Source organism: Butyrivibrio sp. WCE2006, from assembly GCF_000701985.1.
In the GTDB taxonomy this organism is placed as follows: Bacteria; Bacillota; Clostridia; order Lachnospirales; family Lachnospiraceae; genus Butyrivibrio.
On the sequence record NZ_JNKH01000009.1, the window covers coordinates 115,344 to 159,545 of the forward strand.

Below are 44,202 nucleotides of genomic sequence, written 5' to 3' on the forward strand. Positions count from 1 at the left end.
TATCCGGCTGCCTTTGCCAAAGGCAAAGTTTCTTTTAACAGAAGCGCACCTATCCCCATACTGAAGCAGGTAGGTTCCACTGCAAGCGGGCCGAATGTCAGTACTTCATGCTCCTTATCTCCATCTACCACCTTGGCTCTGGAATAAAAAATAGCCCCTACTACTTTTCCGTCAAGCTCTGCAATTCGGCTAAGATCAGGTAAATACTCATCAGCATGACGAAGCTTATTTACAAGCAGATGCTCATTACACCCAGGACCGTGTATATTCCAGAAAGCTCGCATTGTCATTAGTTCTGTAACATAATAATCATCCTTTGTTTCTTTTCTGATTATAATATTATTCAATTTTTTGTCTCCTTTATATATCTTACTTGATTAAATTCGCAATTATCTTGATAGTATGGAGACCTTCTATAACGGAAAACCGCCTAAAAAAGGCAAAAGAAAACCGTGACAAACACGCCACGGTCAAAACCCCAAATCATCTGAATACTAATTAAAAGGCAGAAACCGAGGTCATCATACTATTTACAGTTACAATCTCTATTTTCACAACACTCATCATGATTACCTCTCTTTCTTTTATATTTTTTCGATAACATAATTATTATCCCAGATAAACTATTATGTCAATCCCTCTAACAATTTTGTGAGAACAGAACTGATATTGTCGTCCCTAGGTAGCCCTACCGCCCGTATTATCAAGCTTTTCATCATCTACATCTATCTCGATATGTCCGTCAACTCTTTTGTCACCTAAAAGTACTACCGTTTCTACATGCACAGTGTTCGGAAAGAGATCGCAGGGCGTTACATTCTTTAACTCATAGCCGCCGTCAACCAGGATCCTTAAGTCTCTGGCAAGGGTTGCTGAGTCACAGCTGACGTAAACAATCTTCTCAGGATGCATTTTTAACATCGTTTCGAGGCAGTTTATGTCACAACCTTTTCTTGGCGGGTCTACAACTATTACATCAGGAGACAATGCGCGTTTACGTTTTTCTTCATCAGAGCTGTTTATTTCCGGATTGCCATCGCCTATGGCATTTAGTTTTCCATCATAAAAAGCAGGAAGAACTTCCTCTGCTTTTCCAACAAAGAATGTTGCATTATCTATATTATTATTTGCCGCATTTTCTCTGGCATTTTCAATGGCCTGTGGGATAACTTCCACCCCGTATACGTGCCCTGCTGTCCTTGCCATGGAAAGACTGATTGTTCCTATCCCGCAATACAGGTCCCATACTGTCTCATTACCTGTAAGATTTGCATAATTAATTGCTGTATTGTAGAGCTTTTCAGTCTGGACAGGATTCACCTGATAAAATGAAAGTGGTGAAATCCTGAATTCTATGCCACAAAGAGTATCTGTAATATAATCCTCCCCCCATAAAGTGTGGATTTCTTTTCCAAGGATTACATTGGTCTTTTCATTGTTAATATTAACTGTGATACTCTTGATGCCATTTATTCTAAGCAGTCTGTCTATCAGCTCCTGCTGCCCTGTAATATAAGATTCCTTACGATCATTCTCTCTTTTCTCAGAACCCTTTTGTTTCTTGTTTCCTTTTTGTGAATTGATAACAAAGCAAACCATGATTTCACCGCTGGTAAAGCCTTTGCGGATAAGAACATGGCGGAAAACTCCTTTACCGGTAGCTTCATCATAGGCTTTGATATTGTGTTTTTTCATGTGATCGATGACAATATCAAGAATTTCTTTGTTCTCTTTTACTCCAAGGAGACAGTCCTCAACAGGAATAATTGAATGAGTCCTTCCGGCATAAAAACCTGCTATAGGATTACCGTTTTTATCTGTTCCAATTGGAAACTGAGCCTTGTTCCTGTATCTAAAATAAGCCGGAACATCATTATCTTTGCTATTGTCCAGATCAGAATCTTCCATGCCAATTATAGGCTCCATAATGCTATCAACAAATTCAGCATCAAAACTGCCAAGTCTCACCAGGTTGTTTCTTACCTTATTTTTCTTAAATTCAAGCTGTTTCTTGTAATCAAGATTCTGAATCTGACAGCCTCCACAAGCTCTTGAGACAGGACACTTTGGCTCCACGCGGTATTTTGAAGCTTCTATGATCTCATCCAAATGAGCATAAGCATAATTTTTCTTACTTTTCATTATGCTGACCTTAACAAGATCACCAATAACAGCGTCTTTCACAAAAAGGGTATAGCCCTCTACCTTGCCAATACCCTCTCCGTCGTTACCTATATCTTCTATTCTTACTGTCAGAATATCACCCTTTTTATATGTGAAATTCCCATTACTCTTATTTGCCACTACGCACTCCTACTCTCAATTCCTTTATATTGTTCGTTAAGTAACATTCACTCTTTCCAGTGCAATCTGTGCAGCTCCCCTTCTTCCTCCATTCCGGGAAAACCGTTCTGTCTAAGGGCTTCATAAAGCACAATTGCTACTGAATTAGATAAATTGAGGGACCTGATATCATGACCCATGGGTATTCTGATACAGTCCTCCTCATTATCAACCAGTATCTCTTCCGGAATTCCGGCGCTTTCTTTTCCAAACATTATGTAATCATCGGGGCCAAAGGAAACTTCCGTGTAGGACCGTTTCGCCTTGGTAGTAGCAAGCCATACCTTTGCACCGGGATGCTTTTCCTTAAAATCTTCATAATTGGTATATCTCGTATAGTCCAGCTTATCCCAGTAATCCATTCCTGCCCTCTTCAAATCCTTACCATGAAGCGCAAATCCAAGAGGCTCTATTAAATGAAGTGAACTTCCTGTTGCCACGCAGGTTCTTCCTATATTGCCGGTATTTTGCGGTATCTCCGGCTGATGTAAAACTATATGCATAAAAACTCCTTTTAATCCTCGTCGCTATCCATGGATGCAGCCTTTGGTATTGAGAAAATAAACTCAGTACCCACTCCGACTGTCGATATACAATTAATGTTTTCTCCATGTGCTTTAATGATCTCTTTTACTATGGAAAGGCCAAGTCCTGTACCTTTCTTGTCCTTACCTCTCGATGAATCGGATTTATAAAATCTCTCGAAGACCATCTTCTGATCTTCCTTTGGAATTCCGATCCCGCTATCTTTTACAGATACGAAAACCTTGCTCTTTTTCTCAGTGGTCTCTATCTTTATCACCGAATCATGATGGCTGAATTTAATCGCATTATCAAGAAGATTATATAAAACCTGCTGAATCTTACTCATATCAGCATTTACCAGCATCTTATCATCCGTGAGCACAAGCTCTATCGCAATTTTCTTTTCAAGGCATGTCATCTCAAAAGAAGCTGCTGTATTTCTTATTACCTGATTTATGTCAAAATCAGCCTTTTCAAGAAGCATTCCTCTGGCATTAAGATTATTGAGAGTGAGGAGCCCGTTGGTCAGCTTGGTAAGTCGCTCAGTCTCATTTAAAACTATTCCCAGATATTTTTCGTGCATTTCAAGAGGAATCGTCCCGTCAAGCATAGCCTCAATATAACCACGTATTGAAGTTAACGGAGACCTGAAATCATGAGATACATTTGCAACAAACTTCTTCTGATCATCCTCCTGTCTTGCTATTTCACCAGCCATATAGGAAAGGGATGCAGCAAGATATCCCATTTCATCCTCTGATTCCACCGAGAACTCGTAGTCCATATTTCCAGCGGCATATTCTTCAGTTGCCTGTGTAATACGCCTTAAAGGGATATAAACAAGCTCTGTGAAAAAGATCAGTATTATCAGTGAAAGAAGGAACAGCACTATAAGCATCAGATATGAGATGTTTAAATATTCATCTGCAGTTTTGCGAATCTCACTCATCGGAGTGTGAATGATTACATAAGCCTGCACCTTATAGCTTGCTGTTATCGGAGCAAAGACGCTTAATGTATCCTCTTGAAAATATCCCCAGAAATCACCGATGGTATAATAAGTACCACCTGTGGCAGTGGGGTCAAAGCCTTCTATCTTGATCTCTTCGCCCTGCTCTATCACAGTTGATGAGTCAAGAACAAGTCTTCCTGAAGGGTTGACTATCCATATCCTCGCTCCGTCCATGTATTTAGATAGCGCATATAGCTGTCTCTGTACCGTATCCAGTGAAGTTTCACTGTTATAAAGATCAGCAGCGTAAGTATTTGCAATCTGCGTAGCCTCGGAATATAAGCTCTCAGCCTTTTCCCTTCGGCAGTGCTCCATTGTCATATTTGATACAAAGGTTGCCACCATAATAAAGCCAAATATGGCAAACAGTAAGTATGCTATTAAAAATTTTAGATATAGTGTTCTTTTCATGATTCTCAGCCATCACTCATTTACTTTTGTCCTTATCATCAATCATTATAGCAACTAAGCTCTCTACTGGCAAAGAAATAGGGCAGGACGATCGTCCTGCCCGAAATATAGTGATACAGTATTCCCTAAATACTATATCTTAAGACTGTGTGAACCCAAAAGAGTATTGGCGTTCTGATAGTCTTTAGTTATAGAGCTCCTTACTTTTGGCCGAGTGCAGCGCCTATTGCGCTCAAAAGCTGCTCCATACCTTCCTCATTTAACATTCCAAAGGACATAAGAGATTTGATAGGCATAAATCTCATCATTGCCTGCATCATAGCATCTCCTACTGCTTCATTTGAATCGCCAAAGGGTGAATTTTCAGCTGCCTTCCTCATCATCTCATCAACGATGGGCTTAGTAACAGGGTTAGCCATGAGTTCTCCAACAGTAAGAGAAGTATCACATCTCATGGGCTTAACCTTCTTTGTTTCAAAGCTTATCTCTTCACGAAGAGTGATATTATCACTGGAATTACCTACAAGAAGCTCATATTTTCCTGAAGGAGCAAACCAGTCACCCATGCTCTCTTCGAAATATGAAAGTGATCTTGCATCGATTTCCATCTCTACGGTCTTGGTCTCACCGGGTGCAACTTCAACCTTAGCGAATCCCTTAAGCTCTTTAACCGGTCTGTCAAAGGTTCCGTTCAAATCACCAACATAGAGCTGAACAACCTCTTTACCTGTGACATTTCCTGTATTCTTTACATCAACACAAACCTTGATTGTTGTCTCATCAGTCATCTTGTCTGATGAAAGCTTCATGTTTGAAAGCTCAAAGGTTGTGTATGAAAGTCCATGTCCGAATGCCCATCTTACAGGCATCATCTTCTTATCATAGTAACGATATCCGACATAAACACCCTCTGCATAGTTGCACTTTACAGGATCAGTGTTGAAGTTAAGGTATGAAGGATTATCCTGTACTCTAAAAGGGAAAGTCTCTGCCAGATGTCCGCTGGGATTCTTTTCACCATATAAAAGCTGATCTGTTGCCTCGCCTACACCCTGGCCTGCAAGGTACATTTCAAGAATAGCTGCTACATCATCTGCCCAGGGAGTTTCAACAGGGCTACCATTGTGAAGAACAACTACTGTGTTTTCATTTACTGCAGCAACTGCTTCAATAAGCTCATTTTGTGCAGCAGGCATGTTCATGTTTGCACGGTCATATCCCTCAGACTCAATAACGTCCGGAAGACCTGCAAAAATTACTACAACATCTGCGCCCTTAGCAGCAGCAATAGCCTTGTCGAGCTCTGCCTTATCAAGAGGCTCGTCCTTCTGTCCCGGGAATCCCATTACATATTCTACGTTTCTTCCCTTTGCCTTTGCGGAATCAAGAGCACTTGTAACCTTTGATGAATTTATGTGGCTTGAACCACCGCCCTGATATCTTGGCCTTTCTGCATATTCACCGATATAGACTATCTTTTTAGCAGGATCAAGAGGAAGAATACCATTGTTCTCAAGAAGAACGCCGCACTCTGTTGCTGCTGATACAGCTTTTTCATGATCCGCATCTCTATCGAATACTACGCCTTCCTTCTTATTGTCCAGGTAGTCATATACTACTGTAAGAATTCTTTCACAAGCTCTGTCTACCAGCTTTTCATCAAGGCTTCCGTCCTTGACTGCAGCTACTATCTTAGCGTCGTTAACTGATGAGTCACCGGGCATCTCAAGTTCGAGACCTGCTCTTATTCCCTGTACTCTGTCATTAATTGCGCCCCAGTCTGTCATTACGAAGCCTTCAAATCCCCAATCATCTCTTAAAACCTTGGTGAGAAGCCATTCGTTATCAGCTGAATATGTGCCATTTATCTTGTTGTATGAGCACATTACAGTCTTGGGCTGTGCTTCCTTAACTGCTATCTCAAAAGGCGGGAAGTATATTTCACGCATGGTTCTCTCTGAAACCTCAGAAGAATTGCTCATACGGAAATACTCCTGGTTGTTGAGTGCAAAATGTTTGATGCTTGTGCCCACATGACGGCTCTGTACACCGTTTATATAAGCTGCTGCCATCTTACCGGCAAGGTAAGGATCTTCTGAAAAATACTCAAAGTTTCTACCACAAAGAGGGCTTCTCTTTATATTTACTGCAGGTCCGAGAACTATTGATAAATTCTCTGCCTGACACTCATCACCGATTGCCTCACCCATTTTTCCTATCATTTCAGTATCAAAGCTTGATGCTGTAGCACAAGCTGCCGGAAAACATACTGCTTTAATACTGTCATTAATTCCAAGGTGATCACCCTCTTCATCCTGTTTACGAAGACCGTGAGGTCCATCTGACATCATAAACTTTGGAATACCAAGCCTTTCAACAGCCTTTGTATGCCAAAAATCTGCGCCTCCGCAAAGTCCGGCTTTTTCTTCAAGTGTCATCTCTGATACAAGTTTTTTTACGTCTGTAGCCATGGTTCCTTTCTTTTATACTGTTCACCCCTTACGGTGTTCACAGCAATTTTCCTTTCATTTAATAATAAATCCAACATCATTATGATAGTATTGAGAAGCGTCACATGATATAATAAATCACATTAAAATATAAGATTTCACTTGTAAAATTTGAGGTAAATCCTTGTTTAAATTGTCGTTATAATTCCGGAATCAAAAACAGGATTTTACCTTTATTTAACATAATTCGAGGCATTTATGACTAAGAAAACCGCAAAATCACATATAGACCAAAAGCAAAGTTCGAACCCCTCAAAAGCCCCGGACTTCAATGATCCTAAGGAGCTACAGAAAAATCTTGCTTTTCTCGAAAAATCCATAAGAGATGATTATAAGGAGATAATAAGCTCCGTAGATGATCATATTTTTATGACTCAGGACACCCCCGGTGCCGATACCGGCACAAGACGAATCCAGGAAAAGGCATTATATTACTACGTATCTTCAGGGGATATCACAAAAATAGATGAGATCGTAGCTATATCTGTAGAAAACTCAGACAAGCTTCCAACTCTGGACAATAACATATATGGTGATGTTTCTGAGGATCCTCTTCTTTACTCAAAATATATGCTCATAGCCAGTGTAACTCTGGCCACAAGAGCCGCTATAGATGGCGGTCTTGCAGAACATATAGCTTATGCCATAAGTGATGGATTCCTTAGACATATGGACAAGCAGACCAATATACAGAAAATAAATATGCTTAGCAATAAGGCTCTGCGCACTCTTACTTACGCAGTCCATGATTACAATTACAGAAATTGCAGTCTTATTACCAAAAACTGCTGCGACTTTATTCTTCGTCACCTTCACGATGATATAAGAATGAAGACTCTCGCCGAGCTTACTCATAGATCCCCGAATTATATTTCAGATCTTTTTCAGAAGGAGCTTGGTGTTCGCCCAACAATTTTTATAAGGGATAAGAAGCTTGAGTATGCCAGGGTAATGCTTGAAACAACTGACCTTCCTGTAAGTTCCGTTTCTGACCTTCTGGCATTTCCTTCAACAAGCAGTTTTATCACATATTTCAATAAAAAATATGGAACCACTCCCCTGCAGTATCGCAGTAAAAGAAGCAGTTCCATGTAAATCATGATACTTCAAATTTGTAGCCAATGCCCCAGATTGTAGCTATTCTCCAGGTTTCGTGATCTTTTATTTTTTCACGAAGCCTTTTTATATGAACATCTACAGTTCTGGTATCTCCTACATATTCATATCCCCAAATCTGATCGAGCAGTTGTTCTCTCGTAAATACGCGGTTTGGTGATGAAGCAAGGAAATATAAAAGCTCCAGTTCCTTTGGTGGCATGTCTATTCGTGAACCCTGATAATTAACTGAATAGTTAGTCATATTGATTTCAAGGTCCTGATATTTTACAACCTTATCATCAGAAGCCTCAACCTCAGTCACAATGGGCTTGTAACGTCGAAGCACTGCCTTAACTCTTGCCACAAGTTCCTTTGAATCAAAGGGCTTTTCCATATAATCGTCAGCCCCCATCTCAAGTCCCAATACCTTATCAAAAACTTCTCCCTTAGCTGAAAGCATTATTATAGGTGTCTGTGACTTGGTTCTAAGTTCTCTGCAGACCTGATAACCGTCTATTCCGGGAAGCATCAGATCAAGAAGAACCAGATTTGGCTCAAAAGTATCAAATGCTGCAAGTGCTGACTCTCCATCCCCTACAATCAGAGTATCAAAACACTCTTTTACAAGATAAAGTGATATAAGTTCTGCAATGTTGCTATCATCATCGACAATTAGTATTTTTTGTTTTGCTACCATTTTTCCCCCAGTTTACTTAATAAAGGTAACTATCGTTACTCCGGAATCACCTTCTCCAAATTCTCCAAGCTTAAAGGACTTAACATAAGGAGCTGACTTTAAATGATCATGGACTGCCTGTCGCAGTATTCCAGATCCCTTACCATGAACAACTCTCACAGAAGGAAGATGGGATACATATGCACTGTCCAGATATTTATCAAGCTCTGCTATTGCATCCGCACTGTTTAGCCCAATAAGATTTATTTCTGTTCTGATGTTTCGCGCTCCGGACAGATCCATCTTATGCTGTCCGTAGAACTTCTTCATCTGTTCTTTTCCGGACTCTTCCTTAATAAGCTCAAGATCGTCAATATGCGCCCTTGATTTCATGATACCACACTGCACCATTACATTACCGTCTTTGTCAGGCTTAGTGCTTATTGTTCCCTTCATTCCCATTGAAATGATTCTTACGGTATCACCAATATGAATCTGTGTGGGCTTAAGCTTCTTGTGGCCCGCAGTCTGAGGCTTATTCTTAATTGAAAGCTTCTGGTTCTTGTCAGATATCTTTTTGTTTACACTCTGTCTGGCCTTTTCCAGATCCTGCATAGATATTCCGGCTTCGGCCTTTCGCATGATTCTTATGGTCTCATCAGCAGTATCCTTGGCTTCCTGTAAAATAGCCTTGGCTTCTTCATTGGCCTCGCGAAGTATTTTCTCTCTGGATTCATCCAGCTTATTCTGTTTACCCTGAAGTTCTTCCTTAAGTTTCTCAACCTCTTTACGGTAACGCTCTATCTCTAGGCGTTCATTTTCTATAGTAACCCTGCTGTTTTCAAGATCTGTCAGAAGATCTTCAAACTTACGGTTATCCTGACTTATCTGCTCCCCTGCGGCATCAATGATCTCCTGAGGAAGTCCGAGTCTCTTGGAGATTGCAAACGCATTACTCTTTCCGGGAATGCCAATAAGCAATCTATATGTTGGTCTTAAGGATTCGACATCAAACTCGCAGCTTGCATTCTGTATTCCATTGGTTGTAAGTGCGTAAACCTTAAGCTCACTGTAGTGAGTAGTAGCCATGGTTCTGATTCCGCGCTCATGCAAGTGGTTTAGTATTGAGATAGCAAGAGCAGCTCCCTCTGTAGGATCAGTTCCTGCTCCAAGCTCGTCAAAAAGACACAGAGAATTCTCATCAGCATTCTCCAAAATGTGTACAGTATTCGTCATGTGAGAAGAGAACGTTGAAAGACTCTGCTCAATACTCTGCTCATCACCAATATCTGCATAAATCTCATTAAATACTGAGAGTTCTGATCTGTCTCCTGCAGGAATTGCCATTCCTGCCTGTCCCATAAGTGTAAGGAGTCCTACTGTTTTAAGTGTGACTGTCTTACCACCGGTATTGGGACCTGTTATTATAATCATGTCGAAATCTTTTCCGGCATAAACATCTATCGGGACTGCCTTCTTTTTATCAAGAAGAGGATGCCTTCCCTTGATGATATTGAAATAATGATTCTCATTAAAAATAGGCGTTATTGCATTTTGTGATAAAGCAAGGGATGCTTTTGCAAATACAAAATCCAGCTCTGTCATAATAGCCGCATCATCTGATAAGGCCGTAAGATAGCTTCCTACTTCCTCTGAAATCCTGGCAAGTATCACTTCTATCTCAGCCTTCTCCATCCCTGCCAACTCTCTAAGCTTATTATTAAGCTCTACTATAACTGCAGGCTCAATAAAAAGTGTGGAACCTGTGGATGACTGATCATGTACAATTCCGTTAACCTGATTTTTATACTCAGCTCTAACAGGAATGCAATAACGGTCTCCTCTCATGGTAACAACTGCTTCCTGCAGGTATGTCCTCAGGGAACCATTTACCATTTTACCCAGCTGGTCATGAATCCTGTCACCGGTTATCTGGATATCTCTCCTGATATGCCTTAAGTTGGCACTTGCATCAGAAGATATCTCGTCTTCTGATATTATGCAGCGCCTTATCTCAGCAGCAATTGGAGTAAGCGGTTCAAGACCATCAAAAAGATCTGAAAGAACATCTCTTGTGTCTTCAACCTTATCTGCTCTTCCATAGCTTTTTACTCTGTTAACATTGTCCAGAAACCCTGCAATATTTAAAAGCTGTGGAGCATCAAGGGAGCTTCCTATCTTCAAAGCTTTGAGATAGCCGGATAAATCCTTGTTACTTCCAAAGGAAACCGATCCCTTTTTAAAAATTCTTGATATGGCAGCTTCAGTCTTTTTCTGATTCCTCTGAATCTCCCTTATGTCAGATGATGGCAGAAGCTCCCTGCACATTCTCTTTCCGGGTTCAGATGTTGCATGTTCTGATAGCTGCTCGATAATCTTATCATATTCAAGTACGTGTAAAACTTTTGCATTCATTATGATTCAACCCTGGTATCAAAAAGGTTGCTCTCTAGTAATCTGTTAAATCCTAGCCAACCTACTTCATTTGTGTTTTCAAGTATCTCTGTAAATGTTTCGAGCTTGGCATCTGTATTGTCTGCAAGATGAAGCGCAAGTGCCTCAATTATAGCCGGCACCTTTGGTGATCCATATTCATATTTTCCATGATGAGACAAAATACAGTGCTGGAGTTCCTGCTTCAAAAGAATCGGGAAACCATCGATATCCCTTATCTTCTCGGCGATCATTTCACTACCCTCTACAATATGTCCAAGGAACTGACCTTCATCCGTGTAATCATTCATCGGGAAAAGTGAAAGTTCTCTGGTTTTTCCTATATCGTGGCATATAGCAGCTGTGATCAGAAGGTCTCTGTTAATAGCAGGATATGCCTTTGAAAAATAATCGCACATTCTGGTAACACTTAATGTATGCTCCAACAGGCCTCCTACAAAACCGTGATGAACAGATTTTGCTGCAGATGATTTTCTAAATGCTTTTATGAATTCCTCATCCTTTACAAAAAGAGAATCAAGAAGAGCCCTTAAATAATGATTGTTAACAGTATTGATCAGTGAAAGCAGGTCTTTGAACATCTCATCATTATTCTTGGATGATACAGGAAGATATAAAGATTCATCATACTCACCTTCATGGCAGAGACGTGCTCTTTTGATATTTACCTGAAGTGCTCCATTAAAGCTTGTCACCTCGCCATATACATCAATGTAATCAAGTGAATCAAAATCATCTATTCCTTCACTATTGGGATCCCAGACCTTAGCATCCACTGTTCCGGTTTTATCCTGCAAGGTCACAGAGTAGTATGTCTTTCCATTTTTTGTTGTAGCAGTCTGAATATGCTTGCAGAAATATATATCTGCTACTCTGTCACCTGAATTAAAATCTTTGATAAATTTCATCTTTACTCCTCGCTAACAGCTGAATTAGCTGTATCTATTTCTATTGAGAGCTCAGCATAGCCCTCTGCTGCCTGCCTCATAAGTGTCAAATAAACATTTGAGCCCGCCTTTACAGACCTGAGATTTGAAATAAACGTGTCATAGCTTTCAACACTCTCTCCGTTTATTTCCGTTATGATGTCTCCGCTCTGTACGCCTGCAAGCATCGCCGGTGAATCCATGTCTGTTCTGATTACATACACTCCTTTAGGAATATTCTCGCTTTCCTGAACCTCTTCGGGAACAGTTTGTCCGTGTATTCCCAAGTATGCCCTTTCCTTTTTATTGGAAAGATCCTCTATGAGAGAACGAAGCTCAGTAACTCCCACTGCACACAGAGCATTAGGCATGTTCGCATTGTGATAATTCATGTCTATGAATCCAACCACAGCCCCGGCAAGATTTATAATGGCACCACTGGCATTACTACTTCCGTTCATATCTGTCGTAAGCAGCATATAATTAGAATCAGCCAGATCAATAGCCGTATTTCCTGAGGTAACAAATCCATAGGTTATTGACCCTTGTATACCAGTAGGGCTGCCTATTGCTATAACCGGTGTTCCTGTAACCACTCCGGAATTTGAGCTTCCAAGTGGTGCTACTATGATATTTTCCTTAGTCTTATCAGGAACTGAACTGTTTTTAACAGCTATTATACTAAAGCCTGTTATGTTATCACTCATTTTAAGGTAAGCTTCTGCCGTATTCCCGTCAAAAAATGTTACCTGAATTGACTCTGCATCCTTTATGGCAGACGTAAGCGCCAGTACCATATACTCCGCTCCGTTATCGGCAACAATGACTCCGGAACTCTGTCCTTCACTTTCATAAGGGCTGTTTATCCAGCTGGTATCAGATGAGATAGCAGTTACTGTAACTACGCCTTTCGCAGTACTATTGGCAACACTCCTCAGTGAAGAGTACATCTCAATATAATCAGATGAATCTATGTGATATGAATTCATCTCCTGCTGCATTCTGGAAAGTTCAGATGAAGCCATATCTATGGCCTTGCTGGCAGCCTCTTCAACTATCGCGTTGTCATCCGCATACATATCCTCTGGCTGCATCTCATCAGTAACAGTCTCCTCTGGAAGTGCAATCGGCGCAGGTGTCTCCTCGGGATAAAGCTTATTATTTATAACCGGTGAGAGAAACACAAAGGTCAGGCATGCCACAGCACCGAATACAACCGCTAATGTCACGGTGATCAGCGTTCTTCTAAGAAGCTTTTTCTTATTTATCGGACGCTGCTTTATCTTTTCCCTCATGAAATCCACCCTTTTTATAGGGCTTTTTTCAGGATCCAGTCTTACATCTTCAGAATTATTATTTTTATCTTCCATAATTTCCTCTGATCCGGATATTTATCAGTTCAGCTTCTGAATGAATCTTCTAAGTCTCTCCATAGCTTTCTTAAGATCATCCAGAGAATATGCGTAGGATATTCTGATAAAGCCTTCCCCGCAGTCACCAAAGGCGTTCCCGGGTACGACTGCCAGCTTCTCCTCCTGCAGTAATCTTGTCGCAAACTCATCACTGCTCATCCCAAACTGCTTAATGCATGGGAAAATATAAAAAGCACCGAAGGGTTCAAAACATGGAAGCCCAATATCCCTCAGCTCTTTTATCAGGTAACGGCGTCTGTGATTGTACTCTTCTCTCATCATATTCACATCTTCATCGCCATTTTTAAGAGCTTCAACCGCTGCGTACTGACTGGTTGTGGGTGCACACATTATGGCAAACTGATGGATTTTAGTCATCTGCTCAATGATAATCTCAGGTCCGCAGGCATAGCCAAGTCTCCATCCCGTCATCGCATAGGACTTTGAAAATCCATTGATCAGGATGGTTCTCTCATACATACCGGGAATCTCAACTATCGAAATATGCTTATCAGTATATGTTAGCTCACTATATATCTCATCTGATAAAACATAGATATCTTTTTCAATTATTACCTTAGCAATTGCTTCAAGGTCCTTTTTCTCCATAATAGCTCCCGTAGGATTATTGGGAAAAGGAAGAACCAGCAGTTTGGTCTTATCTGTAATATTCTCAAGCAGTTCCTCAGCAGTAAGTCTGAACTCATTCTCTTCCTTAAGCTCGATTATTACAGGCTTTGCTCCGGCAAGAATGGCACAGGGCTCATAAGACACATAACTGGGCTGCGGAATGAGTACTTCATCCCCCGGATCAACCATTGCTCTTATGGCAAGATCGATAGCTTCAGAACCTCCTACAGTCACAAGTACCTGATTGGCCGGATTGTAGGTAGTGTTCTGCTTTCTCTTAATATAGTTGCAGATTTCCTCTTTCAGCTCCATCAAACCTGAATTTGATGTATAAAAGGTACGTCCTTTTTCAAGTGAATATATACCCTCATCTCTGATATGCCATGGTGTGTCAAAATCCGGTTCGCCCACACCAAGGGATATTGCACCGTCTATGGTCTTAACCACATCAAAAAACTTACGGATACCAGAGGGCTTTATTTCTACAATTTTCTCAGATAGCGGATTCCTCATGGTGTAATTATCTCCCTTGTATCATCAAATTTTTTAGCAAGTATTGTTCCATGCTCTTTATATTTCTGCAAAATGAAATGTGTAGAGCAGCTAAGAACAGTATCAAGCGGTGAAAGCTTATTAGTTACAAAGCTTGCCACTTCCTTCAGAGTCTTGCCCTCAAGCATTACCATAAGATCGAAACCACCTGACATAAGATAAACACTTGTTACTTCCGGATACTTGTAAATACGCTCTGCTATAGAGTCAAAGCCTATTCCTCTCTGAGGAGTAACCTTAACCTCAATAAGTGCCATTACCTTATCTATAGAAGTCTTGGACCAGTCAATCATGGTGTGATAACCACAGATGACTCCTTCGTCCTCAAGGGCACGAAGCTCATTCGCGACTTCAATTTCGGGCGCTGATAAAAGTACCGCCAGCTCTGAAACCCCGATTCGGCTGTTCTTGTCAATAGTACGAAGTAGTTCTTCTCTGTTTACCATGTGATCTATCCTCCAACTTTTTTACAATATTCGTTTAATTATACCACGGATGCAGGTTTTATTCGAAAAGTCTTTAAAATACATATTTTCCGATACCTCTTTAATCCATCGATATAATCCTGATAATACTAATACCCGGTTTCTGATGTAATCAATAATTGTTTATCTTTAAAATCTCATCTGCCATTGGCTTATCCAGGTATCTGATTTCATCTTCATTTCTTATTATCTTATCATTTTTATTAGTAGTAACACCTATAATAGTTGCATTTATTCCTGCATCTTCAAGGCTTCTTACAACTCTGTCTCCATCGGGCGCAATTATCAAAAGAGAGCCACCCGAAATCATCTGATACGGATTTAATCCCAGATAATTGGTTATCTCAACAGTTTCCTGCCTTATCGGTATCTTCTTAAGGTCCACTTCCATTCCGCAGCCTGCCCTCTCAGATATATCCCATAATGCAGCAAATATTCCTCCCATGGAAACATCATGTGTCATAAGAGCACCGGATGACAACGCTATCTGGGCATCGTTTTTCACAGAAACAAGCCTCTTATATCCGGCTGCTTCCTTTATCATATAATCCGGAAGCCTTCCTTTTAACTTATCAGCTTCATTTGCAGCCAAAATAGCTGTCCCTTCCAGGGCAATCCATTTAGTAATTATAATATCGCAGCTGTCCTTTAACTTCCCCTCGATATTATTAAGAAAAGTTTTATCATCTTTTTCCAAAGCCTTACTATTGCTTTTTGCCTTAGATATTCCGGTAACGATAGCGCTTACAACTGTTCTCTCTACTGCATCAGTAACCTCTGTATGACCGCCTTCTATTGCAATACCCAGGTCGTTTGCAGCATTTATCGCGCTTCTCATAACATTTTTCAGTTCTGATTCTTCAGCATCAGCAGCTAATAAGATATTCAGTACTGCCATCGTGGGCTTGCCGCCCATACAAAAAACATTGTTTGCAGCATTATGCACTGCAAAGAATCCTGCCTCATCAGTTTTCACGGTCATAGTGGACACCGAAGAAAGCAGAACGCTTCCATCTTCATCTATAGAATAAGCGCAGTCTGATTTAGCAGCTGCGCTTTCTCTATTAGAATCACTTTTTATAAGTTTTAACACTGAGCGCTTTAATACACTCTCTGTAACTTTTCCGATTCTCATTATATTATTTTCACCTTTATTATATAAATCAACCTTCAGGAGCAGGTTCCTCTGCCGGTGCGGGAGTCTCTGCAGGAGCAGGTGCCGGCGCTGCCTCAGCTGGTGCCGGTGTCGCCTCAGCAGGTGCCGGTGCTGCCTCAGCTGGTGCCGGTGCCGCTTCAGCCGGTGCTTGTGCTGCTGCCGCAGCCGCAGCCGCTGCATCCTGTTGTGCCTGAAGCTGAGCCTGTGCAGAAGCTGCCTGAGCCGCCGCTGCTGCCTGAGCTGCCTCAACATCTCCTCCGCTAGCTGCTGCCTGCTGAACTGCTGCTATTGCTCCTGATACAGCCTTAATCTGGTTGATATCTCCTGTAGCCATCGCAGTAGCCATCTGTGCTGCAGCTGTCGGATCACCGGTAGCTGTACCAACAGTTACTATTCTGGGTACCATCTTGTAGTTACTCTTATTAACTACTTCTCTTCCGGTCTCTGCACCATTCTCATAAGTTATCTTCCAGAGCTGTGCCTTATATCCGATATGTGCACTCTGCGTACTTATAGCCCCTATCGGTGCTCCGCCATTTGCAACAATCTGATCAGGTCCTGCAGGTATGGTCTCAAGTACTTCGCTCTCATATGCAACCTTATGAGTTGAAGGTCTTGTTTCAACACCATAAATTGTAAATGTGATCTGTTTACTTGAATTTGTAGTTCCTTCTATATATATAGGATAATCCGTACTGTTAACAAATCTGAAATTCTTACCGCCACTTTCAGCAATAGCCGCATCCATTGATGGCTTAACATAATTAATGATCATGGAATGGTTGTGACGTTCAGTAACCTCAAGCTCTGCATTAAGTACTGCATTGTAAAGAGTCGTTGACACCTGACAAATTCCGCCACCAATACTCTCAACCACGATACCATTTAAGTATGATCCGGCAGGAAAATATCCGTTAGCCTCTGTAAAAGGAGTGATCTTCCCAAGTACAGAGAACTCTTCTCCGGGATACAATGTAGTTCCATCAATAAGCTTACAGCCATTAGCTACATTTGCACTTCTCGCTGCTCCGGAACTGGAATAACTTGTAGTATAGGTTCCAAGAACATCCCCGACCTTGCTCAGTTGTTCATAACTTCCCTGAGGCTGGTCCTCATCAATAACTACATCAATCGCGCAATCCTCATGGTTCCATTCATTCTGAACAAAGTTCTTGATGTTCTTCAAAGAATCCTGCTCATCCAGAATATATCCCACCTGGCCGTCACTTACTGTGAATCCGCTAGCAGTTTTCTGCAAAGTATAATTAACCTTTGAAACATTAAAAGGAGCACAATTAACTTCAAGAATCTGAAAAATTGCATCATCATTAAACGAGTACTCAATATTATATCTCTGTGTACTATGTTCAAGATCCTTGATCGCTTTATATCGCTCTATGACATTGCCCTCTCTGCAGAGAGAAAATGCTTCATCGATTACTTCAGTGTTAGCCCATCCAAGTCCGAAATCAGCCATAGTAACGGTAACACTCTGGCCTTCATCCTTCCCCTTAAGAGTTACGTTCTTTGCTCGCAGCTGCTCAATGTACTGATTAACAGCTTCAGTCGCCTGCGCAGTTGTCATGCCCGAAACATCAACATCACCAATAAAAACGCCTTGATGAATAGTATCTGAAGCAGCCTCTGCTCTACTTGCCGGTGCTACAAGAACAAGTAGAAGCGCCATCAGACAAAGAAACATAAATTTTTTCATAAACTTCTCCATTTCGCCACTTTTCTGGCAAATTCCGGTGATATATAATCAAAATGAAAGACTGCTTGCCAGCGGAATAACCAGTGCAAGTATCAAAACAATGATTATTATTGCAGAAATAACTTTTCTGTTTTTACCGGAATTAAAAAATTTTAATAACATAAAATCATTCTCCTCATTTTCTGAAAGGATATTATAAATGAGATTACCCTTTTTTACAAGTTTCATACTCTTTGTAATTTTTACCAATATTGCCATTCACAGAAGCAATCGTAAGGCCCGTAAAAATGAAGATGATTTCTGGAACAAAGAGCTTCGTGCGAACAGTACAAGACGTAAAAGTCTTGATTCGCTTGACTACATTACCATTCCCATTGAAAGGCTGCCTTTTGGTGTTGTATCCGGCAACCATGAGATTGATTTTTGCGAAAGAAACATAAAAAATCTCTCAGAGCAGAAAATAGTCAATTTTACAGGAATAACAAATACCGACTTAAAGCTTCAATACGGTGCTCCCAATATTACGGAACTCACAATATATGATCAGAATTATACTACACTTGTTACCACCCTGCAAAAATGGGCCAAGGAATTATATGATGCAGGTTTATATAAGGAAGCAACTGAACTCCTCGAGTTTTCCATATCTACAAAGAGTGATGTAACAGCAACCTACAGGCTTCTGTGTGACATGTATAAAAACAAGCTATCCCTGGAAAATCCCGATATTCATAAAAAAATCGAGAGCCTTCTTCCCATAGCTAGATCACTTAATTCTTTAAGCAAAGATAATATAATAAGTATTCTCAATGAATACCTGGATGACAATACACTGAGTGAAATAAGCTGATACTTGTTTTACCAGATCTGTTTCATATAAAAGCAGCCGATTGTATTTCAATCGACTGCTTTTCTTTTAAAGTCAGATTACTGCCGGGCCTCCACCTATTGAAACGGTGTAGAAGCTTGCATCATAACCTATTTTTTCACGATAAGCGTCTCCGACCTTCTTTTTAAAGTCTTCAACTGCCTCATCCTTAACAATTGAAACCGTGCAGCCGCCAAAACCGCCGCCTGTCATTCTTGAGCCAATGACTCCCGGAATCTTCCAAGCTTCCTCTGCAAGAGTATCAAGTTCGATTCCTGTAACATCATAATCGTCACGTAATGAGATGTGTGACTGCTTCATGAGCTCACCAAACTTCTCAAGGTTACCTTCCTTAAGCGCAGCAACTGCGTTGATTGCTCTCTGATTCTCATAAACAGCATGCTTAGCCTTTAACTGTCTGTCAGCATCTTTGATGACATCTTTATGAGCTTCAAATTCCTCTTCGGTGAGGTCTCCAAGTCCATCAATATCAACAACTGTCTTAAGCTCTTCAAGTGCCTTCTCACAAGCACTTCTTCTATCATTATAAGCAGAGTCTGTGAGCTTATGCTTCTTATTAGTATTGCTAATAATAATCTTTGCTCCATCTAGTTTAATAGGAGCATACTCAAATGAAAGATCTGCAGTATCCAGGAAAATAGCATTGTCTTCTTTTCCCATGGCAACAGCAAACTGGTCCATAATACCACAATTGCATCCATTAAAATTGTTTTCAGAATACTGTCCGATAAGTGCAAGATCCTGATTAGTTACATCAAAGCCATACAGTTCTCTAAGAATAAATCCGGTCAAAACTTCAAGTGATGCAGAAGATGAAAGTCCTGATCCATTGGGGATATTTCCATAGACTACCATATCAAAGCCTTTATCAAGCTTGAATCCTCTCTTTTCAAAGGCCCATACAACTCCGATAGGATATGCTGTCCAGCCCGCAGTCTTATATGCTTCAAGATCATCCAGAGAAGCCTCTATTACTCTTGAATTATCAAAGTTCATGGAAAAGAAACGCATCTTTCTGTCATCTCTTTTTGCTGCGGCTGCATAAGTACCGATAGTGAGCGCGCAGGGGAAAACGTGTCCTCCGTTATAATCAGTGTGCTCACCTATAAGATTAACTCTTCCGGGTGCAAAATAAGCTTTAACACTGTCGTTTTTGCCGTACTGTTCTTCAAATCCCCTTAAAACTTCTTCTTTCATGTTCTGTTCCATCTTAAAAAATCAACCTTCCCACTTATATTAATTCTTTGCAGCCTGCAGGAGCTTTTCACGAAGCTGACCCTCAATCTGCTCAAGCTCTGCCTCTGCTGTCTTTCTTCTTTCCTTACCCTCTGTCTGAATCTTCATAACTTCATCAAGAGTTGAGATCAGAGTTTCATTTGTATGCTTAAGTGTCTCCATATCAACAATACCTCTCTCAGACTCCTTGGCAGCTTCGACAGATGCTACTTTAAGCATATCAGCATTCTTTTTAAGAAGTGCATTGGTCATGTCGTTGACTTCACGCTCAGCCTTTGCAGCCTGTGCTGAATGCTCGATACCTATAGCAATAACCATCTGGTTCTTCCAAAGCGGAATTGTATTTACGATAGTTGACTGGATCTTCTCAGCCATTGCTGTGTCAGCACTCTGAACCATACGTATCTGAGGGCCTGTCTGCATAGCGATGGTACGGGTAAGCTCAAGATCATAGATCTTCTTTTCAAATCTGTCGCAAAGTGAAGCAAGATCCTTTGCAGCCTGTGCATCCTCAGGAAGTCCTGACTGCTCAGCTTTCTTCTGAGCCTCAACGAGCTCATTAGCTCTTACCTGCTCAAGCTTCTTCTTACCTGCGATAATGTACATTGAAAGTTCTTTGTAATAGTTAAGATTGAGCTTATACATATTGTCTAATGTTGCAACGTCTTTCATAAGCTGAACCTGATGACGCTCAAGCTCGCTGCTTATTGTCTCAACATTTTTCTCAACACTGGTATATCTGGCTTTAAGAGCAGTTACCTTGTTTGTGCTCTTTTTGAAAAATGCCTTGATTCCCTTTTCATCTTCCTCTACTTCAAAGTTCTTAAGCTCTGTTACAAGACCGGCAATCATATCACCAACCTGTCCCATGTCTTTAGTGCGTACATTGTCTATAGCCTTCTCTGAAAAGTCAGCCATCTTCTTCTGTGTGCCTGCACCATAGTTCATTATGCCCTGAGAATTTGTAAGGTCGATCTGATCTACAAAAGCATCAACCTGCTTCATTTCTTCTTCTGTGAGCTGAGCTTCCTTAGGCTGTACTTCCTCAACCTTGGGCTCCTCCTGAACAGCTGCTGCAGCTCCTGCCCCATCAGCTGCCGGCATATCAAATGACAATGTCGGTGCTGAATTTTCAAACTCCTTAAACTCGTCTCCCATTTTACTTCCTCCAACTAAATATTTATTTTCAAAATGTTGCAAAAAACATACATTTCCGACTAAATATAATCGATTCCCTTATAATCAAAATCTGAGTTGTACCTTATCATCCTCTGCTGCCTGTGCACTTCCTGTAGCGGCGTTCTGAATTGCTTCAGCTGTCTGTGCCAGTTCTGCTGCCTGAAACTCCTGGGATACCGGAGCACTCTGAAAAGCTACAGCTCCCTGCTGAGAACTCTGGACTTTTGCAAATCCATCAGGTGTAAGTCCATCCTGAGCCATCATGGTCTTCATTACTGATATATCAGATGAAATATCCCATGCCATATCCTGGAAAAGACTATCAAGCAGATTTTCAAAAGCTTCATTTATAACCTCTATGGCATCCTCTATATCTCTCTTGGTCTGAGTTATATTATTACCGGCCTCAGGCTGCTTATCCAGATCAACATATGCATTGAGAAGCTTTGTTGTAGTAGGCAGATAATAATTCATGAATTTCTTCAGTTCATCAGCACATTCAGGCTCTTTCTCAACCTGCTTGAATATTTTCCTCATGATATTCTCAAGCTGATATAACTTTTCAGACATCTCCTCACCCGGAATCGCATCATTGATTCTGCGAATTGTTTCCAGATATTCATTGCCTTCCCTGATTATCGCTTTAACACCATTATCTGTTACGCCTTCCATGCTCTCTGCCTGGAAACGTTCATTTTGCTTCATCTCTGCTGCATTCTTCAGCGAATTCTGATTCTCGGCAAATTCGCGTTCACGTCTTGCCTTTTCAGCCTGTAAATACTGTGCGAATGCTCTCTCTGAAAGCATTACAGTTGTTTCATTCTGATCAAGTCTGGCAGTGGGAAGAAAATCCTTTCCGATCATCTTCTTTATATTCTTAAGAACATCATCCGATCTCTCTCCCACAGCTATGGCAAGGTCTCCAACTGCAAAATACTCTGCATTACCAAGTATTCTTCCATATTTATTAAAGATTCTGGCAAGCTTCTTATCATCCTGACCGCTTTTTATCAGATATCCAAAACCTGCAGTGATTGCAAGTAATACAACTGCCGGCCATATAGCTGCATCCATCATCATTCCAAGCGCTGAAAGTCCGAAAAATGAAGCTCCCAGTACACCAAGTACAATCTTCCCCACACCTGTATTAAAACTTACTTTTCTCGTAAAAAAGGGGGTTCTTCTTGCAGCACCTGCATAACGGACGGTTCTTGTAGCTGAAGCAGTTCCTCTGAAATTCTGTGAAGAATTAGCTTTTGCAGTATTAACCGCATCCTTAAGTGAAGCACTAAGATTGTTATAATCACCGGTTTCAACCGCCTTAGTTACTTCTTTTAATATTTTATTTCCGGCATTATAAATTTTATCGTACTCTCCCATAACTACCTGTCCATCCCATAAATCAAAATTATCTCTATTTTAATGATATTGTTTAAAAAATTAATCGTTTCCATTTTATAATAAGATGAACTAAAAAACAATGACACTGAGCGCTTCTTCGGCCTTCCTATTTTGCGTATTTTGCATAATATTTACCGATTATTTGTGGTATTATTGTTTTTGAAGCTTTTTTTAAAAAAATACACATTTAAGAAGAAGGTACTTTATATGGACAGACAAAATCTGACACTATTAACCGACCTCTACGAACTGACTATGATGCAGGGATATTTCAAGAACAAATCCCAGAACGAAACCGTTATTTTTGATGCGTTTTTCAGAAATAATCCCTTTGGTGGCGGTTATTCAATCATGGCAGGCCTTGAACAGCTCATAAATTATATTAAAGAGCTGCATTTTGATGAAGAGGACATCAATTACTTAAGGAGCGTAGGAATATTTGATGAAGATTTCCTCGACTACTTAAGAGACTTTAAGTTTAGTGGAGACATCTACTCTATTCCGGAAGGCACACTTATTTTCCCCAGAGAACCCCTGGTAAAAGTTATCGCGCCAATAATGGAAGCGCAGCTTGTAGAAACTGCAATTCTCAACATCATCAATCATCAGTCCCTTATTGCCACCAAGGCAGCACGAATCTGTTATGCAGCCCAGGGTGACGGCATAATGGAATTTGGTTTAAGACGCGCCCAGGGTCCCGATGCAGGAACCTATGGTGCCAGAGCTGCCGTAATCGGCGGATGTATAGGAACAAGTAACGTTCTTTGTGGTCAGCTTTTTGATATACCTGTTAAGGGAACCCACGCTCACAGCTGGATCATGAGTTTCCCTGATGAATACACAGCATTTAAGACCTACGCCAAGCTTTATCCTTCAGCTTGTATTCTTCTTGTTGATACATATGACACCTTAAATTCAGGTGTTCCCAACGCTATCCGTGTATTTAAAGAGATGAAAGAAGAAGGCATAGACCTTTCCTTCTATGGCATAAGACTTGATAGCGGCGACCTTGCATACCTTTCCAAAAAGGCAAGGAAAATGCTGGATGAAGCCGGTTTCCCTGATGCCGTTATTTCTGCTTCAAATGACCTTGATGAGTACCTTATCTCTTCCCTTAAAACTCAGGGTGCTGCAATCACTTCCTGGGGTGTAGGAACCCACCTCATCACTGCCAAGGACAATCCATCCTTCGGTGGCGTGTATAAGCTTGCGGCTATAAAGAGCGAGGACGGAGAATTCATTCCCAAAATCAAATTATCCGAGAACTCCGAGAAGGTTACAAATCCGGGAAACAAAAAAATCTACAGAATATATGAAAAAGCCAGCGGCAAACTTAAGGCAGATCTCATATGTCTTGAAAACGAGACCTTTACCGAGGATAAACAGCTTCTTATCTTCGATCCTCAGGAACCCTGGAAGAAGACACTTCTCCCTGCAGGCAGCTTTACTCTTCGTGAGATCATGGTACCCATCTTTAAAAACGGTGAATGTGTATACACATCTCCAAAGACAATGGATATCCGTGAATACTGCCTCAAGGAACAGGATACTCTTTGGGATGAGACAAGACGTCTTTTCAACCCTCACGAGGTTCATGTGGACCTTTCAAGAAGACTTTATGACACAAAGATGAAGCTTCTTGATCAGATGAGTGGTCTCGATATGACAAATGTAGAAAACTAAAGTATTTACAATCAATTATTTGCTCTACGAGGCTCGTAAAGAGCCTCGCCAAAAGCACAACTTAATTACAAAATAAGCCATGACAAAGTGAAATTCTTTTTGTCATGGCTTTTTTATGTTATTTATTAAATTTCGAAACCGTATCAGACAGGTCTTTTTATTTCATAGAATATTTCCCGCTTTATTCTATTATGTTCTCAGGCTTCTTTGTGATCATAGGGATGTATTGTCTCTATCGTTCCATCAGCTGCGATATTGAGCTTTGTATACTTTACGCATCTTCTGTGATTTATACCACCTGAAAACTCAGCATCATGGTAGAACAGATACCACTCACCATCAACCTCAACTATTGAGTGATGTGTAGTCCAGCCTATTACAGGCTCCATGATACGTCCCTTATAAGTAAATGGTCCATAAGGGGATTCACTCTCTGCATAGCAAAGATAGTGTGTTGTACCTGTAGAATATGAAAAATAATACTTCCCATTAAATTTGTGCATCCAGGGACCCTCAAAATATCTGCGATCCTCATCACCTGCAAGCAGAGGCTTTCCGTTTTCATCAAGTATCTGAATATCTACGGGCTTTTCTGCAAAAGCTTTCATATCCTCTGTCATAAGCGCACATTTAGGGCAAACTGCCGGTTCGTCCTTTTCAGGCTCTGTTCCTTCAGGATCAAACTTACCGGTTCTGTACTTTTCAAGCTGACCGCCCCAAAGACCACCAAAGTATACATATACTTTGCCATCATCATCCTTAAATGAGCAGGGATCAATACTAAAGCTTCCCTCGATGCAGTCCTCCTCAGGCTTGAAGGGGCCCTCCGGCTTATCACTTACAGCAATACCAAGTCTGAAATTTCCTTCCTTGTCTCTTGCCGGAAATACCAGATAATATTTATCATTTGTGAAAACCGCATCAGGTGCCCACATCTGATCTCTTACCCACGGAACATCGTGCATGCTAAGTGCTACGCCATGGTCTGTTACTTCACCGCCGATCTTATCCATGGAAAGAATATGGTAGTCTTCCATCTGATACTCATCTCCGTTATCATTATCCTCTCCATTATGCGGAACATCATGTGACGGATATACATATATTCTTCCATTAAATACATGTGCAGAAGGATCTGCAGTAAAAATATTTGTTACTAAGGGTTCTCTCTCTTTACTCATAAATACTCCTCTAATCACTTAGTCCTTTGATTATGATCATACAAATTCCTGAACATTTTTTCTGACTTCGTTCATGCAATAATGTCTATAAAATTCTCTTAGCATAAAATAACACATACAAATAGAATCATCTTTTCAATAATTGTTTGTTGGTTATAAATAATTGCTCTCTATATTTTGTCCAAAATGCACACTTTGTCGAATCTCAATTTTATTTGGGTGGAACTATTGTAAATAATTCACAATAAAATTAAGTTAAATCGCAACATTTAGCAATTACAAGGCAACATTTGATTGTCGCTCAGGCACCATTTTGTAATAGAATTTTATTAGTTATTATCAAATATTGCTAACGCAATTTGTGACCATGTTGACGTTTATTTTTCGGAGAGAAGTTATGATTGAAACATTAAACGGACTAATTGAAACTGTTAATTTCAACCAAAGTACATCAGTAAAGCTTTATAACAACAATGAGTATGAGGATTATCCTGCACATTGGCATGCTGCAATAGAAATCATCATGCCCACCAGCAATCTTTATTATTTAAACTGTGCAGGTGAAGATATTGTTTTGCGCGAGGAAGATATTATCATCATCTGTCCCGGATGTATTCATTCAATCAAAGCTCCCGAAATCGGAAAGCGTATAATTTTTCAGCCCGACACTACCGAACTTAGATTTATGCATGAGATAGACGGACTGATTAATCTCATGTCACCTTATACCATAGTGACCCCTGAGGAGTATCCTCAAATACATGACCATGCAAAATCTCTGCTTCTTGAGATAAACGAAATCTACAGCAAAAATGATTCCTTCTCGGAGGTTGATATTTTCTGCAAACTTTTGGCATTTTTGTCACTAATAGGGAAGAACTATGTCGATAAGCGTGAGAACTCCAACTTTATGGAATACCAGCGCGGCGACGAATACTTTGGAAAATTCCTGGAGATATGTGATTATATTCAGGATCACTGCTCCGAAGACTTAAGCCTTGATGAGATTGCTGACAAAAGCGGCTTTAGTAAATTCTACTTTTCAAGAAGGTTTAAACAATTCACCAATGTTTCCTTCTATAAGTATGTCAATCAGAAGCGTATAGCAAAAGCTGAAACCTTTTTAACCGATCCCAGTAATTCAGTTACGGATGTTGCGTTAAACTGCGGATTTCCGTCTTTGTCATCATTTATCAGAATGTTCAAAATCATCAAGGGATGTACACCTACAGAATTCAGAAACATGTATTGGTGTGCAAAATAAGAAATTCTTGCTGCAAAGAAAATGTAAAAATACGGTCCTGTAATGGACACACGCAAGGTGAAATCAGGCGACCTTACAACACATGAGAGATTCCGCTTAGTGCTGCTTCGTTCCCGACCTGACACGGTTCGCAGGCTCTCATTGCATAAGACCCAATCCCACACGAGCGTGCACCCGTTACAGGACCGTCATTTGTTTATAATACGCAGTTGTCACTTACTTGTCAACCTGGCATTTTTCAATTACATAATCCGAATAACTCATTCCCACATATTTCTTAAAGCATCTGCCAAAATAATTAGGGTCAGGTATTCCGACCTTCGCTGCAGTCTGATACATCTTGTAGCCAAGTTCTGCATATTTGATAGCTTTTTTCATTCGAAGATCAGTCAGATACCTTGCAAAATTTTTCCCGGTATCCTGTTTGAATTTCCTTGAAAGATAGCTGGCGCTAAAGCCAAAATTCTGTGCCACAAAAGCAAGATTAAGTGTGGAGTCAGTGATATTTTCCTTCACATATTTCTTTATAAGCTCTGTGGAATCTGTCTCCTCAGGAATAAGCTCCTCTTCATTTTCTTCAAAATCAGATGCTCTGTTTCCTTCACTGTCCAGCTTATCCTTTACCTTCTCCAAAACCTTTGTTACCTCTGCGCGGACCATAGGCTTAAGCATGTAGTCAAATACAGGCAGACTTACACATTTTCTGGCATATTCAAACTTATCAATTGCAGTCATTATGATTATTATCAGATTTGGATAGCGCTTCGTGGCTGTTTCTGTGAATTCTATCCCGTCCATAAAGGGCATGGAAATATCCACAAAAGCAATATCCGGTCTTATGTCATCAATAATATTTATGGCCTCAATTCCGCTTGCCGCCTCTCCGACTACCTCCATATCAAGGCTTTTGTAATCTATTGCTGCTCTCATAAGCTTCCTTGCGGATTCTTCATCATCAATAATCATAACTCTGTACATACAACCACCCCTAAAGCGTATTGGGGATCAAGATTTCAATCTCAGTGTATTCCCCAATCTCACTTCTGATTCTTACTACATCCTCTCTGCCGGTATAAAACCTGATTCTCTCAATTGTGCCCCACAGACCAAAGCTCTCTGTGTTCTGATCATTGGTAGCACCCTTTGCTGACAAAATGCTCTCTATCTTATCTGCATCCATACCTACCCCTGTATCTTTTATTGTCAGATGCAGTTCCCCGTCTATGAGCTTTGCCGATACTTTTATTGTACCCTTTTCTCCCTTCATGCGTATCCCATGATATATACAGTTTTCAACCAAAGGCTGAAGTATCAGTTTAGGTACAATAAACGACAACGTATCCTCATCTATGTCATATTCATCCTCCAGAATATCTCCATATCGCAATTTCTGAAGCGATAAATAATCTTTCACAATTTGAACCTCCCTCTCAAGAGGTATCTCTCTTCCACCTTTACTGAGGAAGTTTCTGTAAAAGCTTCCCAATGTCTCAAGAGCATCATGTACACTCTCTGCCCCTGAATCCAGTGCCATAAATCCTATGGTTTCTATCGAATTATATAAAAAGTGAGGCTTTATCTGCTCCTGCAAGACTCTCATCTCTGCTTTCTGCAAGGTCTTTTCTTTCTCCACAAGCTTGTCAAACAGTTCATTTACATGATCGATCATACTATTATAATCATCCTCGAGCATGCCAAACTCACTGTACGGAACTTGAACCTCAATCTTTTTAAGCACACCAGATTTCTTGTTTCTCTCCATTGCTGCAGATAGTCCAAAAATCGGATCAGTTATATTTTTTCTTATAAAGACGCCTACAAATATAGCAAGAACAGTCAATACCACAAGCAAAAACAAGAGAACAAACAAAATCCTGAACGGAATACCTTCCTTTCCATATGGAGACACTCTCAGAATCACTATTGGAAGATCCTTTACGGTACACCCTGCAAGTAAGGCTTCCTCTCCTCCAAGGATTATATCTTTGTACTCTATTTTTTCATTTATAAAATCAGGTCCAAAGTACTCACTGTATTCATGATTTCCCGCAAGATAAGTGCCGTCAACACCCATTATACAGATGTCGTTATATCCAAGTCTAATCAGCATTCTCTCAAAAACGCTGGTGGATATGTTCATCATCAAAAGTCCGGTTCTTTTCTGAGTGTCTATATCATTGATCTCTCTTCCTATCGTCACAACAGGTCTTCCGTCTGACTTCGCAGCCACTCCATTACTGTTGAGTGACACGACAGCCCCACCATTTCCGTCATTTATATCCTTCCGCCAGGAATCACTGTTCATAAGCTCATAATCATATTTATAAGTAAACCTGTTTGTTGCCACCATGATCATATCTTCCCTGAAGATCATCACAGAATCAACGCCCTCCGTAGCGTTCAGAATATCCATGATTCCGTATCTGGCATCATTTATCATTCCTATATCTACGCTTGGTTCACTTGCACGAAGAAAATCAACGACTCTGGACTCAATCATAATGAGTCTCGAAAGGGATTTATATTTTTCTATGTCTGAGCTGACATTACTTGAAAGAGTTTTCAGAACGTTGTCCGTATCCCGTATGCCATAATCCCTTCTCTCTCTTTCGGTGACTATATACATGGATATAACAAACGAAGCAATAACAAGAAAAACTATCCCATAGATAAGCTTCTTTAGACTAAGAGACAGTGATTCTTTATCTTTATTTATTCGAGACAGACTCCCCGGACGGTTCATATTTTCCCCTAATGCACAAGTACACTAAGCTTTATATTGCAAAGCTTAGTGTCTTTAAATAACTAACTATTCTATTATAAACCATTTATCATCCCTTAACAGCACCTGCAATAAAGCTTGCCTGAATCTTTTTGCTAAGGAAGATATAGACAATAAGTGTCGGGAACGTCGCTATAACAAGCGCAGCTCCGATAGGTCCCCATTCCGTGGTATGCTGTCCTGACAAAGCCTTGATACCAACCGGCAATGTCCTATGCACAGAATCAGATATGAAGACGTTGGCAAACATGAACTCATTCCAGCACTGAAGGTAAGAATAAACGCCTACGGTTGAAACAGCCGGTTTCATAAGAGGAAGAATGATTCTGAAGAATGTTCCAAACAATCCACAGCCATCTATTCTTGCGGCTTCATCCAGTGCATACGGTATCTCAGACATAAATCCGGTACAGATAAGTATTGCCATTGAAAGCGCAAAGGCAGCATAAGGAATTATGAGGGTTGAATACTTATTTAACCAATGAAGCTTTGACAATACTACATATACCGGTACAATCGATGCCTGAATAGGTATAGTGAGCCCCAGCATAAAAAATGCATTTGTCAGCTTACTTCCCTTCCATCTGATTCTGGTAATCGCATAGGTTGCCATCATCGCAGCCATAATAGAGATTGCAATTGCGATTGTTGTAACAAGCAGACTGTTAAAGAAATACAGTCCCATATTTCCTGTTCCCATAGCAGTTGTGAAGTTTGACCACAGCCATTTTTGGGGAAGTCCGATCACATTTTCACCAAAAATCTCGTCATTTGATTTGAGTGAAAAAGTAAACATAAAGTATATAGGAAATAAGTTTATTATGGCCCATATTGCTAAAAATATATTTGTAATAACCTTAAAAGCAGGGTTTGTTTCCTTAATCGAATTGCTTTCCATATCAATCTTCCTTCTCTTTAAATGCTGCGCTTATAAGAAGTGCAAAGGCAAAGCACATAATTATCAACATAACTGAAATCGTACTGCCCATTCCATATCTGTTCCTTAGGAACAACATATTTTCCAAAAGTGTACTGGGCACTTCTGTGGACTGGAACGGACCACCTTCAGTAAGTATTCTTACCAGGTCATAGGTTTTAAGAGATCCGGTTACCGCAAAGATAACGCTGACTCTGATAATGGGTTTGATGATCGGTATTACCACATATCTGTCAACCTGCCACTTTGTAGCACCATCCAGCATTGCAGCTTCTCTAAGATCTGTATCAACGCCCTTTACTCCTGCATACATAAGCAGCATGTGATATCCGATATACTGCCATACTGTGGGAACAATTACACTTCCAAGGGCTGTTTTTACATCTCCTACCCATACATGCTTTAAATCCCCAAGTTTTACTAAATCCAGAAATCTGTTCAAAAGACCATAATCCGGATTATATATTTTAAGCCAAAGCTGACCAATAACCACAGTTGAGATCAAAACTGGCATAAAGAAAATGCTCAGATAAATTCTTTCTTTTCTACTCTCTCTTCTGCCGAGCAAAAGTGCCAGAAACAATGCAAACGGCAGCTGTACAAACACGGAGAAAAATGCCAGTATCAACGAGTTTTTCAAGGATGTTATAAATTTGATGGACCCGTTGGTGAATAGTTCTATATAGTTATCAAATCCTATAAAAGTTCCCTCAGAAAAACCATTCCAGTCATACAAACTTCTGTAAACAGACACGGCTATCGGAGCAATCAAAATACTCACAAACAGAAGTAATCCCGGAAGGAGAAAAACAAAAATGGTTAATCCCTTTTTTATATCATGCTTATTCATACACAAACCTTCCCATATAATTGGTAGTGCTTTTGCGAAAAATGGTCCTCCCTGTCTTCTGATTATTTAGAAGTCACGGAGGACCATAAAGTCTACACTGACTTATTTGTTTTTATTACTGAATATCTTTTGAAAGTCCCTCTATAAACTGTTTGCCATCAAGAAGGCATCCGTAAACCTGATCTACATATGAAAGATATGTATTAGCTGAATCAGCATTCATAGCTGTATCACCAAAGAGTACCATTGTATCAGCATCAGCTACGATACCTGCAACTGTCTGTGTAAGTTCGTTTACAGAACTTGTATCGCCGTAAGGTGTCCAAGCAGGAAGTCCGCAACCATCAAGGTAGCCATAGTGGCAGATAAGCTTACCAAGTTCAAATGCGTACTCTGCTGCTTCCTTTGCGTGAGGTGAAGATGCTGCAACAGCAAGTGTATCAGAAGGTCCACCGATAAGCTGGCCAAGCTTAGCCTTATCAGCGTTGATTACAGGGAATTCGCCAACCTTTACCTTAGGGAAGAACTCTTCATTAGCTGCAAAGTCTGCGCAGTTCCATGTACCATTCATATAGAATGCATATTTTCCTGCCATGAAGTTATTCTTAACTTCGTCATTTGTAAGGCCGATTCCAGAAGGATCAAAATAGCCATTGTTTACAAGCTTCTGGAAAGTATCAACAGCATCTGCTACATCCTGATTATTCCATGTTGCTTTTCCTGCAAAGATGTCATTAAGTGTATCAGCGCCTGCGCTCTTCTCAATTACAGACTCAAGATACTCTGTTACACACCATGTTTCTTTTCCTGCACAGCCAAAAGGAATGATTCCTTTTTCCTTAAGAGCATCACAACAAGCAATGAATTCATCATATGTTCCGGGGATCTCTTCATATCCTGCTTCCTTCAGAAGCTCCATGTTTGCGAAAAGACCAACAATGTTCATAGTAAGCGGCACACCATAGTGTTTTCCGTCATATGTGGAGTTGCCCATCATAACTTCGGGAAGCTCGCTCTTATAATTTTCATAAGTGTCATCCAGGCAGTAAACCTTTCCGGCTTCAACGAAATCACCAAGGAATGCACATGACCATGTAAAGAAGATGTCAGGCATTTCGTCTGCAGCAACAGCAGCCTTGATCTTGGTCTTGTAAGACTGGTTTTCAAAAGCCTCCCATGTGAAATTGACATTAGGATACTTCTCTGCCATATCTGCGATAGCAGCTTCATAAGAATGACGGTTTGAATCACTCTCTGTAGCAATGCACCACATTGTCAGATCGATAGCTTCGCCATCACCGGCATCAGATGTAGCCTGTGCTTCTTCTGTAGTACTGTCAGCCTCTGCTGCCTCAGTACTCTCTGTGCTTTTTTCTTCAGTTGCTGCCGGTGCTGACTCAGATGCAGTATCTGTAGCCGGTGCACTCTGGCTTCCCCCGCAACCAACGAGTGATAATGTCATAACACTCGTAAGCAACATTGAAACAACACGTTTCATTTTCATAACATACCTCTCCTTCTTTTTTGTGCAGTTTCCTGCAATTAACTTTACTATCTCAAGCACAAATGTGCTTTGGATCATGGTAACCCCCGTTTATCCGGCATGTTAGTAATCAGATAAATACCCCTCTTATATCCATATGCATTGACATCAGTTGTCCGGGTTTATGGCAGTCATTGGCCATGGATAATCGATTATAAGTTCATCATCATTCAGTGTGTAATATAAATATGCATCTTCAATCGGATCGTTATACATGAGCTTAATGCAGTTTTCCTTCTCATCTACGCTATAATGTCCAAAGAAGATACCCTCTTCACTAAATTCCCCATCTTTTGTAAAAACATAAGACCATCCATTGTCCTGAATCCATGTACCTACTATTCCATCATGGTCCTCTTCAGAACTCAGCTTGTATACGGATTTCTCGTACAATGTCATGGAATCGCCATCTTTAATGTAGCGAAGCTTTATCTCATTCTTTTCTTTATCGGTAAGGGTTATGCAGGAATCATCCTTTGTATATTTATACTCTTTTCCCTTATAGACAGCTTTGCCGTTATCGTAAAGTGCAATAGTCTCTTTGTCAGGCTCATGGGAGTAGGCCCAGCTCTCTGTTTTTTTTCCGCAACCTGTTGCTATTGTCATTACTGCAGCAAGCATTGCCATTACGGTTGCTAACTTTCTAATGCTCTTTGTAATTCTCATTGTGGTGCCTTCTTTATTGAAAAATAAAATTTAATATCTTGAATTTGAAGTGAAAATCATTGTCAGGTAAGTTTTTAAATGCAAACTTGGAAAGCATTTAAAATTTCCAATAATTTAAGAAATATTTTTGTAAGTATTGTGTGAATCTTTTTAATTTCTAAAATAAATATAAACAATCCTTTGTGAATATTGAATGTAAATCTTTTACCTTATCAAGCACATTTCTTACCTTTTGCACATATGTGGTTAAATATTTACTTTTTAATTGTGAATTATGCTCTGATAAATGAGCTCTAAGAATTTTCCCGACTATATTATTTAGATAAAATAAGAATCAGCAGCACTAGTGCTGCTGTCATCAAATGCCTCGACTTTTACGAAGTAGATATTGTTCTTCTGCAAGGCGGAGGAATGAGTCGTAACGGGCGGTACGGCGATTGACGACAACGCAGCAGAGGACAATTTAGACAAGTAATAAAGTCAACTTATTTGGTGACAGCAGCACTGGATATTTATTTTAAAGTCCCTCGAAATCAAAGGCAGGTATAAAGCTCTCAGAGTCGGTTCCCTCCCCCTGGAAAAATCCATTCTCGATTCCAAGATCTATCGCATAGTCGATAAGTTCGTCATAATCAGAAGTCTTTACACCCTGCATCAACTCCGGAAATCGACCAAGATCCCCATGAGGCGTAAACTGATTCATAACACTAAGGTATACTTTGTCTCCAAATCTTGTCAGAAGTTCTTCTATAACCTTCTTTGAATCTTCAAGACATCCCGGAAGCATCAGGTGTCTTATTATGACGCCTTTTTTCATAAGAGGTCCAAGGTAATCATCCTCTGCATTTTCAATATATTCGTTGTACTCTGCTGCGGTGAGAACATGTTTTTCCTCGTAAAATGCCCCTTTATCAGCTCTAGGGATTACTCCGTCATTAAAAAATTCCGGTTCTCCAACCTGCCTTAGCATCTCTTCAATTGCTTTTATGGAAATATCAAAATAGCCTGCAGCATTACTGTATTTAACTGCAAGATCATCAGAATAATACTTGCAATCAGGAAGATATATATCAATTAACCCTTCCAGCATCTTAAGAGTTTCCACATTTTCATAAGCACTTGTATTGTATAAAACAGGGATGATAAGCCCCTGCCGTTTTGCGCTCTCAATTGCAGGCATTATCAGCGGCACAAAATGTGTCGGAGTCACAAGATTGATGTTTGACGCCTTCTTCTCCTGTAACTCAAGAAAAATCTCTGCAAGTCTTTCTGAAGATATCGCCTTCGCTACATCTCCTTTTGCTATCTCAGCATTTTGGCAAAAGACACATCTCATATTGCAGCCTGAAAAAAATACAGTCCCGGATCCATTCTCTCCGGAAATGCACGGCTCCTCCCAGGCGTGAAGGTATGCCCTTGCAGCTGTAAGAGTTGCACCTTGCCCGCAATACCCAAGTTCGTTCTCCAACCGGTTTACACCGCATTTTCTGGGACAAAGCATACACTTGTTCATCATTTCATTCATCATCAGTACTCTCAGCCTCTGCCTGTAATCTCTCAGCTTCTTTTCTTGCTTCCTTTTCAGCCTTATTCCTTTTCCTAAGCTCAGTAAAAAATTCCTTTAATATATCGCTGCAGTCATTTTCAAGGACGCCTCTGGACACATCCACCTGATGATTAAATTCCGGATTTTCAAGTATATTAAGGACAGTTCCGCCGCAGCCTGATTTAGGACTGCTTGCCCCCATAACCAATCTGGGAATTCTTGACTGAACTATGGCACCGGCACACATCTGACAGGGCTCCAGGGTTACATAAAGTGTACAGTCTTCAAGTCTCCAGTCGCCTATTTTCTTGCAAGCCTTTTTTATGGCAGTTATTTCCGCATGACAGAGCACTGATTTATCAGTATTTCTGCGGTTATAACCTCTGCCTATAATTTTTCCTTCATATACTATTACGCATCCTATCGGCACTTCTCCGATATCAATTGCTTTTCTTGCCTGCTTAAGGGCTGCTCTCATGTATTTCTCATCAAGGCGCTCCTCCGGAGTTTTTACTTTTAATTCAGGATAATCTCTCATTTATTTAAACCCTACCAATTTACTAGTATTTTTGTTATTATAGATTATTGAATTTCTGAAGAAAAACAAAAACCTATAGATTCCTGTTTTTCCTTAGAAAAACATAAATCTATAACTACTTGAAAGGAAAATACCGACCCTTACATCTTATAAGTCGGTTCTAAGTATTATATGAAAATATCAACAAAAGGCAGATATGCACTCAGGGTACTAATTGATCTTGCACTTCACAACACAGGTGAATACATATCATTAAAGGACATATCTGCAAGACAAAATCTCACAGTTAAATATTTGGAACAGATCGTTTCCCCTTTGGGCAAAGCAGGTTTTTTACAAAGCATGCGCGGTAATAACGGCGGACACAGACTTGCCAAGGCACCCTCAGAGATTTGCATAGGTGATGTCCTGAGAATTATGGAAGGTGATCTTGCACCGATAGGTTGCATACAGGGTGAGGAAGTTTTATGTCCTAAAGTCAACGAATGCCCAACTATTGAGTTCTGGGTCGGACTTGACCGTGTTGTTAACGACTATGTCAACAGCTACACCCTTCAGGATCTTGTAAAACAAACCGCTGATTTGGCCAAGAACGCCTGACAATCCATCAAATTTCATATCAGGTAATCTTCTAGATTAATAGAGTGGGGCTCTTATAAAAGAAGCCCCACTTTTTAAAACTGATTTGAATCTACATATTTCATATAACTTATAACCATCAGCGCAATTTTAAATGTCAGCGCCTCATCAAATGTTCTTATATCAAGCCCGGTAGCTTTTTCAAGCTTTTCAATTCTATATACCAGGGTATTTCTATGTACAAAAAGCTGTCTCGAAGTTTCTGATACATTAAGGTTATTCTCAAAGAATTTGTTTATTGTATTAAGTGTTTCTTCGTCGAGATTCTCAGGTATCTCACGTCCTCCGAATATCTCATCAATAAAGATTCTGCACAGGTTTATAGGGAGCTGATAAATAAGCCTTCCTATTCCAAGTGTATTGTAAGCTATCACATGCTTTTCAGCATAGAATATTTTTCCTACATCAAGGGCCATCTTAGCTTCTTTATAGGACTTGCTCAGATCCTTAAGTTCGCTGACAATTGTACCATAGGATACTCTTACATCAAGCATCGCCTCGGTGTTCATCATATCCACGATAGTTGTCGCAATACTTTCAATTTCTTCGTATTTTTCTCCCGCCTTGAGAGATTTTACCAGAATTACACTTGTCTCATCCACAGCCGTGACATAGTCCCCATTCTGGGATGTAAACATACTGCCAAGAAGCTCCGCAGCACCGCTGTCTCTCTCAGCTCTTGTCTCGACAAGTATGATGACTCTGGGAATAGTCACATCTATTCTCAGCTTTTTTGCCCTATTATATATATCAATAAGCAGCAAATTATCTAATAACAGATTTTGGAAAAAGTTATTTCTGTCATATTTTTCTTTGTATGCTACAATCAGATTCTGCAGCTGGCTGACACAAATTTTTCCAACCATGTATGCATCTTCTCCATTACCGGCAGCGAGAAGAACATAAACCAGTTCTCCCTCATCCAGAATTTTCAGCAGGTGCATTCCTCCGATGACCTGTGAATCTACCGGCGAATTTGCAAAATCAGATATAAACTCCATATCAAAGGTAGGCGCTTCTGCAGTTGCTGCAACAACTCTCCCCTTTAAGTCCATTACGCTGAGCTGAACCCTTGTGATCGCCGAGAGCTCATCAATACTATTTTGAATAATCTGTGATGTTATCATATGTGCCTTCCTCTTCTATCAAAATACCCCAATAAATTCTCACTAAATAATCAGGAAAATCATACGGAATCTATAGTATAACTCAATTCTAGAATATATTTAAAGAGTTTGCAATTTAAAAACAATTCATGAGAAAAAAAGGCGGAAGCTATTAAATAGCTTCCACCCTGCAGTATTACTACTTTATATAATTAGTTTGTGATAACCTTCTCTGTCTCTTTATCAAATACGTGAATCTTCTCAACGTCGAATGCGAACTTAACCTTATCGCCAGGACGAGCTGTTGTACGAGAATCAACTCGTGCTGTTACAGGGAAGCCTGCAAGATCAAAGTACAGATAAACTTCTGCACCAAGAAGCTCGTATACGTTGATTGTTGATTCGAATACAGCCTTAGATGTGCTAACAACCATCTCAGAATCATCAACATCTTCAGGACGGATACCAAATGTAACTGTCTTTCCAGCGTAGCCGCCTTCGATAACCTTCTTAGCCTTAGCCGGAGGAAGCTCGATAGACTGACCTGCAATCTTGAGGCAAGCCTTGTCGCCAGCAACTTCAACTTCAGCATCAAGGAAGTTCATCTGAGGTGATCCCATGAATCCAGCAACGAAAAGGTTTGTAGGCTTGTCATAGAGGTTCTGAGGTGTATCAACCTGCTGAACAACACCGTCCTTCATAACTACGATTCTTGTACCAAGTGTCATAGCCTCTGTCTGGTCATGTGTAACGTAGATGATTGTGGTACCAAGTCTCTGGTGAAGCTTAGCAATCTCAGTTCTCATCTGAACACGGAGCTTAGCATCCAGGTTTGAAAGAGGCTCATCCATAAGGAATACCTTAGGATTACGAACGATAGCACGACCCATAGCAACACGCTGTCTCTGACCACCGGAAAGAGCCTTCGGCTTACGATCAAGAAGGTTTGTAAGATCAAGGATCTTAGCTGCGTCCTTAACCATCTTGTCGATCTCAGCCTTCGGAACCTTACGAAGCTTAAGACCAAATGCCATGTTATCATATACTGTCATATGAGGATACAGAGCGTAGTTCTGGAATACCATCGCGATATCTCTGTCCTTAGGCTCTACATCGTTAACAACGCGATCACCGATTTTAAGTGTACCGGAAGAGATATCCTCCAGACCAGCGATCATACGAAGTGTTGTTGACTTACCACATCCTGAAGGTCCAACGAAAATGATGAACTCCTTATCCTGGATATCAAGATTGAAATTCTTTACTGCTTCGAACCCATTGGGATATACTTTGCAAACATTCTCAAGTGTTAAACTTGCCATTTTAATTTTCCTCCTCTTAGCAAATACGTGGGACATCTGTCCCTGACATAAAAAAGTATAGCCAAAGCACTGGGCTTTGGCTATGCAAGTATTATACAAAGATTTTAACAATCGTTGTAAAAATTGCTTATTTACTTTTTGTTTATAAAATCTTTAGGAATATATGCACAAATTTTATAAATTCTTGTGTGCAATTTGCTCATCCCACTCGTGATTACCTATATATCACGATTTATCTTTGTCAATTATGTCATATCAGCGATTACTTTCTGTCTCTTGCTTCCTGCATACGCTTAATAGCTGCCTGAAGCTCCTCATCGTCATCATCTGTTCTCTCTTCTTCATCAACCTCTTCAACCTTGGGCTCAAATCTTTTGAAAAGTCCGTTGTACAAAAGTGCCATGAGATATGCAGGACCTGTGAATCCGAACATAATAAGCAGCGGCACAATGCGAAGATCAAAGAAATACAAAAGCAGAAGCGGGATCAGTGAAATAACTCCCATCGCAACTGTTCTTGGCAGTCCCAGAATCGAAAACATACATGCATTTTTAAGTGTGTTTTTGATAGGATTCTCAAATCTGGACTGAAGCGGGAATATATAGAGTGATATCATGTAAAGAATTAAAGTTATTCCTAACATAATATAGATATATATTCCTGGAATTGCTGTTTTGTTAGCTCTTATCCACAGGAAATCAACTCCGATTATAGCTGCAATAGCCAATACAATTAACCAAAGTATTGTTGCCTGTTTAAAGTTCTGTTTAAATGACTTCCAAAATCCCTTGATTACATATGTTTCTTCATCTCTTACCATCTTAAGAAGAACATAATGCATCGCTGTAAGTGATGCTCCTCCGGTAAACGGAATAAGGACAAACAGCAGTACTGCAAGATTCAACATCATCAAATCCGCAACCCTGTTCAGTGCTCTCATAATAGGACTGTCTAAATCAAATAATTTTCCCATAATATACTTCTCCTAAAAATAAAACTATATTGCATGGCTCGCACTAAGCTCAACGAACCTCGCTAAGTGCTCTGCTCTTGGGATTCTCACTAGACTCGTCAGTACCTCGTCAAGTGTTCACCCATGGCTCGCACTAAGCTCGTGAAATACCTCGCTAAGTGCTCTGCTCAAAAAAGCGCTCAAGCATTACTATAACATGCTTGAGCGCTAAATGCATTTCATTTTATAAATTTTAGAGAAGTATTGTCTTTTTTATCCAGGCAAGCTGATCAGCAAATACAGTCTCTCTTCCTATTTCCTGCTGAAGCTCGTGTCTCATTCCGTCATATAATTTTATTTCGAGATTCTGAAGTCCTATCTGATCCTTCCAAATGCTGTAAAGATGCTCTACACCCTTACCGTATTCTCCGACAGGATCCTCTTTGCCCGCTGTGAGAAGTATAGGAAGCTTCTTTGGAATATCCTCCATTTTCCCTGTATCCTGAACTCTTGACAGTAGCTCAAATAAGGTTTCAAATCCATTTACGGTAAATACGAAATTGTCCTTAGGATCATTTTCATATTTTTTAACACTCTCTTCATTGTGAGATAGCCAGTCAAACTTACTTCTTGGGCTTGAAATCCTGCTGTTGTATGCTTTAAAAGCCATGTTATTCAGAAAATTCGAACGATGCTTTTCACCAAAGAAAGCACTAAGAATTGCACACATTGTCTTTCCTGATTTAATGGTTCCCGGAGACTGCCAGCCTGTTCCCTGTATGATTGCTCCCTGTATACCTGTTCCATATCTTGTCAGATATTCCCTTGCAACAAAGGATCCAAAGCTATGTCCCATAAGAACAACCGGAATTTCAGGATATTCTTCCTGAGTCATTTTCTTAAGCCTGTGAGCGTCCCTAAGTACAACTGTCGCGGGGTCATTTTTGCAAAAATAACCATATGGCACTTTTGTAGAAACAGAGTCGCCATGTCCCAGATGATCATTTCCAATAACAAGGACACCATTACTTGCCATATAATTAGCAAATTCATCATAGCGATCAATATATTCCTGCATTCCATGAATAATCTGCAAAATAGCTATTGGCTTCTCATCAGGAATCCATCTTATTGCATGAATGGTCGTCTCTCTGTCTCTGGATTTGTAGGTAATTTCCTCTTTACGTGCCATGATAACCCCTCCGTGCTATACACAAAATTTAATGTTAAAAACAGACAATTCTATAATATTTCAAAAAGAGGATGATAATTCCGTCTCCTCCTATTCAATTTTACCACAATATCCTAATCATAGTTGTAAAAAAATCGTAAATTCGTTATATTGACACATATTTGAGTGAAAAATCCGGAGGATTTTCCTGTAAGATAAAAAAACGAATGTAGCAGATTATTCCACTACATCCGTCTTTATAATTATCTGATTAGCATATTTCTGCGCCTGAAGGCATAGCCTTTTCAGGAGTCATAAGTGCAAGATTCCCCTCAGCATCTTCAGCGCAAAGAAGCATACCTTCTGACAGTACACCGGCAAGCTTTGCAGGCTTAAGATTAACAAGAACCATAACCTTTTTGCCTACCATTTCCTCAGGAGAATAGTATTTACGTATTCCAGAAACAATCTGTCTTGTCTGGCTACCAATCTTAACCTGTGAGCAAAGAAGCTTCTTTGACTTCGGAACTGCTTCGCAGGCAATGATCTCACCAACCTGGAACTGCATCTTCATGAAGTCATCAAATGTGATCTCATCCTTTGCAGGAATATCAATTCCGTCAGCCTCATTAGCAGACTCATCTGTCTCCTCTGCACCACCAATCACAATTGCATTAGCTTCCTTGAGCATACCTGCTTTTGTGAGATTTTCCTTGGCCTTTTTCTGAGACTCAATAAAGTCAGCCTTCTGCTTTTCTGTAATCTTAGCTGCTTCGGCAAGAACCTCATTAAGATCCTTTCTCGCAAATGTCTGCTCGGGAGCATCAGTTACCTTTGTACCGCTTACATACTTACCAAACTCAGAAAGTGTATCGAAATCACGGCTTTCAGTATTAAGCATATTGAAAATCTTCTCTGCTGTCCTTGGCATAAAAGGCTCAAGAAGACTTGTACCAATAGTTATACCTTCTACAAGGTTATACAGTACAGTAGCCAATCTGTCTGACTGTGCCTCATCCTTTGCAAGATTCCACGGTTCAGTCTCATCTATATACTTATTGCAACGCTTGAATACTGCGAAGATTTCTGTAAGAGCATCAGCAACCCTGAGCTCATCCATCTTCTTTTCAACTTTCTCATATGCACTTGTGCATACAGTCTTAAGATCAGCATCTACGCCTCCCTCAACACCCTTATCTGCAACAACACCATCAAAATACTTGTTAGACATAGCAATTGTACGGTTTACAAGATTACCAAGTGTATTTGCAAGATCTGAGTTATAGCGCTCAACCATGAGCTCCCATGTGATTACACCATCATTGTCATACGGCATTTCATGAAGTACAAAGTACTTTACAGGATCAACTCCAAAAAGGCTTACAAGATCATCTGCGTAAATTACATTACCCTTGGACTTACTCATCTTCTCACCGCCCTGAAGGAGCCATGGATGACCAAATACCTGCTTAGGAAGCGGTTCACCAAGTGCAAGAAGGAAAATAGGCCAATAAATAGTATGGAATCTGATAATATCTTTACCTATAAGATGAAGATCTGCAGGCCACCACTTTTTATAGTCTTCGCTGCTTGAATCCACATCATAACCAATTCCGGTTATATAGTTTGTAAGTGCATCAAGCCAAACGTATACAACATGCTTTTCATCAAAGCTTACAGGTATACCCCATTTAAATGAGGTTCTTGATACACACAGATCCTGAAGTCCCGGAAGAAGGAAATTGTTCATCATTTCATTCTTTCTGGAAACAGGCTGAATAAATTCAGGATGTGAATTGATATGCTCAATAAGCTGAGGCGCATATTTACTCATTTTAAAGAAGTATGCTTCCTCCTCAGCAGGATGTACATCACTTCCACATTCAGGACATTTTCCATCTACAAGCTGTGACTCTGTATAGAACGCTTCACACTCTGTACAGTACATTCCTTTGTAAGATCCCTTATAAATATCACCCTGATCATAGAACTTTTTGAATATTTTCTGTACCTGTTGTACATGATCCTCATCTGTTGTTCGGATAAATCTGTCATAGGAAGTATCCATCATATCCCAAAGGCTCTTAATGGTTCCTGCTACACCATCTACAAATTCCTTAGGACTGCTGCAACCTGCCTCAATTGCTCTTGTCTCAATCTTCTGTCCGTGTTCATCAGATCCAGTCTGGAAATGAACATCATATCCATCTTTTCTCTTGTATCTTGCAATAGCATCAGCAAGCACAATTTCATAACTGTTTCCAATGTGCGGTTTACCGGAAGTATAGGCTATCGCAGTAGTAATGTAATATTTTCCTTTATTCTGCATTTACTTTAAGTCTCCTTACCAACATAATATATCACAACCGGTCTCAGTAACCAGGACCTCTACCTCCCACTGAGCGGAAGGTGCTCCATCCTCTGTGTAAACTGTCCAGTCATTTTCTTCATCAACAAAAATCTCATCTGTTCCCATGTTTATCATAGGCTCAATTGTGAATACCATACCAGGAACCATGATCATTTCTGTACCCGGCTTACTTACGAAGCTGACAAAGGGCTCCTCATGGAATTCATTTCCGCAGCCATGTCCGCCAATCTCACGTACAACTGTGTATCCGTTTTTAAGTGCATGCTGATGTACAGCATCTCCCATATCTCCGAGAGGTGTCCATGGAATTACATTTTTAACACCTATCTCCACAGCTTCTTTAGTTACGTCAACCAGCTTTTTCCATGCAGGATCCACATCACCTATGCAAAACATTCGTGAAGAGTCTGAAAAATATCCATTTAATATAGTAGAACAATCTACATTAATAATATCTCCGTCCTGTAAAATATCATCCGGAGATGGTATTCCATGACAAACCATATCATTAATTGAAGTGCAGACGCTCTTAGGAAATCCTTCGTAATTCAAAGGAGCCGGAATACCGCCCATCTTCCTGGTTACATCAGCAACTATATCATCGATATCCTGAGTAGACATGCCTGCCTTTATTCTGGCACCAACTTCATCAAGACATGCCATGTTAATCTTGGCGCTGGCCTTGATTCCTTCAATATCTTTCTCAGTCTTTAATAAAGACCTTTTAGGAACGATCTTCCCTTCTCTCTGAAGACTTATTATTCTCTCATCAAAAGCTTCATGACAAGCCTTATATTTCTTACCGCTCCCGCACCAGCATGGTGCATTTCTATCCATCTTTTTATACATTGTATGAATTCGACCTTTCTACACTAACTACATATAAATAGAGTCTATTATCTAGTATGCCTTCAAGCTCAGTTATTGTCAAATGTCAAGGAGATTTATGACCGCGTAAATTTACTGTAGGATTTAATAGGTTAAAGAAACCTTGATATGCCTAAGCATCAGCTGGCATCTATAGATACGGAAATTCTTTATC

General features: G+C 40.2%; 36 protein-coding genes and 1 other RNA gene (1 of these 37 cut by a window edge). 5 read left to right on the forward strand and 32 right to left on the reverse strand.

What is annotated here, in order from left to right; translation table 11 throughout:
• The 5 genes from rsgA to T501_RS08440 form a co-directional block, all read right to left on the reverse strand.
• Nucleotides 1-347, reverse strand: the 5' portion of a protein-coding gene (gene rsgA, locus T501_RS20135; RefSeq protein WP_050008207.1) for a ribosome small subunit-dependent GTPase A. It extends 1,237 nt beyond the left edge of the window; the window shows 347 of its 1,584 coding nt (coding positions 1-347); its start codon is at nt 345-347; its stop codon lies off the left edge, out of view.
• A 331-nt stretch (nt 348-678) separates the two neighbouring features.
• Nucleotides 679-2,304, reverse strand: a complete 1,626-nt coding sequence (rlmD, locus tag T501_RS08425) for a 23S rRNA (uracil(1939)-C(5))-methyltransferase RlmD (protein WP_044914330.1) — start codon at nt 2,302-2,304, stop codon at nt 679-681.
• A 47-nt stretch (nt 2,305-2,351) separates the two neighbouring features.
• The gene (locus T501_RS08430) at nt 2,352-2,846 is read right to left on the reverse strand and encodes a tRNA (cytidine(34)-2'-O)-methyltransferase (protein WP_044914286.1); all 495 of its coding nucleotides are present in this window, start codon (nt 2,844-2,846) and stop codon (nt 2,352-2,354) included.
• An 11-nt stretch (nt 2,847-2,857) separates the two neighbouring features.
• Nucleotides 2,858-4,291, reverse strand: a complete 1,434-nt coding sequence (locus tag T501_RS08435; protein WP_026510122.1) for a HAMP domain-containing sensor histidine kinase — start codon at nt 4,289-4,291, stop codon at nt 2,858-2,860.
• 200 nt (nt 4,292-4,491) lie between these two features.
• Complete coding sequence (locus T501_RS08440; RefSeq protein WP_026510121.1) at nt 4,492-6,762, reverse strand: glycoside hydrolase family 3 C-terminal domain-containing protein; 2,271 nt, start codon at nt 6,760-6,762, stop codon at nt 4,492-4,494.
• 237 nt (nt 6,763-6,999) lie between these two features.
• Between T501_RS08440 and T501_RS08445 the strand changes: the two genes are divergently transcribed.
• The gene (locus tag T501_RS08445; RefSeq protein WP_044914287.1) at nt 7,000-7,896 is read left to right on the forward strand and encodes a helix-turn-helix transcriptional regulator; all 897 of its coding nucleotides are present in this window, start codon (nt 7,000-7,002) and stop codon (nt 7,894-7,896) included.
• Between the two features lies 1 nt (nt 7,897).
• On the opposite strand, the gene T501_RS08450 is transcribed toward T501_RS08445, so the two are convergent.
• The 8 genes from T501_RS08450 to T501_RS08485 all read right to left on the reverse strand — a co-directional run bounded on the left by T501_RS08450 (nt 7,898) and on the right by T501_RS08485 (nt 17,904).
• Complete coding sequence (locus T501_RS08450; RefSeq protein WP_026510119.1) at nt 7,898-8,596, reverse strand: response regulator transcription factor; 699 nt, start codon at nt 8,594-8,596, stop codon at nt 7,898-7,900.
• 12 nt (nt 8,597-8,608) lie between these two features.
• Nucleotides 8,609-10,990, reverse strand: a complete 2,382-nt coding sequence (locus tag T501_RS08455) for an endonuclease MutS2 (protein WP_044914289.1) — start codon at nt 10,988-10,990, stop codon at nt 8,609-8,611.
• Nucleotides 10,990-11,937 (reverse strand): 3'-5' exoribonuclease YhaM family protein, encoded by a 948-nt coding sequence (locus T501_RS08460; RefSeq protein ID WP_044914290.1) that lies wholly within the window; start codon nt 11,935-11,937, stop codon nt 10,990-10,992. The genes T501_RS08455 and T501_RS08460 overlap by 1 nt, the downstream gene beginning before the upstream one ends.
• Before the next feature lie 2 nt (nt 11,938-11,939).
• A complete protein-coding gene (locus T501_RS08465; RefSeq protein WP_049945731.1) occupies nt 11,940-13,325 on the reverse strand; it encodes a S1C family serine protease in 1,386 nt (461 codons plus the stop codon).
• Nucleotides 13,326-13,349: 24 nt separating this feature from the next.
• The gene (locus T501_RS08470) at nt 13,350-14,510 is read right to left on the reverse strand and encodes a pyridoxal phosphate-dependent aminotransferase (RefSeq protein WP_044914291.1); all 1,161 of its coding nucleotides are present in this window, start codon (nt 14,508-14,510) and stop codon (nt 13,350-13,352) included.
• Nucleotides 14,507-14,995, reverse strand: a complete 489-nt coding sequence (locus tag T501_RS08475; RefSeq protein WP_026510115.1) for an Lrp/AsnC family transcriptional regulator — start codon at nt 14,993-14,995, stop codon at nt 14,507-14,509. Before T501_RS08475 ends, T501_RS08470 begins: the two co-directional genes overlap by 4 nt.
• 151 nt (nt 14,996-15,146) lie before the next feature.
• Nucleotides 15,147-16,169 carry an AIR synthase-related protein gene (locus T501_RS08480; protein WP_044914292.1) on the reverse strand — a complete coding sequence of 341 codons (1,023 nt, stop codon included), beginning with the start codon at nt 16,167-16,169 and terminating at the stop codon, nt 15,147-15,149.
• A 28-nt stretch (nt 16,170-16,197) separates the two neighbouring features.
• A complete protein-coding gene (locus T501_RS08485) occupies nt 16,198-17,904 on the reverse strand; it encodes a VanW family protein (RefSeq protein WP_081843093.1) in 1,707 nt (568 codons plus the stop codon).
• A gap of 199 nt (nt 17,905-18,103) precedes the next feature.
• Between T501_RS08485 and T501_RS08495 the strand changes: the two genes are divergently transcribed.
• Nucleotides 18,104-18,754, forward strand: a complete 651-nt coding sequence (locus T501_RS08495; RefSeq protein WP_050008208.1) for a hypothetical protein — start codon at nt 18,104-18,106, stop codon at nt 18,752-18,754.
• Between the two features lie 72 nt (nt 18,755-18,826).
• On the opposite strand, the gene T501_RS08500 is transcribed toward T501_RS08495, so the two are convergent.
• The 3 genes from T501_RS08500 to T501_RS08510 all read right to left on the reverse strand — a co-directional run bounded on the left by T501_RS08500 (nt 18,827) and on the right by T501_RS08510 (nt 22,588).
• Nucleotides 18,827-19,990, reverse strand: a complete 1,164-nt coding sequence (locus T501_RS08500) for a galactokinase (protein ID WP_026510112.1) — start codon at nt 19,988-19,990, stop codon at nt 18,827-18,829.
• Between the two features lie 39 nt (nt 19,991-20,029).
• On the reverse strand, nt 20,030-21,187 hold the full coding sequence (locus T501_RS08505) for a toxic anion resistance protein (RefSeq protein WP_044914294.1): 1,158 nt from the start codon (nt 21,185-21,187) through the stop codon (nt 20,030-20,032).
• An 84-nt stretch (nt 21,188-21,271) separates the two neighbouring features.
• A complete protein-coding gene (locus T501_RS08510) occupies nt 21,272-22,588 on the reverse strand; it encodes a 5-bromo-4-chloroindolyl phosphate hydrolysis family protein (RefSeq protein WP_050008209.1) in 1,317 nt (438 codons plus the stop codon).
• Nucleotides 22,589-22,816: 228 nt separating this feature from the next.
• On the opposite strand from T501_RS08510, the gene T501_RS08515 reads away from it, so the two are divergent.
• The gene (locus T501_RS08515; RefSeq protein WP_026510110.1) at nt 22,817-24,292 is read left to right on the forward strand and encodes a nicotinate phosphoribosyltransferase; all 1,476 of its coding nucleotides are present in this window, start codon (nt 22,817-22,819) and stop codon (nt 24,290-24,292) included.
• 197 nt (nt 24,293-24,489) lie between these two features.
• Here the strand turns inward: T501_RS08515 and T501_RS08520 are convergent, their stop codons facing one another.
• Nucleotides 24,490-25,473, reverse strand: coding sequence for a glycoside hydrolase family 43 protein (locus T501_RS08520; protein ID WP_044914295.1), 984 nt, complete (start codon nt 25,471-25,473; stop codon nt 24,490-24,492).
• A gap of 397 nt (nt 25,474-25,870) precedes the next feature.
• Between T501_RS08520 and T501_RS08525 the strand changes: the two genes are divergently transcribed.
• Nucleotides 25,871-26,737: a helix-turn-helix domain-containing protein gene (locus T501_RS08525; RefSeq protein ID WP_026510108.1), complete on the forward strand. Its 867-nt coding sequence runs from the start codon at nt 25,871-25,873 to the stop codon at nt 26,735-26,737.
• A gap of 58 nt (nt 26,738-26,795) precedes the next feature.
• Here T501_RS08525 and ffs read toward each other — a convergent pair.
• The 9 genes from ffs to tadA all read right to left on the reverse strand — a co-directional run bounded on the left by ffs (nt 26,796) and on the right by tadA (nt 35,599).
• An RNA gene (ffs, locus tag T501_RS20750) (signal recognition particle sRNA small type) lies at nt 26,796-26,895 on the reverse strand.
• Between the two features lie 58 nt (nt 26,896-26,953).
• On the reverse strand, nt 26,954-27,715 hold the full coding sequence (locus tag T501_RS08530; RefSeq protein ID WP_044914296.1) for a response regulator transcription factor: 762 nt from the start codon (nt 27,713-27,715) through the stop codon (nt 26,954-26,956).
• A 10-nt stretch (nt 27,716-27,725) separates the two neighbouring features.
• A complete protein-coding gene (locus tag T501_RS08535; protein WP_044914297.1) occupies nt 27,726-29,480 on the reverse strand; it encodes a cache domain-containing sensor histidine kinase in 1,755 nt (584 codons plus the stop codon).
• Nucleotides 29,481-29,568: 88 nt separating this feature from the next.
• Complete coding sequence (locus T501_RS08540) at nt 29,569-30,417, reverse strand: carbohydrate ABC transporter permease (protein ID WP_044914298.1); 849 nt, start codon at nt 30,415-30,417, stop codon at nt 29,569-29,571.
• A gap of 1 nt (nt 30,418) precedes the next feature.
• A complete protein-coding gene (locus T501_RS08545; RefSeq protein ID WP_026510104.1) occupies nt 30,419-31,306 on the reverse strand; it encodes a carbohydrate ABC transporter permease in 888 nt (295 codons plus the stop codon).
• Between the two features lie 115 nt (nt 31,307-31,421).
• Entirely contained in the window at nt 31,422-32,810 is a 1,389-nt protein-coding gene (locus tag T501_RS08550) for an ABC transporter substrate-binding protein (protein ID WP_196814190.1), read from the reverse strand.
• 147 nt (nt 32,811-32,957) lie between these two features.
• Nucleotides 32,958-33,515 (reverse strand): hypothetical protein, encoded by a 558-nt coding sequence (locus T501_RS08555; RefSeq protein WP_044914300.1) that lies wholly within the window; start codon nt 33,513-33,515, stop codon nt 32,958-32,960.
• 517 nt (nt 33,516-34,032) lie between these two features.
• Complete coding sequence (locus T501_RS08560) at nt 34,033-35,031, reverse strand: radical SAM protein (protein ID WP_442856360.1); 999 nt, start codon at nt 35,029-35,031, stop codon at nt 34,033-34,035.
• A gap of 1 nt (nt 35,032) precedes the next feature.
• Nucleotides 35,033-35,599 (reverse strand): tRNA adenosine(34) deaminase TadA, encoded by a 567-nt coding sequence (tadA, locus tag T501_RS08565; protein ID WP_044914301.1) that lies wholly within the window; start codon nt 35,597-35,599, stop codon nt 35,033-35,035.
• Between the two features lie 171 nt (nt 35,600-35,770).
• On the opposite strand from tadA, the gene T501_RS08570 reads away from it, so the two are divergent.
• Nucleotides 35,771-36,199, forward strand: coding sequence for an RrF2 family transcriptional regulator (locus tag T501_RS08570; RefSeq protein ID WP_026510100.1), 429 nt, complete (start codon nt 35,771-35,773; stop codon nt 36,197-36,199).
• A gap of 74 nt (nt 36,200-36,273) precedes the next feature.
• Here the strand turns inward: T501_RS08570 and T501_RS08575 are convergent, their stop codons facing one another.
• From T501_RS08575 to T501_RS08600, 6 genes are all read right to left on the reverse strand, one after another.
• Nucleotides 36,274-37,365 carry a PucR family transcriptional regulator gene (locus tag T501_RS08575; protein WP_044914302.1) on the reverse strand — a complete coding sequence of 364 codons (1,092 nt, stop codon included), beginning with the start codon at nt 37,363-37,365 and terminating at the stop codon, nt 36,274-36,276.
• A gap of 191 nt (nt 37,366-37,556) precedes the next feature.
• Nucleotides 37,557-38,666 (reverse strand): ABC transporter ATP-binding protein, encoded by a 1,110-nt coding sequence (locus T501_RS08580; protein ID WP_026510098.1) that lies wholly within the window; start codon nt 38,664-38,666, stop codon nt 37,557-37,559.
• A 262-nt stretch (nt 38,667-38,928) separates the two neighbouring features.
• Complete coding sequence (locus T501_RS08585) at nt 38,929-39,639, reverse strand: YesL family protein (RefSeq protein WP_044914303.1); 711 nt, start codon at nt 39,637-39,639, stop codon at nt 38,929-38,931.
• Nucleotides 39,640-39,871: 232 nt separating this feature from the next.
• Nucleotides 39,872-40,810, reverse strand: coding sequence for an alpha/beta fold hydrolase (locus T501_RS08590; protein ID WP_044914304.1), 939 nt, complete (start codon nt 40,808-40,810; stop codon nt 39,872-39,874).
• Between the two features lie 250 nt (nt 40,811-41,060).
• The gene (gene metG / locus T501_RS08595; RefSeq protein WP_044914305.1) at nt 41,061-43,118 is read right to left on the reverse strand and encodes a methionine--tRNA ligase; all 2,058 of its coding nucleotides are present in this window, start codon (nt 43,116-43,118) and stop codon (nt 41,061-41,063) included.
• Nucleotides 43,119-43,133: 15 nt separating this feature from the next.
• Nucleotides 43,134-44,009 (reverse strand): methionyl aminopeptidase, encoded by an 876-nt coding sequence (locus tag T501_RS08600; protein ID WP_044914306.1) that lies wholly within the window; start codon nt 44,007-44,009, stop codon nt 43,134-43,136.
• Between the last annotated feature and the right edge of the window lie 193 nt (nt 44,010-44,202).

Excerpts from the sequence above, each read along its gene's own strand:
- T501_RS08520 (WP_044914295.1), bottom strand. The coding sequence starts at position 25,473 with ATGAGTAAAGAGAGAGAACCCTTAGTAACAAATATTTTTACTGCAGAT.
- T501_RS08575 (WP_044914302.1), bottom strand. The coding sequence starts at position 37,365 with ATGATAACATCACAGATTATTCAAAATAGTATTGATGAGCTCTCGGCG.
- T501_RS08590 (WP_044914304.1), bottom strand. The coding sequence starts at position 40,810 with ATGGCACGTAAAGAGGAAATTACCTACAAATCCAGAGACAGAGAGACG.
- T501_RS08475 (WP_026510115.1), bottom strand. The coding sequence starts at position 14,995 with ATGGTAAACAGAGAAGAACTACTTCGTACTATTGACAAGAACAGCCGA.
- T501_RS08540 (WP_044914298.1), bottom strand. The coding sequence starts at position 30,417 with ATGGAAAGCAATTCGATTAAGGAAACAAACCCTGCTTTTAAGGTTATT.
- T501_RS08580 (WP_026510098.1), bottom strand. The coding sequence starts at position 38,666 with ATGGCAAGTTTAACACTTGAGAATGTTTGCAAAGTATATCCCAATGGG.
- T501_RS08560 (WP_442856360.1), bottom strand. The coding sequence starts at position 35,031 with ATGATGAACAAGTGTATGCTTTGTCCCAGAAAATGCGGTGTAAACCGG.
- T501_RS08535 (WP_044914297.1), bottom strand. The coding sequence starts at position 29,480 with ATGAACCGTCCGGGGAGTCTGTCTCGAATAAATAAAGATAAAGAATCA.
- T501_RS08530 (WP_044914296.1), bottom strand. The coding sequence starts at position 27,715 with ATGTACAGAGTTATGATTATTGATGATGAAGAATCCGCAAGGAAGCTT.
- T501_RS08555 (WP_044914300.1), bottom strand. The coding sequence starts at position 33,515 with ATGAGAATTACAAAGAGCATTAGAAAGTTAGCAACCGTAATGGCAATG.
- T501_RS08515 (WP_026510110.1), top strand. The coding sequence starts at position 22,817 with ATGGACAGACAAAATCTGACACTATTAACCGACCTCTACGAACTGACT.
- T501_RS08450 (WP_026510119.1), bottom strand. The coding sequence starts at position 8,596 with ATGGTAGCAAAACAAAAAATACTAATTGTCGATGATGATAGCAACATT.
- T501_RS08465 (WP_049945731.1), bottom strand. The coding sequence starts at position 13,325 with ATGGAAGATAAAAATAATAATTCTGAAGATGTAAGACTGGATCCTGAA.
- T501_RS08440 (WP_026510121.1), bottom strand. The coding sequence starts at position 6,762 with ATGGCTACAGACGTAAAAAAACTTGTATCAGAGATGACACTTGAAGAA.
- T501_RS08505 (WP_044914294.1), bottom strand. The coding sequence starts at position 21,187 with ATGGGAGACGAGTTTAAGGAGTTTGAAAATTCAGCACCGACATTGTCA.
- T501_RS08500 (WP_026510112.1), bottom strand. The coding sequence starts at position 19,990 with ATGAAAGAAGAAGTTTTAAGGGGATTTGAAGAACAGTACGGCAAAAAC.
- T501_RS08510 (WP_050008209.1), bottom strand. The coding sequence starts at position 22,588 with ATGGGAGAGTACGATAAAATTTATAATGCCGGAAATAAAATATTAAAA.
- T501_RS08550 (WP_196814190.1), bottom strand. The coding sequence starts at position 32,810 with ATGAAAATGAAACGTGTTGTTTCAATGTTGCTTACGAGTGTTATGACA.
- T501_RS08430 (WP_044914286.1), bottom strand. The coding sequence starts at position 2,846 with ATGCATATAGTTTTACATCAGCCGGAGATACCGCAAAATACCGGCAAT.
- T501_RS08600 (WP_044914306.1), bottom strand. The coding sequence starts at position 44,009 with ATGTATAAAAAGATGGATAGAAATGCACCATGCTGGTGCGGGAGCGGT.
- T501_RS08485 (WP_081843093.1), bottom strand. The coding sequence starts at position 17,904 with ATGAAAAAATTTATGTTTCTTTGTCTGATGGCGCTTCTACTTGTTCTT.
- T501_RS08525 (WP_026510108.1), top strand. The coding sequence starts at position 25,871 with ATGATTGAAACATTAAACGGACTAATTGAAACTGTTAATTTCAACCAA.
- tadA (WP_044914301.1), bottom strand. The coding sequence starts at position 35,599 with ATGAGAGATTATCCTGAATTAAAAGTAAAAACTCCGGAGGAGCGCCTT.
- T501_RS08435 (WP_026510122.1), bottom strand. The coding sequence starts at position 4,291 with ATGAAAAGAACACTATATCTAAAATTTTTAATAGCATACTTACTGTTT.
- T501_RS08545 (WP_026510104.1), bottom strand. The coding sequence starts at position 31,306 with ATGAATAAGCATGATATAAAAAAGGGATTAACCATTTTTGTTTTTCTC.
- T501_RS08495 (WP_050008208.1), top strand. The coding sequence starts at position 18,104 with ATGAGATTACCCTTTTTTACAAGTTTCATACTCTTTGTAATTTTTACC.
- metG (WP_044914305.1), bottom strand. The coding sequence starts at position 43,118 with ATGCAGAATAAAGGAAAATATTACATTACTACTGCGATAGCCTATACT.
- T501_RS08460 (WP_044914290.1), bottom strand. The coding sequence starts at position 11,937 with ATGAAATTTATCAAAGATTTTAATTCAGGTGACAGAGTAGCAGATATA.
- T501_RS08470 (WP_044914291.1), bottom strand. The coding sequence starts at position 14,510 with ATGAGGAATCCGCTATCTGAGAAAATTGTAGAAATAAAGCCCTCTGGT.
- T501_RS08445 (WP_044914287.1), top strand. The coding sequence starts at position 7,000 with ATGACTAAGAAAACCGCAAAATCACATATAGACCAAAAGCAAAGTTCG.
- T501_RS08570 (WP_026510100.1), top strand. The coding sequence starts at position 35,771 with ATGAAAATATCAACAAAAGGCAGATATGCACTCAGGGTACTAATTGAT.
- T501_RS08585 (WP_044914303.1), bottom strand. The coding sequence starts at position 39,639 with ATGGGAAAATTATTTGATTTAGACAGTCCTATTATGAGAGCACTGAAC.
- T501_RS08455 (WP_044914289.1), bottom strand. The coding sequence starts at position 10,990 with ATGAATGCAAAAGTTTTACACGTACTTGAATATGATAAGATTATCGAG.
- T501_RS08480 (WP_044914292.1), bottom strand. The coding sequence starts at position 16,169 with ATGAGAATCGGAAAAGTTACAGAGAGTGTATTAAAGCGCTCAGTGTTA.